Here is a 57,671-nt window from a genome sequence, read left to right as displayed (position 1 = left end):
ATTATCATGACCTTTTCTAATATCAAATGTTAAAGTAGAATAAACCCTATTGCAACCATTTGATTCTAAAATATTATAACACTCTTCAACAAGTTTTAAAGCTTGCCCTATTTCATTTGTTTCGATTATTGTTCCCATTGAAGTTAGTTGATATGTATAGCCACTCTGCCTTATGAGGCTTATAACTTGAGCTACATATTCACTTTTACTCTCGCCTTGGTCAGTTGGGAACATCGCCATTTCTAATAATACTGACATCTAAACTCCTCCTAAACTTCTTTTTCTACTTTGTTTTTACCACTATTTTTAGCAGCATATAAAGCATGATCAGCCCTTGAAATGACTTTTTCTATTGTATCATCTTTTCTAAATGTAGCAACACCAAAACTTGCTGTTACTGAGCCTTTTACAAGATTGCTTAACTCAAGGTCATCTTCAAAACTTGCTCTTATTTTTTGAGCAACTTGAAAACTTTGTTCTACATTTGAGTCATTTAATAAAATTAAAAACTCTTCTCCACCCCATCTTGATATAGTATCACAATCTCTAATTTGAAGATTTAAAATTACTGCAATTCTTTTTAAAACATTATCCCCAACTAAATGTCCATAGTTATCGTTTATCATTTTAAAATTATCTATATCAAAAAATATAACTGACCTAGGAATATTATCTCTTTTAAAAAGCTTAAGGGATTTTTCAAAATATTCATTAAAGTTTCTTCTATTTGGTAAGTGAGTCAAACTATCATATGAAGCTAAGTTTTCCAATTTCTTATTGTAAGTTCTAATTGTATATAAAATTATCATTATAATAATTGCTGTTATAAGCAAAGATATTAGAAGATTGGTATAAAAAGTTTTTTCTAACTCTTTTGTAAACTTATCTAATTCTGCTTCTACAAACAGATATAGCTTTAACTCTTTTATATATTTAGTATTTAAAATATATGCTTTTCCATTTTTTTTGTACTCAATAACTTTAGAGTTTTCAATCAAACTAGCTTTATCTAGGTTTAGGTCTTTTATATTTCTGGCTTTGCCTATATCATTATTTTCTTGTTCTGAAAGTACAATATTTCCATCTTTATCTGTAAAAAAAACATTGAAGTTATATTTGAGTCTAAAATGTTTTAACATATCATCTATATATGAGATTTTTATTCCAATTCCAGTGGCACCTAAGTAGTGAAAGTTGTCATCGAAAATCTTATAATTAATAAACATAATTAAAGAATCCCCTAGGTATTTATTAAAATCTAAATTTATCTCATAATTATCTTGAATATCTCTGAATTTAAAATACCATTCATTATTTGGATTTTCTTCTTTTATCTTTTCAAGTAGACCTTTTGAGGTATAGTAGTTACCTGTTTTTTGCGAAACTAAAAAAGTGCTAAAAACATTATGTCTATTTTTAATACTCTCTAAATATCTAGCTATTTTATTAGTTTTACTTTCATCATGGATTATCCAATCTTTTAAAAAGGTATCATTTGCCATCATTGAAGATACTAATGTTGGTTCTATTAGATTTCTTTGAACTTCTGTGTATATATTATCAATGGATAAAGGTAGTGAACGCTCTTTTAACTCTTCTTGTGTTTCATTGAGTGACTTCATATAGTTTAAAACTGAAGAACCAATTGAAAATGTAATAAGTAGAAAAGTAACTATAAGTACAACATAGTTTTTAAAATTCATATATTATCCTATTTTTTTATTCTCTATTAAGGGGCAAAGATATCTTAAAGTTTGCACCTGTATATTTTACAGACTCATAGTTTAAATTTACATTTTTTACTTTTATAAAACCATCCAAATGCTTAACAACAATTTCTTGAGTCATATATAAACCAATCCCGGTACCTTGTGCCTTGTGCTTTGTTGTAAAATATGGTTCAAATACTTTTTGAATTATTTCTTCACTTATTCCACCTGCATTGTCAGTTACACTAATTATTACATTGTCATATTTTTTATAAATTTTTACAAAAATTAATTTTTTAGATCTACCATTTTTCACTAAAACATCATGTGCATTGTTAAAAATATTCATTAAACATTGTACAAGTTCATTTTCTAAAGTAGTACAATATATGTCTTCACAATCTTCTATTATCTCTATATTCAAGCTATCAAATTTTGATTTTAAGAGTTTGATAGTATTTTGATATACTATTTTTATATTACATTTTGTTCTTACTTTATCTTTGACAAAATACTTTCTAAAATCTTCAATTGTATTAGATAAGTATGTTGTATTATCAATGATATTATCTAAACCAGTTGTAAGTTTATTACTATCTAAAAGGTTATAATCATTCTCTAATTTCATTCCCGTAGCACTTGTTGAAATAGCAGATAAAGGTTGTCTCCACTGATGGGCAATATTTTCTATCATCTCTCCCATTGCAGCCATTTTTGACTGATTAAATAAAAGCTTTGATTGTTCTTCAATTTTTTTATCTTTTTCATATTTTTCAGTTATATCTTGCAGTGTTCCAATAACAATAGTATTACTCTTTTCAATAAAAACTTCACTTTGATTGTTTACCCATTTTATTTTATTCTTTATTTTTATTCTGTGAGTAATTTCATGGGATTTTTTATCTTTTAATAACTTTTCAAAAACAGTATTAACTCTATTTTTATCATCATTATGAACAAAAGATAAAAATAGCTCATATGAGGGTTTTTTTCTATTTTTATCTATTTCAAAGATTTCATAAATTTCATCTGAAAAGATTATCTCATTAGTATCAAAGTTATAACTCCATGAGCCTATTTTTGATATTTTTTGTGCTTTTTTTAGATTTTCTTGACTTTGAATTAACTTTTTTTGGTCTTTTTTTATTCTTCTTTGGATTTTATAAAAAATAATTGTTGATAAAAGTATCATCACACAAGAGAAAATCAACCCCCAAAAAAGTGAATTACGAATCAAACTATCCAAATATTCACTTGACTGTTTATTTAACTTTTCTATTTGTGAAATTAAGTCATCAGGATAAAATCCGCAAGCAATTACCCAATTCCACTCTTTATTAAGATAAAAATATGTATATTTTTCTTTATGCTCTTTAACTCCTGGTTTTTTATACCAATACTTTAAAAAGCCCTCTCCTTTTTCTCTTAAAATCTTTAAATACTCTTTTCTATATAAGTTTCCCTTTGAATCTCTTACTTCATCATCTAATACTTTTCCAACTAACTCTTTTCGATTTACATTAGCTAGCATTGTTGCATAACTTTTTCCACCATTTATATTATGCACATCGAGTATGAATACATATTTATTCATATCATTATTTTGAGATACTTTTTTGATAAAATCATTTTTAAATTCATTTATTGCATCATCTATGTATTCGCCTGTTCCTACTAAGATATCAAGTGGTTCAAAATATTTAACTGCAACTATCTTTAAAAACTTTTTCTTTTGGTTATTTGGCTTGTAAAAATGATATTTTACAAAACTAACTTCATCTTTTTTGAGACTTTTTCTTATTTTTGTAGATAAACTTACATTATCCACATCAAAGATATTGCTTGTACTTTTCCCAATCATCTCTTTTATGGGGTGTTCTATTAACTGGTCATTTTTATCAAGAATATAATAATATCCTCTATTTTTATTATAAGACAAAAGAGATAATCTCTCTGATAAAATTTTTACAATTTGTTTTTTGGATAAATTTTTATTCTCTTTAAAAATATTTTCTGAAATTTTTATAGCAGTGTTTATTTTTTCTTTTAGTTCTTCTTTTATATTAAATTCTATTTTATTGTTTTGAATTTTTATTTCACTATTTAAGTATTGTACTTTATTGTATACAGATTTTTTTTGAATATCGAAGTATTCAACTCTTTTATCTTTTATCTGCTTTTCTAACTGTTTTTTTGTTAGGTGAATGTTATAAATAGTTATACTTATTATAAGAAAAATTATTATTAAAATTGGTAAAAATATTATCTCAAATATATAGTTCTTTTGTTTTTCCATCTTTAGCCTTAAAATACACATGTATACTACAAAAAACAATAGAAATAACAACTTAATTTATATTTCTAAAAAGAAAAAATTTAAATAAAATATTAAACAATATTTCAATTCTATTTTGCTATATTTGTTGTATATATTTTATTAAAGGATTAATATGCAATTAACTATGTCACCTGAAGTTGTCTTATCACAATTGGGTTACTCAAAAAGTGAGAGTGCACTAAAACAAGCAGAAGTAATGATACAAAATACAAAAGATTTTGATAAATTTGCAAAACATATAATTAGTTTAAATGATCATCTAAAAAAGATGAATGCATATGTAGGTTTATCAAATAAAACTGAGTTTTTAAAAATCAAATGTGATGAAAATGATTCAAATGAAATCCTTGAAGAATTTCATGAAGAGGTTTCTCATTGGTCAAATAAGTATGGTGTGAAAGTTGAACAAATAAGTGAAAAACCTATCTATTATATTTTAGGAACAGAAAACTAAAATATCTTTTTATAAGTATGACAATATGGCACCTTATGGTGTCTGTCATAATAGTCCTGATGATACTCTTCCGCCTCATAAAATGTTGTAGCTTCTCTTAGTGTTGTAGCAACTTTAAAACCTCTATTTTCTAACTCATCTAAAAGTTCTAAAGATATATTTTTTTGTTCTTCATCTTTGTAAAATATTGCAGATAGATATTGACTACCTATATCTGGACCTTGTCCATTTTCTTGAGTAAAATCATGAATTTCAAAAAAAAGTTTTGCTAACTTTTCAAAAGAGACTTTTTTCTTATTATACTCAACTTGCACAACTTCTAAATGCCCAGTTCTTCCTGTACAAACTTCTTCATAACTTGGATGTAGTGTATCTCCACCCATATATCCTGAAACTGCACTATATACTCCATCTAAATGTTCAAAATGGTATTCAACACCCCAAAAACATCCAGCTGCAAAATAACATATACCTTTGTCTTTATTTGATTTATTTTCATTGTCAAAGTTTACTGAAATAGAATTTACACAGTGTCTTGTGTTTTTAGAAGTAAATCCTTCTCCCTCAAAGACATGTCCCAAGTGGGCACCACAATTTGCACAAATAATTTCAACGCGTCTGCCATCAGCATCTGGAACTCTTTTTACAGTTCCTAAGTCATCATCAAAACTTGGCCAACCACATCCAGAATTGAATTTACTTTTAGAAGAGTACAATTTTGTATCACACTTCTTACACTTATAAATTCCTTCTGAATAAAAGTCATAATATTTTCCAGAGAAAGGTCTTTCTGTACCTTTTTTTTCTATAACTCTAATCTCTTCATCAGTTAATTTATTAAATGGCATTTTTTAAAATCCTATATTTAATTTTGAAAAGTTTATCAAAAGAAAGAAAGTTCTCTTATAAAAATTAAATATAGTTTATTTGTTTAATTAAACTCAAATTTAATGAGAAGGTAATACTTCAAATTTAACTTCAAGTAATAGCTCATCTTTACATAATATTTTTCCAATAAAATGGTCACCCACTTTAAACTGTCCAACTCCACTTGGCGTTCCTGACATCAAAATATCTCCATCTTCAAAAGATGAAAAAGTACAAAACTCTTCCATTATGTCCAAAGGTTTGTTTATCATCATAGATACATCACCTTTTTGCTTTAGTTCATCATTTATATATAATTCAACCTCAAGTTCTGAGATATCACCATTGAAATTTACAAACTCTGAAAAAACAGCTGCATTGTCAAAAGATTTTGCTCTCTCCCAAGGAAGACCCTTTTGTTTTAACTTTGATTGAACATCTCTTAATGTTAAATCTAAACCAAATCCAACAGCTGATATTTTATTCTCTTCAATCAAAAAAGATATTTCAGATTCATAGTGGCATGAATTTGCAAACTTTGGAAAAAAGAGTTGATTAGCTATTGCAGAGTTGGGTTTAATGAAAAAAACCATCTCTTCAGGTGTTTCATTATTTAACTCTTTTATATGTTCAACATAATTTCTTCCAATACATACAACTTTTGATGGAAATATCTCTTTATTATTAATTACTATTCTATTCATGATTCCTACTTTAATTTAAAATATTTTACAAATATACTTAGATGTAAGATTTAAATTATATCAAAATCAAATTAATAATAATTATCTATTTTTTAAATATAAAATTATCAACTGATATCTTTCCTGCACCATGCGATAGAAAAATACCTAAGAATAATAAATAATATAATGGTATCTCAAATCCATTATCTCCTGCACTAAAGCCATTTCCAATATGTACTGTAAAAATTGCAACAATCATTACAACTATTAAAGGTATAGAAATTAACCTAGTAAATAAACCAAGAGCTAGTAGTACAACCCCTAAAAGTTCAGTTGTAGCAGCCATATATGCGTTTAATGTAGGAAATGGAATCCCCAATGATCCAAACCATTGTGCAATACCCTCTATATCAGACCACTTTTTCATTGCTGGTTCATAAAAACCGTATGCAAGAGTTAATCTAGCCAATAGTAAAAATATAGATTGAAAGTTACTAAAAAGGTCCGAAATTATGTCGTGAATTCTTGAAATCATGATTTATCCTTTTTTGTGTATTTACTTTAATTATAAATAAATAGTATTTAGTCTTTGTTTATTTATAACAATTTTGTTTGAATTTTAATACTTTTTTAATAAATCATTTAAAATAACTGCTGTCAATCCCCAAATAACTCGTTTTTTATACTTATATACGTAGACTTTATGTTTTTTATTTCCCCATGGTTTTTGATATGTTTCTGGAAGTTTTAATTTGTCAACTGGAAAATAAACCTCTTTATTTCCATGTTCATCTATGTGATATGGCTTTACTTCAGTTCTTAGATTATAAATATCTGGTTCATTTTTTTTGAAGTAATCTAAGGGAATCAAATATGTATTTTCAACTTCATTTTTATCAAGTTTCATATTTTTGATAGCTTTTTTCTTTATTAATCCAACAAAAGGCTCTACTATAGTTCCAAATGAAGCAACCATCGTATCAAGTTGTCCTATAATTTTTATATCTTTTTTAGCAATACCTAACTCTTCATTTGTCTCTCTTAGTGCTGTATCTTTGAAGTTTTTATCAATACCTTCTTCAAAGCCACCTCCTGGAAAACAGATATCTCCGCCTTGTTTTATACCTGCTGCTCTTTTTTGAAAAAGAATAAAATATTGACCCTTAATTTTTACAAAGGGGATTAAAACTGCACTATTAAAAAATCTATCTCGACCCATCACACCAGGATATTTTGGTAAGTTTGTTATTAACTTTTTAAAACCCTCTTTTTTCATCTTAACTCTTTATTGCTTTTATTGCTTTAATCATAGTTCTAACAATTTTTCTTAAATCTTCTTCTTCAATAGTATATGCAACTATGGAATAAATAAGTTTTCCAAAAGGTCTTATCCATACCCCATTTTTCACACAATAATCTTGAATCTCTTGTGCATAAGAGTCATCTTTTAATTCAATTACTCCTATAGCCCCTATATTTCTCACATCTTTTACAAGCTCAATACCTTTTGCATTTTCTAGTTCATCTGAAAATATTTTTTCTATATTTTGAACTCTTTTTTCCCATGAAGACTCTATCAAAAGTTCAATAGAAGCTATGGCAACACTACAAGCTAAAGGATTAGCCATAAATGTTGGTCCATGCATAAGTACACCTATTTTGCTATTTGATATAGTATCACTTACCTCTTTTGAGCTAATCATTGCTGCCATAGTCATATAACCACCAGTAAGTCCCTTTCCAAGTGTCAATATATCTGGTTTTATATTTGCATGTTCACAAGCAAACATTTTTCCTGTGTGTCCAAAGCCTGTTGCAATTTCATCTGCTATAAGTAAAATATCATATTTACTACATAACTCTCTAGCTTTTTGTAAATAGCTTGTGTTATATATCCTCATGCCACCTGCCCCTTGAACAACTGGCTCAAGGATAAATCCTGCTATTTCCTCATGATGTTTTTTAAACTTTTCTTCTAAGTGTTTTATAGAACTAGTACAATCACTATCAAAACCAAATTCTGGTTCTTGGGTAAATATATGTTGTGGTAAATATGAACCATATATTGAATGCATAGAGTTTTTTTGATCACATACACTCATTGCCCCCAATGTATCTCCATGATAGGCATTATTTAGTGCAAGAAATTTATACTTTTCTTTTCCTTTTGCTTTTTGATATAAAATTGCAGTTTTTAGTGCAACCTCAACAGAAACTGAGCCACTGTCACATAAGAATACAGAGTTTAAACCTGTCAAATCAACCAAAAGTTTAGAGAGTTTTGCAGCACCCTCATGCGCAAGTCCCCCAAACATAACATGGGGCATAATATCAACTTGTTTTTTTAATGCTTCATTTAGTTTGGGATGATTATACCCATGAATCGCACTCCACCAGGAACTCATACCATCTATAAGTTTTGTCTCATCTTCTAAAAATATAAAAGTTTTATCAGTTCTTTTTACTGCTAAAAGTTTTGTTTTTGAAGGGAGTGAATTGTAAGGGTGCCAAACATGCTTTTTATCTATATCTAACCAGTTCAAATAGCAATTCCTAATTTAATAATATGTAGTAATTATATCAAAAGTTAAATTATTAGTCATAAAAAATTATTTTAAACTCTGCGCCTGTATATTTGTTCTTATTGTACATATACTCTGTATTTGAGACATCTAATAATCCATTCATGTGTTTAGAAATAATTTGATTACACATATACAACCCTATACCTGTACCTTGACTTTTATGTTTAGTTGTAAAATATGGCTCAAATACTTTCTCAATAATTTCAGGATCAATCCCACCTGCGTTATCTTTTATCTTAATAACTGCAGTATTTTTTTCTTTATAAATATCAACAAAAATGAGTTTTTCTTCTAACTCTTGAACCATCAGTGCATCTTTTGCATTATTTAATATATTCATTAACACTTGTATTAATTCTGTTTCATATCCTACTATTTTTATCTCTTCTATATTTTCTATTATCTTTATATTTTCATTGGCAAACTTAAAACTAATGATATTTAAAGTTTTTTGAAAACAGTTTTCTAAAATAAAACTTTTTTTATCTTTATTTGGTTTAAAGAAAAATCTAAAATCATCAATTGTATGTGAAAGATAAAGTGCAGAGTTAGTTATTGAATCTAAAGAAGAAAATAGATACTTATCATCTAATTTATCCATCTCTTTTTTTAGTTTTATTCCACTAGCCCCAGTGCTTATTACAGATAAAGGTTGTCTCCATTGGTGAGCAATATTTTCTATCATCTCACCCATTGAAGCCATTTTTGTTTGACGCTGTAAAAGCTTATCTTTTGCTAAGTTCTCTTCTACTTCTTCTTTAATTCTTTGTTCTAGATTTTTATTTATATTTTTTAACTCTTCTGTTTTTTCTTCAACTTTTTCATATAGAGATTTATTTGCAGCTTTCAATACTTTTTGTCTATATAAAAGTGCTAAAAAAATCACTCCAACTACTGCTAATATTTCCCAAAGAAGAGTATATTCAGTCTTCTCTTTATACTCAACTGTTAGCCATGGTTTAATAAGTTTATCAATACTTTCATCATCAATACTATTTACAGCTTTATTTATTATATTAAAAAGATATTTATCATCATTTCTAACCCCAATACTAAGATTTCCTCCAATATCAAGTTTATTTGAAATCTTTAATTCAAAATTGTTTTTATCATAAAGCTTATACAATGAACTATAAAGAACATCAACATGTCCATCTATTTCTTCATTTAATACTTTTGCAATACCCTCATCTATATCTTTTACATCCACAAACTCTATATTTGGATATTTTTCTTTCACTCTTTTGCTAATATTATAACTACCAACTATTCCAATTTTTTTATCTTTTAAGGCACTTAAACTATCAATAAAGGGAAAATCTAATCTAGAAATAAGAACAAAAGGAATAGAAAAGTATGGTTTAGTGAAATTTGCATACTCTTTTCTATGTTCTGCATTTGATAAAGAGCTATGAATATCACACTTTCTATTTTTAAATAAATCAACAGAGTCTTTAAAGTTATCTCTTTTTATTATTTCAAACTCTATTCCTGTTTTTTTTGATATTATTTCAAAATAATCAGAAACAAAACCTTTGAAATCTTGATTTTCAAAATAACTATATGGTTTTAAACTTGGATGTGCACATACTTTAAAAGAATTTTTTTCATTTAAATAACTTTTCTCTTCTTTTGTTAAAGATATTTTTCTGTTTTTATGCTCATAATAGACAAATTTTTTAGGATCTGTCTTTTGGGGAATTAAACCCATAACATTGTATAAGTCATATATTCTTTGTACTTTTTCTTCTTTTATTTTTCCAAGAGTTTTTGTATGATGATATGATAGTTTTTTTAACTCTTTTGCTTCATATGCTAATGCTTTTCTTGATATGTTCTGTGAATTATATTTTTTAGAAATTAAATCAACTGATTCATCTATATTTGAATAGGCATATTCCCAGCCCTTTAAAGAGGCCTGCTTAAAAGCATCTACTATATCTAAATCCTTATTTATCATATTCTCATTGGTAAATAAAAAATCACTGTACATATCAAAGCCATAATCTTTTGGGTCAAATACTTTATAAGGTATTCCTTTTTCATCTAAGTCAAAGGGAGATTTGGAAATATATGCGGAGATTATGTCTGTATTTTTATTTATTAAGTCATTTATGTTGTGAGTATGTTTTATAAAGTGTAAATCTTCAACTTTTACTTTTTTTGAGCTAATCATAGCTTTTATAGAGACCTCACTAGAGTCATCTGATGTGGTCATTATTTTTTTATCAACAAAGTCTTCAACTTTGTTAATATTTGTATCATTTGAAGTGAGTAAAATTAAAGGGGTAGCTTGAAACAAAGCATAAAGTGCAACTATTTTTTTGCCCTTTGCCCTATCTAAAATTAAAGTCTCTCTTCCAACCCCAAAATCAGCTCTTCCTTCATCTATCTCATTGGGAACATTTATTCCAAAAGCAAATGGTTTTATTTCAACATCTAAGCCTAAATCTTTATAAAAACCTTTTTCTTTGGCTATATAATACCCAGCAAATTGAAATTGATCAAACCAAGAGAGCTGAAGAGTTACTTTTTTTAACTCTTGAGCACGTAATACTTGAAAAGAGATTAACAGTAATAAGATAATAAAAAGTCTCATTTTCAAGCCATTTCCTTAAAAAGAAAAATTATATCTATATTATTTAAAAACAAAATAAATTCTAATTATTAGCTTGCTGTTCATCAACCCACTCTTGGTCTTGTCTTGGGTCAAACTCTGGTACTATAGCCCCTGCTGCAACTGGAACAGATACAAAGACACTCATATGATCATCTTCAACACGTTTTCTTGATAAAGAATATAAGGCTAAATAAACACCTAAAATAAGAAACATAATAAAAAGTATTTGATGTGATAGGTAATTAAATCCTATCCCAATGATAACTGGTGCAAAAAATGAGCCCATACCATATGCAAAAAGTAAAGCTCTACTAATCTCTACAATATCTTTATTTTCATCAATAACATCATTTGCTCTAGATAAACTTAAAGGATAAATACAAAAAATGCTAATTCCCAATAAAACACCTAAAATATATGTCATGGTTTCACTTGGAGGTAATAATATGAACATCAAAGAGATAATTGCTGTAAAAAATCCAGTAAATGAAATAAGTTTTCGTCTACCATAAATATCAGAAAGCTTACCAATAGGCCATTGTGAAAGTAGTCCTCCAATAAGAGTAAAAGTCATAAATAAAGATAAGACCTCTTTAGAATCAAAAACTTTTAAAATATAAAGTGGCACCATTGTAAAAAAACCACCAATAAAAAAACCACTAATAAAACTACCCGTTACCGCTAGGGGTACCACATTATAAAGCTTTGGAAAACTATATCTTTCAAAAGGCTGTAAAATAGGTTCTTTAATCTTTGTCATTGCTATAAATATTACAGAAAAAAGTACCAACACAGCACCAATAGAAAAAATCATATGTTTAAAATCATCTTCAATATTTAATAATAACTGTCCAACCGCAGTTGAAAGATAAAATACAGCAGTATAAATAGCTAATATCTGACCTCTTTGTTCATTTGAACTTTTTTCATTTAGCCAACTCTCCAAAATAATCAATAAGCCATAATAAGCAAATCCAGATATAAGCCGAAGTATTGCCCAAAATGCTTCATTTAAAAATAAAGAGTGAAGTAAAAATGTAATAACCATCAAAGAAGCAAAGGTAACAAAACTACGAATATGCCCAATGTTAGAAATAATCTTTTGAGAAAAAATAGCAGAGGCCATAGCACCTAGGAAGAATGCAGCATTTATAAGCCCAATAACCATATCCGAACTTCCATTTTCTTTAAGAAATACACCAACAAAAGTCATAATCATCCCGTACCCAATAGCTAAAAAACCAATTGAAAAAAATAGTGAAGATATAGCTATAAATACTGATTTTGTTCGTTCCATTATATTCCTTTTATTTTTCGTGATGATAGTGCATGTATGATTAAAAAGCGGTAAAAGATATTATACACTTTTCATATTTAATTGAAATGTTTTATTAGCAAAATTCAGATATTTAAAAATATCTTTATAGAGACTTTTCATTCTTAATCAAAGTATACGATTTACTAAACATCTATCTTATTTTTCTTTTAAAAAAAGTCTGTAAATATTCCCACTATCAGTTGAAATATAAAGCTTGCCATTTTTACCTTCCATAACACTTCTAATACGTTCATCTAACTCTTGTAAAAGGCGCTCTTCTTTTACAACATTATTGTTTTTATCAATAACTATACGATTTAAATGGGTGAGTTTTAAGGCACCTTGAAAGATATCTCCTCTCCATGATTTAAAATGACTGCCCTCATAGACTATCAAAGAACCAGGAGCAATTGATGGGTCATAATATTTAATTGGTTGAGCCATCCCTTGTTTATGTGTGTCTTCACCTACAGGTAGTGGATTCCAATACTCTTTACCATATGAAATAACTGGCCAGCCATAGTTTGTGCCTTTTTTAATAATATTGATTTCATCTCCACCTCTTGGTCCATGTTCTCCACTAATTAGCTGTTGGGTCTTTTTATAAAAAAAGAGTCCTTGTGGATTTCTATGACCAAAGCTATAAATTTCAGGTAAAGCATTTTTTTGATTTATAAAGGGATTATCTTGTGGAATTGAACCATCTAAATTGAGTCTAATAATAGAGCCTGAGTGTGTGCTTAAATCTTGTCCATTGGGTCTAACCCCTCTATCACCTATACCAAAATAGATATGCCCTTTATCATCAAATGTAATTCTACTTCCAAAGTGTCTAGTTGTATCACTTAAAGATTTTGTGACTAAAATATCTTGTATATTTTCTAATTTTTCATTAATTAACTGTGCTTTTGCAAGTGTTGTTGCACCTTGATTGTTGATATTTTTCACATAAGTAAAAAATATCGTCTTATCTTTTTCAAAAGAAGGTGAAGCTTGCACATCTAACAAACCAGCTTGTCCTTGCAAAAACACATCCAAAGATGGTTTAAGAGGTGTTGGAGTTCCATTTTGCGTGTTCAGGACAACAAATTGACCTTTTTTTAAACTCAAAATTATTCTGTGTTCATCTAACTCACTCATACCCCAAACTATTCCTAAGTTTGATGCAATTTTTTCTACAACCACCGTCATTTTTTCACTTTTAAACTCTAAAACATTTTGTGAAAATAGAGATAAAGAGAGTATTGCACTAATTATAAAAACTTTTAACATGAGATTATCCTTGTAATTTTTATATGTAACTATTGTAATAATATAAGTTTTAACTACAATAAATTATACACTTTAAATATATACTTAATAAACTCAATATCAAAATAAGCTATACTTTTTTCATGAAATACATATTTACAATACTATTTTCTATCTTATTTATTGGATGTACAGCATCAAACATACAAGTTAATGAACAAGTAGATAATAATAAGTTAGCCATATTATTATACTCTTTAAATGAAAAAGTAGATAAAAAAGAAGCCACAATTCTCTCCAATGAGATGTTTAAACAAGCAAAAATTTTAAAAGAATCATACAGTTTAGTAAGCCCTCCATTATTTCATAATTTTTTAGTCAATATTGGAGTAAAAGAGAAAGGCTACTGCTGGCATTTTGCAATTGATATGTTAAAACATGCAAAAAGTTTAGAGTTAAAAAGTTTTGACTATTATTTTGCAACAGCAAATTTAGGTGACTATTGGAAAGAACATAACACCTTAGTAGTTACCTGTAAAGCCTGTGATATCAATGAAGGTATAGTACTTGACCCCTGGAGAAATTCAGGAGAGCTATTCTACTGCAAAATTAAAAATGATACTGAATATATCTGGTATCAAAGAGGTGAAAAAAGAAATTGATAAATTAAATTAAAGTCTAAGAACCGGTGGTCATGTAGGAGCTAGTAGACAATGACGCAGACTGTTTAACACTTCAAAACCTCCCTCTTTTAGGGACATTATATTACTTTGAGGATATAATGGATTCAAATTAAAGGAGAATTATGGAAAATAAGAAAAAACAATCAACTGTTTTAAAACCTGTATTTTACCCCTCCGTTGCTATTATTGTAATACTTGTAATATTTGCAATGGCAATGCCGCAGGTAGCAGGTGAAACTTTTAGTGGTATGAAACAATTCATAGCAGACAAATTTGGTTGGCTTTATATGCTTAGCGTTGGAATATTTACTTTATTTGTAATATTTTTAGCAGTTTCTCCCTTTGGGCGATTTAAACTTGGACCTGACCAATCAAAACCAGCATATAGTCATATTTCATGGTTTGCCATGTTATTTAGTGCTGGTATGGGTATAGGATTGATGTTTTGGGGTGTAGCAGAACCTGTTATGCACTATGGCGCGCCTCCATCAGGTGATAAAGAGACAATAGAAGCTGCTAAGCAAGCTATGAGGATTACATTTTTTCACTGGGGATTACACGCTTGGTCAATTTATGCTGTTGTTGGTTTAGTACTAGCATATTTTTCTTTTAGACATGGATTACCTCTTTCTATTAGATCTGCACTTTATCCAATGATAGGTGATAAAATTTATGGAAAAATAGGACACAGTGTTGATACTGTTGCAATTCTAGGAACTATTTTTGGTGTTGCTACCTCTCTTGGTTTGGGAGTTTTACAAGTTAATGCGGGACTTAATTATATCTTTGATGTACCAGTAGGACTTACTACCCAAATTATCTTGATTGCTATTATTACATCAATGGCAACTGTCTCTGTTGTTTTAGGACTTGATGGAGGAATCAAACGATTATCTGAACTAAATCTTTATCTTGCCTTTGCACTTGTTTTATTTGTATTTATAGCAGGTCCAAGCTTTTTCTTACTTGGAGCATTGGTTGAAAATATAGGCTCTTATTTAACTCATATTGTACAAATGACTTTTAATCAATATATATATGAAGATACAAAATGGATGGGTTGGTGGACATTCTTTTATTGGGCTTGGTGGATTGCTTGGGCACCTTTTGTTGGGATGTTTATTGCACGAGTTTCACGAGGTAGAACAATTAGAGAGTTTGTACTAGGAGTATTATTTGTTCCTGTTGGATTTACTTTTATATGGATGACAGTTTTTGGAAACAGTGCATTACATGCTATTATGAAAGAAGGTTTTACTGATTTAAGCAAAGCAGTATCAGCAGATGTTGCAACTGCCTTGTTTAAATTCTTAGAACACTTTCCTTTTGCTAGTATTATTTCAATAATTGCAATTATTTTAGTTATTACTTTCTTTGTAACTTCTTCGGATTCAGGTTCATTGGTAGTTGATACTATTTCAAGTGGAGGAAGAGAAAACAACCCTGTATGGCAAAGAATATTTTGGGCAGTACTTGAAGGTGTCGTAGCAGCAGCATTACTTATAGCTGGTGGACTTGCAGCATTACAAGCCGCTTCTATTGTTATTGCTTTACCCTTTGCTATTATTATGCTTATTGCTTGCTGGGGACTTTATAAAGCCTTACATTTAGAATCTATTAGATACGAGTCACTTCAACATCATATGAATGCAGGACGACATGGAAAAGTATCTGGAACTTGGCAAAATAGACTTTCAAGACTTATTGAATTTCCACCGCCAGAAGAGACAAGAAGATATATCAATGAAGATGTAATCACTGCTATGAAAACTGTAGAAGAAGAGCTTGAAAATCATGGTTGGAATGTAGAAGTTACCAATAATAAAGAGAAAAGTGTTTCTGTTTTAACAGTAGAGCACAATGGTGATTTAGACTTTATATATGAAGTAAGATTTAGTAGATATGATACACCAACATATGCATTTCCTGAGATACTTAACCCTACTCATGAACAAAAGAAATATGCTAGAGCAGAAGTCTATTTACAAGATGGTAATAAAGCTTATGATATTTATGGTTATGAGATGGATGTAGTTGCAAATGATATTATTGATCAGTTTGAAAAACACAGACACTTTTTACATATTACTGCTGGATTGAATCCTGTTATACCTATAGATTAGAAAAAATTATACCAATAGCTTTTAGAGCTATTGGTGTTTTAAAACTTTCATTATAATTTTTTATTTCTCTTGAAGAGGAAAACCTCTTCTCTTTTCTACTTTTATCTTTTCCTCAAATTTTTCAAAGCAATCCCCTTGACACTCATAAAAATATGTGTTACTTTAGAATAATTCATATACATACAAAAGGAGTACCTATGTTAAAAGTAGCTATTTTAATAGAAGATATGGTTGAAGATGTTGAGTTTTTATATCCTTACTATCGTTTTTTAGAAGAAAAACATGACGTAGATGTGATATCACAAACAAAAAAGAGTATCAAGGGTAAAAAAGGGGGCGTTTTTAAAACGGACTTATCTATTAGTGACGTAAAAAGTAGCACGTATGATATTGTTTTTATATCAGGAGGATATGGCCCTGATAAACTAAGAGCAAATAAAGATGTTTTAGATTTTGTTCAAAAAATGCACCAAAGTGAAAAACTGATTGCTGCGATTTGTCATGGCCCTTGGGTTTTGGTTTCAGCTCAAATATGCAAAGATAAGAACATGACATCTTTTCCATCTATTCAAGATGACCTTAAAAATGCAGGTGCAAACTACACCAATAAACCTGTGAGTGTGGATAAGAATATCATCACAGCAATGGATCCATCTGCCATGCCTGAGATGTTTCAAGAAATCATAAAAGCATGTAAGAGTTTGAGTTAGGGCTCAAATAGAATAATCAGGGATAGTATATTGGTTTTAACTATATTATTTTACATATTTTATTAATAAGTACCTCTTTCTTGGAGTTATAGTTATCACCTGCCCCTATTCTTTTACTTTATTCTCTTGAAAACCTAAAGGTTTCCGCTTTCTTACTTTTTAGTTGTAAAAAGTAAGACAAAAAGCAACCAGACGAGTTGATGAAGGCAAAGCTCCCTTCCAGTTAAATATTTATTTCCTGCCCTGCAAAACTCACTAAAGAGTGCATTTAGCACTCTTCTTAACGCTCAAACAGTTTCGGGTGTTACCGAAAATAAACATCTAACTTCCAGCTTCATCAAAGTCTGGAAAGAAGAAAAGTTCAAACTATCATTTGTAAATTTAAATAAGTAAAAGTTTGAATATAAGACAAATCAAAAATGCAAATGTCCTTATCCCACCTTTGTTCTCCAACATCTGCAAAAGACGAGCGTTTATTTTTCATTTCGGAAAAAGCTGAGGACTGTTTGAATAAAAAAGAGTGATAAACTCACTCTTTTTTATGAGTTCCGCAAGCTAGAAATTAAAAATAATAAGTGAGGGTAGTCGAAGACCTTTGAAGCCGTTGGTGGTTTTGCTTACTTTGTCCACACAAAGTAAGAGAAACGAAGACCTTAAGAGGTCTTCATGAGAATCATTGAAATATATTATTAATTTGTATCCTATCCTTGGATTTTACCACCACTGTCTTGGATTACAGTCTTTTGGTGTAGGTTTCCAGTTTTGTACTAACTTATCACCTTCTATAATTTGTTCCTTAGTCATTTTTTTAATTGTAATTTTAATTAGTTTTTTAGCATACTCTTTTTCACTATCATATTTTGCATATCTTTCAGATAGTTTATACCATTTATATGATTGAACTATATCTTTTTCACACGTTTTACAATATAAGTATCCTTCATTCATAGGGTCATATAAATCTCCAAGCCTCGCTTGAGCCATTTGTTGGTTTCCATTAGCCGCTTTTTTAAATAAAGCTACAGCTTTATCTTTGTTTTGTTTTTTACCTTTTCCAAGAAGATAAGCCATTCCCATTGCATTTTCAGCATCACAATCACCTTTTAAAACGAGTGGTTCCCAATACCTTACAGCATATTCATAATTTCCTCTATCATACCATCTAGCACCCGTTGCATAATCATCAGTTGTACTATAATAAGTATTTGGAATACATCCCGTATAAAATAATATAATCCCTATTAACAAAATTAATTTAAACATAATATCGTTCCTTTTTATTAAAAATATATTTTATACAAAAAAGTCTTAAATTAGTAGTATAAATAAAATAATTATATTATATTAATAAAATTTAAAAACATGAGATTTTAAAATAAATCCAAAAGATTGATTTTATGAGTAAGATTTCAAAAGAAATCAAGGCAGAGAAAACTTTATTCGTAGGAGCTTACTGGAGTAAGTGACTAGAAGAAAGTTTTCTCTAACGCAGAGTTATGAAGAAAGATGATTATTTAAATCATCTTTTTAGTGTAAGAAATGTCGTTTATTACTAAAATAAAGAGACATACCGTACTCATCCGCCGCTTCTATAATCTCATCATCTCTAATAGAACCACCTGGCTCAATCACACATTTCACACCAGCTTCTTGTGCTGCATCAATTGAATCTCTAAATGGGAAGAAAGCTTCACTAGCTAGTACTGAACCACTTACATCGATACCTAAATCTTCTGCTTTTCTAAGTGCTGCTTTTGCTGCGTCAACTCTTGAAGTCATACCCATACCAACTGCAACCATAGCTGAGTTTTTCACGTATACTACACAGTTTGATTTTGTTAAAGATGCTACTTTGTAAGCTATCTCCATATCTTTTACTTCTTGAGTAGTCGCTTCTCTTTTTGATTTTAGTTCAGAATTTTTAACTTCGTCCTCTTCTACTTTATCAGCATCTTGATAAACAAATCCACCATCAACTATTTTGAAGTTGAATTCATCATTTGCCATTTCAAGTTTAGATGTTCCTTGTTTGAATAGTTTGATTCTTTTCTTTTTATTTAACTCTTCTTCAGCTTCAGCTGTAAAATCAGCTGCAAATACTACTTCTAGGAAGATTTCATTCATTTTAACTGCTAAGTCTAAGTCAACTATTCCATTTACAGCAACCACTCCACCAAATGCTGAGATTGGGTCACATTTAAGAGCTTCAGTATAAGATTCTAAAAGTGTATCTTTGATAGCAAATCCACATGGGTTACCATGTTTTACTATACATACTGCATTGTCATCACCAAATGCTGATGCTATTTTAGCAGCTCCACTTATATCTCCCATGTTATTAAAAGATGCTTCACCTTTTAGTGTGATAAATTTATTTGATAGGTGTTTATCAAACTCGTATAATGCACCTTTTTGGTGTGGGTTTTCTCCGTATCTTGTATCAAATACTTTTTCACCTACGATGAATTGTTTTGCACCCATTCCACCGTTGAATCTTTTGTTCATGTAGTTTGCAATCATTGCATCATAAGCAGCTGTATGCTCATATGCTTTTATCATCATATCTCTTCTAAACTCTTGTGTATTTGTGTCATTTTTAAGATTGTTTAATACTAAATCATAATCAACAACATCAGTTACAATAATAACACTATCGTGGTTTTTTGCAGCACTTCGCACCATCGCTGGTCCACCGATGTCGATGTTTTCAATAATCTCTTCAAAATCATCTGTTTTTTCAATTGTTGCTTTAAATGGGTACAAGTTTACACATACTAAATCAATACCTTCAACACCTAATTCTTTCGCTTGGTCCAAATGAGATTGCTTGTCTCGTCTGTGTAAGATTCCACCATGAATATATGGGTTTAGAGTTTTAACTCTTCCTTCAAAACACTCTGGGAATTTTGTAACTTCGTTTGCTTCTATTACAGGTATATCTGCATTTTCTAAAGCTTTATAAGTACCACCTGTACTAATTATCTCGTAACCTAATTTTACTAACTCTTTTGCAAAATTCTCAACACCACTTTTATCACTAACACTGATTAATGCTCTCAAATTAATTCCTCTGTTATTATATAATTTTTCGAGATTATACAAAAAAAGTAATTAGTAGTCGCTTTTAAAAATCTGTATATTTTATATACAGTATGTAGTTTTTAAGAGATTACTTTTTGGATATTATTTCTTCATATTATATGTTACGTTAGGAAGTTTCTTATGAGTAATATTGACTTATTATGGATTTTATTATGCGCCTTTTTAGTTTTTATGATGCAACTTGGTTTTGCACTAATAGAGACAGGTACAGTTAGAACAAAAAACACTATTAATGTGGCAATGAAAAATCTTATTGACACTGTGTTTGGTATTATCTTCTTTTGGATTATTGGTTTTGGATTGATGTTTGGAACTGATAATTTTGGACTATTTGGCACTGATAGATTTTTAATAAGTGGCTTAAACTTAGAAGAGAATGCAATCTTCTTTTTCCAAGCGATGTTTGCAGCAACTGCCATTACTATTATTTCAGGTGCAGTTGCAGAGCGAATAAAATTTAATGGTTATATTATTGTAGCCATTATCGTTTCTGCACTAATATATCCTATTTTTGGACATTGGGCATGGAATGACAATGGATGGTTAAAACAACTTGGCTTTATCGATTTTGCAGGTTCTACTGTTGTGCATTCACTTGGAGCTTGGATTGGTTTAGCTGGAACACTTGTTTTAGGACCAAGACTTGGAAAATGGAAAAATGGAAAAATAAAATATTTTGCACCAAGTAATCATAACTTTATTGTTTTTGGTGTTTTTATACTCTTTTTTGCTTGGTTTGGATTCAATGCTGGAAGCTTACTAAAGTTTGATGCTTCTGTTACTTTGATTTTGTTAAATACTCTTTTATCAGCAGTATTTGGTGGATTTGGGGCATGGGTAATTACCCTATTTTCTAAAGAGAAAGTTGAAGTTGAAATATTTAGTTTTGGGATAATTGCAGGACTTGTTGGAATCACAGCAGGCTGTTATGAGTTAACTCTAATTCAATCAGCTTTTGTAGGTTTTATTTCTGCTTTTGTTATGTTTTATAGTGATCAGCTTTTATTAAAAGTGTTTAAAGTAGATGATCCTTTGAGTGCCATAAGTATACATGGGTTTACAGGAGCTTGGGGAACTATTGCTGTTGGGATATTTGCAAAACTTCCAGAAGGATTTTCAAGGTTTGAGCTTATTTGGGTACAAACCTTAGGTGTTTTGGTTGCTTTTGTTTTTGCTTTTTCCCTTGGAGTTATTTTATTTCTTTTTTTACATAAAATCAATCTATTAAGAGTAAGAAAAAAACATGAAGTTTTAGGATTAAATACAAGTGAACATAATGCAAGACTTCCTTGGGTTGAGACCATTGATAGTATTGTTAGTATTATGAAAACTGGAAATATACAAAAAAAAGTTTATGAAGAAAGAGATACTGAAATTGGAATTGTGGCAAAGTTTTTTAATCTCTTGCTAAGTATTTTAAGAGAAAAAAATACAGTATTGACTAACACAAATAAGAACTTACGCCTTAAAGCTTACTATGATGCTTTAACTGGTATTTACAATAGAAGAGGATTGGAAGAAAACATAAAAAATATGAACCTCAGTTTTAATTACTCAATTGCCATACTTGATATTGATAAATTTAAAGATGTAAATGATACCTTTGGGCATGATGTGGGAGATACTATACTAAAAGAACTTTCAGCTTTGATTTCAAAAAAGATTAGACAAAATGACATTTTTGCAAGATGGGGTGGTGAAGAGTTTATACTTTTATTGCAAACAAAAGATTTGGCAATCGCTGAAAAGATTACGGATAAACTAAGGTCTGATATAGAAAAAGCAGATTTCTCAATAGTAAAACATATTACAGTATCTTTTGGAATAAGTAATTTTAAAACTTCAAAACAAACTTTTGATGAAGTATTTAAAAATGCAGACAATGCTTTATACCAAGCAAAAGAGAGTGGTAGAAATAGAGTTTTTACTTACTAAACTCTGTTTGCATTTGTACTCTCTATATGCTAAATAGTTATAAAAAAATCACTTTTGAAACACTAATTAAAATAATTTTATAAATTATATAAGACTATATTATAACTAATAATAAACTTATATTATTTGGTATATTTTTTATACAAAATCGCTTGACTTATAAAAAGATTATGCTACTATTCTATTTACTAAACTTAAGTGGAATCTAATTTTGAACTTTTTAAAAAAACAAGCTTTTATAAAAATAACTATCATAACAACCCTATTCTCATTTATTATATTGGGAACTTATTTACATGGGGTATATACTAAAATTGAAAACAACTACATAATAAATATTGAAAAACATAATGAACTTCAATATAATATAATAGAAAAAAACCTACTAAATACAAAAAAAGATATCTTATATATCGCAAGTGTTTACAATTACTTCTTAAATAACAAAAAATATTCTTATGATGAAAATCTAGAATTTTTCACACAAGATTTAAAAAGAATATCCCAATCAAGAAAAGTCTACTCACAAATACGATTTGTAAATAACAGTGGACAAGAAGTTGTAAGAGTAGATAATAAAAATAACAAAACAATTATTATAAAAAAAGAGAATTTACAAGATAAATCAAATAGATACTACTTTAAGGAATCAAAAACTTTAAAAGATGGTGAAATCTATCTATCTCAATTTGATTTAAATGTTGAAAATGGAAAAATAGAAATACCATATAATCCAACAATAAGAATTTCTACTCCTGTAACAAATGCAGATGGCAAAATATCTGGATATATATTAATAAATTATTTAGGTGATGAGATTTTAAAAGAGTTAAAACTATCTTCTATAGATATAAACAGCTTACTTTTAAATAAAGATTCATACTATATGTTAGGGTTTAAGTCATCGGATGAATGGGGATTTATGTTTAATAAAAATATAAGTTTTCAAAATGACTATCCTAAAGGTTGGGCAAAAATCAATTCTTCTAATGTAAAACACTCAATAGCGCTAGATGAGAATAATAAACTTTTTGCTTTTCGTCAGATAAATCCTGTAGATATTATTAGTCCAAATAGAGAGACACTCTCAAGAAGAAATTGGACTATCATATCTTATATACATAAAGAAAAGATATTATTGAGCTTTTATAATTTCATCGATTCAATTAAATATTTAACTATTGCCTTTGGTTTGATTATTTTTGCATTTGCATATATTATTTCACAATATGTAAAAAAACTTCAAGAAGAGGGTTTAAGAGTTGAAATTGCAGATGAAGTTTTTAAAAATACTATGGAAGGTATCTTAGTACTAAATAGTGATAGAAAAGTAATCCAAACTAATCATGGTTTTGAAAGAATAAGTGGCTATAAAGAGAGTGAAATCATAGGAAAAAATCCTAGTATATTGCATGGTAAGCATGGAGAGTCAAAAGAGTTTTATAAAAAGCTATGGAAATCAGTAATCAATGAGAACTTTTGGAATGGTGAATTAACAAATCAACATAAAAATGGTCAAAAGTATATTTCAAAACTTGCAATTGGAGTTGTAAAAAGAGATAAAAAAATAGTTTATTATATTGGAGTTTTTTCAGATATAACAAAACAAAGTGAAGATAAAAAGAAACTAAAAAATACAGCTCTTGCTTTAGAGAAGAGTTTAAATGAACTAAAAAATGCACAAAACAAATTAATAGAATCAGAAAAACTAACAGCCTTAGGACAGCTCATTGCAGGAGTTTCTCATGAGATAAACTCTCCTCTTGGTGCAATAAAATCATCATCTGATAATATTCTACAATCATTAAATAATATAATTAAAAATATCCCTAAACTAGCCTTATTGCTAAATGAAGATGAAAAAGAGACTCTTTTAAAATTAAAATCAAACCTTCCTCTTAAGATTTCTATTTTAAGTATAAAAGATGAACGAATATTAAGAAAAAGACTAGTGGAACAACTTGATAGTATAGGTGTTGAAAATAGCAGATATTTTGCAGATAAGTTTTCACAGTTTAACATCGATGATATCACACCATACAAAAATCTAATTACCCACAAAAGTGCACACTTTATTATTGATGTACTTTATGATGAATATTTAACAATCTCAAATATACACAATATAATACGGGCTGTAAATAGAGCTTCTAAGACTATATATGCACTTAAAAAATTTGCTCACTTTGACCACGATAGAGAAGGTGTTATAGAAAGAGTAGAAAACTCACTTGATGATATTTTAATACTATTTAGTCACAATCTAAAACAAGGTATAGAAGTTACAAAAAACTACACTTCATTAGATGCAATTTTTTGTTATCCTGATGAACTTTCACAAGTCTGGATGAACCTAATATCAAATGCTATTCATGCCATGGATAATCAAGGCAAACTTGAAATTTCTACTTCTGAAAATACAAACTATCAAATAATAAGTATCAAAGACAGTGGTTGTGGAATACCACAAGAGTTACAAAAAAAGATATTTAATCCATTTTTTACAACAAAAAAATCTGGTGAAGGTAGTGGACTTGGCTTAGATATTGTTAAAAAAATAGTTGATGCACATAATGGTAAAATTGATCTACAAAGTGATGAACATGGGACAATTATTACTGTTTATTTATCAAAAAATATAAAAGGAGAAACAAAATGATGTCAGCCATACTATGTGTAGACGATGAAGATATTATACTTAGATCTTTATCCCAAGATTTAAGCAGACAATTTAAAGACTACACTATTGAACTTGCACAAAATGCTGAAGATGCTTTAGAGATATTAGATGAGCTTAGCAGTGAAGGTGTAAAAGTATTAGTTATTGTTTCTGATTGGTTAATGCCAGGAATGAAAGGTGATGAATTTTTAATAGAAGCACATAAAAAATTTCCAAAAGTAATCAAAATACTTCTAACAGGACAAGCAGATGAAAAAGCTATTAAAAATGCTCAACTTAATGCTGATTTAAAATGTACTTTTTCAAAACCTTGGGAATCATCTGAATTAGTTTCTAAAATAAAAGAAGAGATAGGTAAACTAGATGAGTAAAGCAATATTATGTGTTGATGATGAACAGATTGTTCTTACTTCTTTAAAAACGCAATTATTTACTTTTTTTGGTGATGAGTATGATATAGAACTTGCACAAAGTGCAGAAGATGCTTTAGAAATAATCGAAGAATTAAAGCTTGATGGAATAGAACTTGAACTAGTAGTTAGTGATTTTTTAATGCCCGGTATGAAAGGTGATGAGTTTTTAATTAAAGTACAAAACTTACTACCAAATACAAAAAAAATGCTCCTTACTGGACAAGCTGATCTTGATGGAATAACTAATATTATTAATAATGGTGCCTTATATAGATATATTTCAAAACCTTGGGAACAAACTGATTTTATCATGACAATAAAAGAGGCTTTAAAAAGTTATGCAACTGAAAAAGAGCTAGAGTTTTATACTCAAAATCTTGAAGAGTTAGTAGACAAAAAAACTTTAGAAAACAAAACCTATTTAGAGATAATAGACACATACTTAATAGCTTCAAAAACTGATTTAAAAGGTAAAATCACAGAAGTATCAAAAGCATTTTGCAATATATCAGAATACACGCAAGAAGAACTAATAGGACAACCTCATAGTATAATAAGACATCCAGATACTAAAAAAGAAGTATTTGAAGAATTATGGCAAACAATTAAAAATGGTCAGGCTTGGGAAGGTGAGATAAAAAATCGTAAAAAAAATGGTGGTTTTTATTGGGTAAAAGCAAGAATTTCTCCTATGTTTGATTCACAAGGGAATATCACTGGTTATGCTTCTATTCGTGTGGATACTACAGATAAAAAAGCAGTAGAGATACTCTCAGTAACTGATCATATGACAAATCTCTATAATAGAAGATTTTTCAATGAAATATTTGAAAAAGAGATTCAAAGAGCACAAAGAGATAATAAAGCACTTGGATTTATAATATTTGATATAGATTGTTTTAAACAATACAATGATACATATGGACATCAAATGGGAGATAATGTACTTATTGAACTTGCAAATACTCTAAGGGATAATTTACATAGAGCTAGTGATTATGCATTTAGACTAGGTGGAGAAGAGTTTGGGGCATTAGTTTATGATATAGATTTAGAGGGAATTACAACATTAGTGAAAAAAATAAAATCTTCAATTGAAGATTTAAAAATACCACATACACAAAATTTAGTATCAGAATATGTTACAGCTTCTTTTGGAGCATGTGTTTTTGATGTAAATAAAAATATAACTAAAGAGAAAATTTTCAAAATTGCTGATGATTTACTTTATGAAGTAAAAAATAGTGGGAGAAACAACTTTAAAATCAAAGAGTATGAAGAAGTTGATTAAAGTTTTAAATATGAGAACTTAGCATTGGTTTATTTGGGTTATTTAAATATTCATATCCATTGTGCATAACATAAATACCAAATATAATTACCAATATTGAAGCTATTGTAATAAAAAGGTTTCTTAGGGCTATTTGTTTAAATATTCCCACAAAAAAACCTAGAGAAAACATAGCAGGAATTGTACTTAGTCCAAAGATTAGCATAACAAAAGCACCCCATAAAATACTTCCAGTACTAGCTGCTGTGATGGCAAATACATAAACAAATCCACAAGGAAGTAGTCCATTTAACATACCCAACAAATAAAAACTAATAAAACTATTTGAACCTAATAGTTTACGAAAAGTTTGTTGATAAATTTTTGATTTAGAAACAGAGTGTTCTATGCTTGTAAGAAATTTTAGTTTACCACTTAAAGATAAGCCAACTAATACCATCAAAAAACCAGTAAATAAAAGTAGTATTCCACTTGTAGTATTATCAAAAGTTACAACACTTCCAGCATAACCAAATATAGCACCTAAGATAACATAGGTTGATACTCTTCCTAGGGCATATAATATATGAGATAGGGATTGTTTTACTTTAGACCAAGAGTTGTCTATCTTTGTACTTGAATATGCGACAACTATTCCTCCACACATGCCAATACAATGGCCAAATGAACCTAAAAATGCTATGGTAATAATAGTTATGATGCTTATATTTTCCATAAAATTCCTAATTGTATTGGATGAGTAGTTTAATAAAAAAGGCTTTTAACCTTTTTTATTATAAGTCTTGTTCGATTACTTGTTTAAATTTATTAAAATAGATATCTTTTGCACTATCTAAAGAGATTGTAACATCATTGATAGAGATTGTATCTCCACCAACTGTTCCAATTTTAGTACAAGAGATACCCTTAGTAGCTGCAAGGCTAGTAAATGCTTCAATATTTTCTTCTTTAACTTCTACAACTGCTCTACTTAAAGATTCACAGAAGATATCTTTTGAGTCATTTAACTCAACAGATACGCTTACCCCTTTGTTACCAACAACAGCCATCTTAGCAATAGCAATTGCCAATCCACCAACGTTTACATCTTTAGCACTTGCTAAAAGAGATGATGTGTTTGCATCAATAACTGTATCCCAAAGTGCTAACTCTTTTTTAAAGTCAACTTCAGGATGAAGACCAGCAACTTTGTTATACATTTTTTTCATATATAAAGACCCACCAAACTCACCTTTAGTATCACCTAAAAGGAAAAGTGTGTTTCCATCTTCTTTTAATCTTGAAGGTAAAACTCTGTTTGCATCTTCATTAACTCCAACCATTGCAATTGAAGGTGTTGGGAAAACCCCTACTCCATTTGTTTCATTGTATAAAGAAACATTTCCACCAATAACTGGTGTTACAAGCTCTTTACAAGCTGATTTGATACCTTCACAAGCCATTTTAAACTGCCACATTACTTCTGGGTTTTGTGGGTTTCCAAAGTTAAGACAATCTGTAATTGCTTTTGGTCTTGCTCCACTCATTGCTACATTTCTTCCAGATTCCATAACAGCTGCGGCTGCTCCTAATTCTGGGTTGATATAACATAATCTAGTGTTACAATCAGCACTCATAGCAAGTGCCTTACCAGTCTCTTTGATTCTAATTGATGATCCATCTAAAGTCCCAGGTCCTTCGATTGTATTTGTTTGTACCATAGAATCATATTGAGAATAAACCCATGATTTATCCACAACTTCCATATCACTAAACATATTATCAAAGGCATCTTGATTTGCAATATTTTTATCTAAAGTTATATTTGCGATATCTTTTAAGTATTCTGGTTCTTTTACAGGTCTGTCTAGTATTGGTGCTTCTTCAGATACTGGTTGAACAGGAACTTCTGCACACTTTTCTCCATGCCAGAACAGTTCCATATTTCCAGTTGCTGTTACTTCACCTATAACTGCAACATCTAATTCCCATTTTTCAAAGATATCAATAATAGCTTGCTCACAACCTTTTTTAGCACAAATAAGCATTCTCTCTTGAGATTCACTTAGCATAAAGTCATAAGGAGTCATTCCCTCTTCACGTGCAGGTACTTTATCTAAATGCATAATCATACCTGAACCACTTCGTCCAGCCATTTCAAATGATGATGAAGTAAGCCCAGCAGCTCCCATATCTTGAATACCAATAATTAAGTCTTCTTTAAATAACTCTAAACAAGCTTCTAAAAGTAGTTTTTCAGTAAATGGATCACCAACTTGTACAGTAGGTCTTTTTGACTCTGAATCTTCTGTAAATGAAGCTGATGACATAACTGCTCCACCAAGACCATCTCGTCCAGTTTTAGAACCCACATACATAACAGGGTTTCCTAAACCTTCAGCTTTACCATAAAAGATTTCATCAGCTTTTGCTAAACCTAAAGTAAAGGCATTTACAAGGTTATTTCCAGCATAACACTCTTCAAAAGTAGTCTCTCCACCAATAGTTGGAACTCCCATACAGTTTCCATATCCACCAATACCAGCAACTACACCTCGAAGTAAAAATCTATGTTTTTGAGCAACTTCACCATCACCCTCAATTGAAGCAAATCTAATAGAGTTCATATTTGCAATAGGACGTGCTCCCATTGTAAATACATCTCTTAAAATACCACCAACACCAGTAGCTGCACCTTGGTAAGGTTCAATAAAACTTGGATGATTGTGTGATTCCATTTTAAATACAGCAGCATATCCATCACCAATATCAATAACCCCTGCATTTTCTCCAGGACCTTGAATAACCCATGGCGCTTTTGTTGGGAAACCATTTAAATATTTTTTACTAGATTTGTATGAACAGTGTTCACTCCACATTGCAGAAAAAACACCAATTTCAACGTAGTTTGGTTCTCTTTTTAGGATAGTTCTTATGTTTTCTAACTCTTCAAGTGTTAAAGAGTGGGCAAGAGCCATCTCTTCAGTTGTCATCTCTTTTTGCATTATTAACCTTAAGTTGTTTTATTAATGCGTGATTATAACTAAAGAAGATTTAATAAAAGTTTTAACCCTCCGAAAGGATTAAAATTTTATCTCCATCAAGCTGAATATAAAGCTCTTTTATCCCATCATAAAGATAAGTTTTTGTTTGGTAGTGTTGATCCATAACTATTTTAAACATCTTTTTATTTAAAGAGTTAGGATAAGGAATTATATTTATATTTGTAAATCTAATAGTTTTATCTTCTTTTCTAGAAAATATATACTTTTTATGTTTTGTAAAAGCATCAAAGTCTTGACCATTTGCTCTTTTAAATTCTGTAGAATAATATGCTAAATATTTATCTGTATCAGAAACTCTCCAAGCATCAGTCCAAGAATAAATAAAAGATAAAACTTTACTCATCTCTTCTTTAGTAGTTGGTTCAACATTTTTTTCTGAGATTAATAAAACAGATTCATCAAAGTTCATATTTTTTTCTAAAGAGATCAAATTATCATTATCTAAAGCAATACAACCTTTTGTAAAATCTTCTCTTGACTCTTCTAAAGGCATACCATGTATCCAAATTCCATGTCCTGCTTTATTTAAAGATTTATCAAAAGTATTTGGATAGTTAGTAACAAGTGCAAAAGGACCATAAAATTGGTCTAGTTTTGTTAATTTTCTAGTTAATCTATAAGCTCCAACTGGGGTTTTTAAATCACCCTCTGTAAACTTATCCCCATCTTTTTCCCCACTAATCATACTTTGAGTTAAAAGTTTTAAAAATTTTTTATCTTGTTTTTTAAAAAGTTCAATCTTTTTTGATAGCTTATCAGCGACTATTACATATTTATTTGATTCATAATATCCGTAACTAACGTCAGTATTCTTCAAATACTCATTCCAGTATTCTTCAGTTTGTAATTGTTTTTCTAACTCTTTTTGTACTTCTTCTATACCCATTGTTCTATAAATAGAAACGAAATCTGCTAAAAGGTATGTATTAAATAAGACCAAAAGTAAAAGTACAGTTTTTTTCAAAAATTCTCTCCATAATTATATTTAAGGTTTCAATTGTATAATAATAGTCTTGATTTTATAATAAAAAGAGAGAATAATTGAAATATTTAATTAGCATATTCCTTATGGTTACGTCACTATACAGTTTAGAAGTAGAAAAATTATCTTGGCCGAAGGGTGATACCTTCCTAACATTTTTACAACAGTACAATATAAATAATAAAATTTATTTTGATTTGGAAAAAGAAGATAAAGAGTTATGTTCTGAAATAAGAGCAGGAGCAAGGTATTATTTAACAAAAAATGAGAATAATGAGCTAGTTCAAGTTTTAATAGAAGTATCAGAAGAGATGCAACTTCAAATATACAAAGATGATGATGGCTATAAATTTACTACTGTTCCAATTGTTTTTGATGAAGTTGTAGAAACTGTAACTATACCTATTACCTCATCACCTTATCAAGATATTTTAAATCAGACATCAAATAGTGAATTAGCCAATGAGTTTATTAGAGCCTATAGTGGAAGTGTCAATTTTAAATATATGAGAAAAGATGATAAAATCATCATTAAATATAGACAAAAAGTAAGAATGGGTCAATACCATGGTACTCCTGATATAATATCATCAGTTGTTCAAATAAGAAAAAAGAAATATTTTATATTTAAAAATGAAGATGATGGCAGATACTATAATGAAAAAGCCAAAAGTTTAACAAGCTACTTCTTTAAAGTTCCCCTAACATACAGTAGAGTATCTAGCAGATTTACAAAAAAAAGATGGCATCCAGTTTTAAAAAGATATAGAGCACACCTTGGAATTGATTATGCTGCACCAAGAGGAAGAGCAATATACTCAGCAGCTGATGGTAGAATCACATTTAGAGGTAGAAAAGGTGGTTATGGAAATGTTATAAAAATAGCCCACAAAAATGGCTATGTAACACTTTATGCTCACCAAAGCAGATTTAAAAGTGGTTTAAAAAGAGGAAGTAAAGTAAGAAAAGGTCAATTAATTGGATATGTGGGAACAACAGGGGTGAGTACTGGACCACACTTACATTTTGGTTTATATAAAAATGGAAGAGCTATAGATCCAAGTAGAATAATTAGAGTCACAAAAACAAAATTAAATGGAAATGCAAAGAAAAAGTTTCTTAAATATACAAAGAGTTTAGCACAAGAACTTATTGAAAAAAGAGATGAGCCAACACAAAAAGTATTAAATTTAAAAAAAATAGAATCAAAGAGTATATTAAAATCTAAAGCTTAAGGATTAAGGTGAGTGAAAAAAACATAGAAAAAGATCCTAGTAAGCTATTAAAAGAGATAGAAAAATTACATCCAAGTGATATTGCACACTCTTTAAAAAAGATAAGCAAAAAAAAGCCAGATGACTTTATTTTTGTATTAAAAAACTTGCCAGATGATACCCTTGGGGATGTAATTCTAGAGCTTCCTGAGAAACTTAGGGAGTTTGCTTATAATGAACTCTCAATTGAAAAATTAACAGAGGCTGTTGATGAATTAGAATCTGATGACCAAACCGATATTTTACAAGAGATTGAAGAGGTAAATGAAGATAAAGCAAAAGAGATTTTTGATGGTCTAGAAGAGGATGACCAAGAAGAAATCAATTGGCTAAAAAGATATGAAGAGCGCGAAGCTGGTGCTTATATGCAAACAGAGCTTTTCAGTGCAAATATAAATGAAACAATTAGTCATTCAATAGAAGAGCTTAGAATTGCAAAAGAAGAAAAAGAGCTTGAAAATATTCATCAAGTTTATATTGTAGATGATAATAAAAAACTAGTAGCCTCAATTTTGCTTGAAGATTTAATAATCTTTGACTACAAAAAAACATATAAACAACTTATCGATGAATATGAACCAAATAGATTTAGACCATATAAAGTAAATGACGATGAATATATTAAAGATGTAACAAAACAGTTTGAGAAGTATGATTTAAGTGTGGTAGCTGTTGTTGATTATAAAAATGTTCTTATGGGAAGAATTACATCGGATGATGTTTTAGATGTAATTGAAGATAGTGCAACAGAGCAGATGTATCAATTAGCTGGTGTTGATGATGATTTTGAACATGATAGCTTAGTTACAACTGCTAAAAAAAGAGCTATGTGGCTTTTTTTAAATCTTGGAACTGCTATTTTAGCTTCAATAGTTATTGGCTTTTTTGATCAAACTATTCAAGCCTATGTTGCACTAGCTATTCTTATGCCAATAGTTGCTTCAATGGGAGGAAATGCAGGAACACAAACTCTAGCTGTAATGGTTAGACAAATGGCCTTGGGTGAAATTGATTTTGAGAACTCCAAAGATGCTATAAAAAAAGAGGTTTTCATCTCTTTATTCAATGGTGTTTTATTTGCTTTTCTTATTGGTATAATTGCTTATTTTTGGTTTAGTATTCCACTTCTAGGAGTAGTAATTGGGCTTTCCATGATAATAAATCTATTTAGCGCAGGATTTTTTGGAGCATCAATTCCTCTAATTCTTAAGAAATACGATATAGACCCAGCTGTAGGAAGTACAGTTTTACTAACAACTGTAACTGATATTGTTGGTTTTTTTAGTTTTCTAATGCTTGCAAAACTAATCTTATTATAAATTACTAATTGTGTTATAATAATATAAAAGCAAAGGAAATTATGAAAAAAGTTTCAACAGCACTTTATATTGCTACAGTATATTTTATCCTTAGTTTTTTCTGGATTTTATTCTCAGATAAAGCTATTTTATTATTTACTCAAAATAATGAAGTTCTAACTTATATACAAACTATTAAAGGTTGGCTTTTCATATCAATCACTTCAATCTTTTTATATTTTCTTATTTCAAAAGAGTTTAAAAAAGAGCAAGATTTAAAGGAATACTTTAAAAAAACTCTTGATAACTTAGCCTCTCCTATTATTGTTTTTAATGAAGATGGAGAAGTTTTATCAATAAATAAAACTTTTGAAAAACTAACTGGATATAAACATAAAGAGATAGATACAATTGATAAATGGCTTAAAATTGCCTATGGACAAGATGCTTCAAATGTAAAAAATATAATTGACTCTCTTTATACAATTGATTCTATTACTGATGATGGTATCTACCATATTAAAACAAAATCGGGCAAAACATTGATTTGGAACTTCTATTCTGCTCCTTTTGGAATAAGAAATAATAAAAGAACAATCATATCAAATGCAATAGATATTACAGATGTAAAAGAGAAAGAAAAAATCATGATGCAACAGTCTAAAATGGCTGCCATGGGAGAGGTTTTAGAAAATATTGCCCATCAATGGAGACAACCCTTATCAAATATCTCAACAGTTGCTACAGGAATTGATTTAAAAAGTGAATTAAATACACTAGAAGAAAAAGAGATTAGTCAATCAATGAAAGTAATCAATGATACTGTTCAATACTTATCAAAAACAATAGATGATTTTAGAAGTTTTTTCAAACCCTCAAAAGAGAAAACAAATTTTACTGTTGAAGAGAGTTTTGAAAAGTCATTGCAAGTTATAGGAAGTAAGTTTACAAATGAAAATATCGAATTTATAAACGAAATAGAAAATATAAATATTTTAAATGACAACAATGCTTTAATACAAGTATTTATAAACCTATTCAACAACTCTAAAGATGCCTTTATTGAAAAAAATTTAAGTACTAGATTAATATTTATTAAAACTGATATAAAAAAAGATAAACTCATAATTGAAATTAAAGATAATGCAGGTGGCATTGATGAAAATATTATAAATAAGGTATTTGAGCCTTATTTTACTACAAAGAGTAAATCATTGGGTACTGGTATTGGATTATACATGAGTGAAGAGATTGTTGTAAAACATATGGAAGGTTCAATTGAGGTTGAAAATGTAGAGTTTGATTATAATAAAGAGAAACAAAAAGGTACAAAGTTTACGATAAGCCTGCCGCTTAATAATTAAATAAGCTCTAAGCTTAGTTCTAAATAATCTTTATCAAAATCAACTTTATAGCTCATATTATCTTCACTACTTTTAATCAACTTTGTGTATTCGCTACTATTTGCAAAATAGTTCGTTCTAAAAAAGAGTTCATCCTTGTCTTTTTTTAAATATAAAAAGACTTCACCATTTGCACTTAAATTTGTAGCCTTACAATACATATAACATAAAACTTCACTGTTTTTAAACTCTAAGCTATCTTCAATCATCTCAAAGGGATAGATATATCCATTTGAGTCAAAATAGGAGAAATCTATTTTTCTGATTTTTTCTAAATCAATCATTATGTTATTTGTGTAGAGATTGAGCTACTATTGATAAAAATTCATCTTTAGTTTTTTTCTCTTTTTTAAATAATCCTCTAAGTGCAGAAGTAACAGTTGTAGAACAGATTTTTTCAACTCCTCTCATCTCCATACACATATGTCTTGCATCTATCATAACAGCAACACCTTTTGGGTTTAAAGCCTTATGAAGAGCATCGCAGATTTGTTCTGTCATCTGTTCTTGAATTTGTAATCTTCTAGCAAATACATCAACAACTCTTGGGATTTTTGAAAGACCTACAACTTTTCCATTTGGGATATATGCCACATGTGCTTTTCCTATAATTGGTAACATATGGTGCTCACACATAGAATAAAACTCTATATCTTTTATAACAACCATTTCATCATTTGAACTTGTAAAAAGTGCAGAATTAATTATCTCTTCAGGATTTTGCTCATATCCACTACACATGAACTCAAAAGCTTTTCTTACTCTACTTGGAGTTTTTTCTAGCCCTTCTCTACTTATATCTTCACCAACATGTTCAAGCATACTTCTTACTGCTTCTTCAAATTTTTGTTCATCTTTCATATATAAAACCTTTAAATATTTAACATCTCACTCATATTCCAAATTGGAGTAAAAATAGCAAGCATAATCCATAATATCAATGATGAAATAAGTATAAAAAAAAGTGGTTCTATAACTGATGTAAGATTTTTAACTCTTTTTTCAAACTCTTTTTCATACATAATTTGTAATCTTTGAATAGATATATCTATAGAGTTTCCAGCCTCACCACTTCTTATTAAACTAATAACCAATTCATCAAATAAATCCGTTACCTCAAAAGCATATGCAATTGATTTACCATTTTTAAGATATTTGTTAATAGATGACATTCTAGCCAAAAGGTATTTATTTTTTATTAAAAGTGATGCATTTTCCATACATAGATGAAACTCATATTTTGATTTTAACAAAATATCTAAAGCAACAAAAAAATTATACAACTCATAGTTTTTTGAAAGCTTTCCAAATATAGGAAAATATTTTATTGTGAACTCATCTTTAAAAAGTAAAAGCCTATCATATTTGGATGTAAGAAATTTTGTTAAAAAATACAATATAACAACTACTACAAAGGTATGTAAAGAGTAGTTTATAAAGAAATTCTTTACCCCTAACAACATAATAGTTGCCACTGGCAGTTGCATTTGGTACTGTAAAAATATATTCTCAAACTTTGGAATTACAAAACTAAAAATTAATCCCAATGCAAAAATAAATGTGACAAATACAACAATTGGGTATCTTAAAGATGTTTTTAAATCACGCTTGTTTTTCATTTTTATTTTTAGCAAAGTTGCTAGGGCTGAAATGACAGGTTTTATATTTCCATTTTGTTCAAATATTTTAAAAAAAGCAATAATAATCGAATCCAAATCTTTTTCATATTTTTCTAGGGCTTTATATACTGGTCTTCCACTTTCAAGTGCACTATTCATATCTTTTAAAATATTTTGTAAAAAGCTATTTTTGATACTTTTTGATAAAATTTTTATCGCATCAGGAAGTAGTATATTTGATTCTAACATAATACTAAGCTGAATAAAAAGCTCAATTATCTGCTCTTCATTTGCCTTTGAGAGTTGTTGTATGTTTTTGTAGTTGAACTTTTTCAACTCTTTTATTTTTATAATATTATTAGGTAAATCTTCGTTTTCTAAACTATTTGTACTAATAATCTTTGATTTGATTTCTTGATTTTCTTGATACTTTATTTTGTATTTATTCAAAACAATACTTTATCTACTTCTTCAATAGTTGTAAGTTTTTGTTCAATTTTTTCTTTTGCATCATCGTGTAAAGATTTAAAGCCTTTACTTAATGCAAACTCTAAAATCTCACTTTTATGGGAACCTTTTGAAACCATAGAGGAGATAGTTTCATCAAACTCCAAAAACTCAAATAAAGATAATCTACCATCAAATCTTGTATAGTTGCATCTACTGCAGCCATCACTACAGAAAGAGCAGAGTTTTAAAACTAATCTTTGAGCAATCACTGCTTTTAAAGTTGAAGCTATTAGATATGGTTTTGCATTTAAATCAACAAGTCTTGAAAGAGTTGATATGGAATCATTTGTATGTAAGGTACTAAAAACTAGATGTCCTGTCAAAGAGGCTTGAATTGCGATACTTAAAGACTCTTCATCTCTAATCTCCCCAATCATAATGATGTCTGGGTCTTGACGTAAAATATTTTTTAATACATCATTAAATTTTAATCCAATCTCATTATTAATAGATACTTGTTGTATACCTTTTATTTGATATTCAACTGGGTCTTCTATTGTTATGATTTTTTTTGAACTATCATTTAACTCATTTAAAATAGAGTATAAAGTTGTTGTTTTACCACTTCCCGTTGGGCCTGTCACAAGAATAAGTCCATTTGATTTGATAATTGAATTTTTGACTTTTTTTAAAACAATGTTATCAAAGCCTATACTATTTAAATCTTTCTTATTCACTCCATTATCTAATATTCTCAATACTATAGACTCTCCTGTAATAATAGGCATAGTAGAGACTCTAAAGTCTACTCTTTTTTCCTTTATGAGTTTTGCAAACCTTCCATTTTGTGGCTCTCTTTTTTGAGTAATATCCATATTTGATATTAACTTAATATATGAACTAAGTAACATATAAAACTCTTTTTCAAAACTAAAATAGGTCTTTAAAAGACCATCTATTCTTAACCTGATTATTAAACAATCAACTAATGTCTCAATATGAATATCACTACATTTTTTATCTAGTGCGTATGCCAATAGTTTTTCAAAAAAACTTTGTATTGATTTTTCTTGGTTTAAAGTGAGTGCATTTTTATAGGTCTTATATATCTCATGTTTTTTCTCAAAATCATCTAAACAAAATAGTATTTCATTTTTAAAAGATTTTACCTCTTTGAGTACTATATTTTCAGAAAAGTTATCTAAGTTCTTAGTTTTGGAACATACAGCAACACTCATAAAGTATTGATCTTTTTTTATTGGTAATATTAAGTTTTCTTTTAGCTGAGCTAAATCAAAATTATTGATTAATGAGTAGTCACATATAAAATTATCTAGTAAATTCATTATCATACATCCAGATTTTTTTAATATCTCCCTCTTGCTGCAAATCAATATGGTCACTTTTTATTAAAACTATTTTTTTGTTATCTATATTATTCCCCTCTTCGTACCAAGTATTATCCACTAAAACACTTTTACCAATAATTGCAGAAATTTCTACCTGCTTATTTTTATTATTCACTTTATTAATTGTCTGCTTATATTTTTGATATAACGTATCACTTGAAATCTCTTTTGAAACTTGCTTTTTATAATAATTTACTCTTTTTGTTAATTTAACTTCAATATTTAAATCAATCTTTTTATCACTTAAAGCCTCAAATCTAACTCTTTTAATGTCTAAGTTTGGACTATACTTTTCAATATAATCAATAATTTTAACACTTATAACAAAATCTCCTTCAAGATTCATAACTATAGTATTTGAGGCTATTTTGAAGTTTTTTATTTCTAGATTGTTTTTATTTATATGAGTTTCTAAATCTTTTGCAAAATCAAATAATTTTATACTTTTTTCTTTTTTTATAAAATCGGCTTTTTGATTGAGACTACTTTTATTTATACTATTTTGATAAAAATTACTATATAAAAAATAGCTCATAAGAACAAAAGGTAAACCATAAAGTAATAAGGAATAATATTTATTAAAAAGTAACTTCTGAACTAATTTCATAGCCATCCTTAGTTTTAATAAATGAGTGAACTTTTATATTTTTATATTTTTGTAAAAAAGCGTAAGCATTGGCACTATTACTTAAAACAATAGTTACCTTTAAACTCTTATTTAAAAAAGCATACTCTTTTATCTTTAAGTTGTTTTCTCTTATTTCATTGAGTAATAATGTAGTTTTATAATAAAGAGCATCTTTTTTGTTTATATAATTTTGTATTTTTTTCTTTTCTAAGCTAAGTACTCTTTGCTCTTCTATCATTCTTTTATTGTTATACTCGTAAGTAAAAATAGAAAATCCAATCAAAAATAAAACTATCAAATATATAGAATATATTTTTGATGCGCTTCTGTTTTCTATATAATTTAAAGAGCTTTTGTACTTTTTATCAGTAATTAGCTTGTTTATATCAGAACTATTTACACGGTAACTTTCATCAATATCGAACTTAAATCTTTTTTTTATATACTCTTCAATATCTTCATGGATAAGTTCTTTTTCAATTTTTTGAAAGTAGTAAAATCTTGAGTGGTTAAACAGTAAAAAATAGTCTTGAAAATATATTAGTAGACTTTTATTATCAAGATTTTTATTTTTTATAAACTCAATTATAATATCTATTGTTGTAAGAGAAATATCTTTATTTTCGAAATAGCATACAAAATACTCTTTTGTTTTATCTAAGTAATTATAAAAAATATTATGATTTTTTTTGAAGGTATTATTTTCTTTTATATTATGTAATATAAACTCGTCTATGTTCTTATCTAAAATTTCTTCAGATACTTTAAAAAGCTTTGTATAAATAGAATCTAATAAAAGTGCATTTTTTAACATGTAAGTTTTCCAAAATAAGATAATAAATTATATTATTTTAAAACTTAAAAGTTTTATATGTAGTTTCACATAAGTTACAAAAATATAATTTATGTGAAACTTTTACTCAAAGAGCAAATAATCCTTAGTCTATATCGTAACCTAAGTCTTTTAATCCCTCTTTGTTTTTAGTCCACCCTTTTTTAATAGAAACAAATAGTTCTAAGAAGCACTTTTTACCAGTAAGTTTCTCTATTTTTACTCTAGCATCTTTCCCTATTCTTTTAATGGCTGTGGCACCTTTTCCAATAATCATACCCTTTTGTGTAGATTTTTGTACGATAATTGTAGCTTTTATTACATCTACATTCTTTTTCTCTTCAACTTTATTTATCAATACATCTGTCTCATAAGGAATCTCATCTGAAATATTTTCGAAAATTGACTCTCTAATAAACTCTTTAAAAATATCTCTTAAATGGTCAGTTGTTAAAATTTCTGGGTCAAACAAATAAGGGTGTTCTGGCAAATGCTTAACTACTACATCTAAAATATCTGCATGTGTTGTAGCTTTTTTAATAGATACAGGTATTATAGACTCATACTTGTCTGAATACTGCTCATACTCTTTCATCTTTTCTAATACCTCTTCATTTGAAACAAAATCAATCTTTGTAAGAAGTAATAAGTGCTTTGTATTTTTTTTATTCTTTTCTAAAAATGCCTCATAATGAGAAATTTTATCAGTAACTGGTGCTAAAAAAAGTATTAAATCACAATCCCCCATAGCCTTTAGTGCTTCATCAAGCATAAACTGGTTTAATAGTTTTTCAGTTTCATGTAATCCTGGAGTATCTACAAATATAACTTGGTCATTTTCATGCATTACAATTATATTTGATCTTTTTCTTGTAGCATTTGCTTTATGAGAAACCATTGCAATCTTTTCACCAACTAGCCAATTTAATAGTGAACTCTTACCTGCATTTGGTCTTCCTATTACTGATACATATCCGCATTTTGTCATCTTAATCCTTTGTAATCAATACGAAGTTTTCTTCGTAAAATCTAATTTTTTCGCATTATACAATAAAATCATCTTTTTCTGAAACTTAGTGCTTCTAAAAGATGCTCTTTTTTTATATTTTCACTAGCTTGTAAATCTGCAATTGTCCTTGCTACTTTTAAAACTTTGTTTATACTTCTAAAAGAGAGTGAATAATTTTGGGTTGCCATATTTAAGATATTTTCACTTTGGGCATCTAAAAGACAATATTTATTTATATCTTCATCTTTTAGCTTTCCATTTAAATCACTCTGCCCTCTTTTTATCTGTAAAGTAAAAGCATTTTGTACCATTTTATGCATCTTTTTAGAATCAATATCTGCTTTATCTTCATAATTGACTTCATTCATAGTAACAAACAAATCAATCCTATCACAAAATGGGTCTGAAAGTTTTCCTTTATATCTTGTGATTTCTATATCATTACATCTACACTCTTTACTCTTACTCAATAAATTTCCACATGGACATGGATTCATAGCACAGGCAAATAGGAACTTTGTTTCATAATTTATTTTTGAATTTACCCTTGATATTAATATCTTATAATCTTCTAGTGGTTCTCTCATAGCTTCAAGTATAGTTTTTGAGAAGTGTGGTAGTTCATCAAAAAAGAGGATTCCGTTATTTGATAGAGCTATCTCTCCTATTTTAGAGTTTATTGTACCTCTGACATTTGCAACAAATGATGCTAATATACAGCTAAAAATGTCTAGTTTTTTACAAATATATTCAATATTTAATGCAAATTATTCAATAAATAATGCAACTAGGTATAAACTTATTAATAAATAATGCGAATGAGTAATATTATGAAATATGATTTAAATAATTTAACAGAAGATGAACTTACAGAACTAGCTTTTGGTTATCCAAAATTATCTACTGAAGCTAAAAAAGCCACAGATGATGAAGAAAAGAGAAGAAAAACTTTAGCTAAAATAGATAAAACATATCTAGATTATCCGTATGTCTCAGTTCAAACAGGAGAAATTATTAGTTACCCATATAAGGGATGGTCAAAAGAAGAAATAGGTGAAGCAATAAATAATACCGACAAAATGTTTTAAATAGGTACTTATAAGTAATATATCTTAATATAATAATTTTTTAAATATAATATATAAATTTTATAAAAGGTTTTGCAATGCCTTCTAGAAAAATACCAAAAAACTATAGAAGTGTTACAGGTACATTTCCAAGCTATAAAAACAAATGTAATGTATCTTACGAATCACTATTAGAACGTGACTTTTATTTACTTCTTGAATTTAACACAAATGTAAAAACTTACGAAGAACAACCTTTTACAATTTACTACACTAGAAATAATCGTACATTCAAGTATACTCCTGACGCATTAGTTCATTATTTTGATAATTCATTACCTGATGTATATGAAATTAAAATGAGCAATGAAATAAAAGAAAAAAAAGTATTTTTCCAGGAAAAACTCAATAAAATAGAAGAGTATGTTACAAATAATGATATGAACTTTAAAGTATTTACTGAATTAAAGATTAATTCTGTTTTTTTAGAAAATGCTTTATTTTTGTATAGATATAGAGATCTTAATAATAAAATACTACCTCTTAATATTTTAACAATATGTAAAAAAATAGATTCAATTTCTGTAAAAGATTTATTAAATGAATTAGATGATAATAAATTTAAACAAGCTGAGCATTTACCATATATCTGGGCATTAATTTTCCATAATAAACTTATTGTCAATATGCAAGAAAAAATTACTAATAGTTCTATTCTAAGGATTAATAATGAAGAAGATTAATCTAAACATAGGTTCAACTGTATATTTCAAAGATGAGGAATATATTATATTTAAACAAGTTGATTTTAATTCAATCATAGCAATTAATAATAAAACAAATAAAAAAGAAACATTAGAAATTAAATACTTAAAAGCAGAAGCTCAAAAAGATGTAACACATATCTACTATGATGATATACCTGACAAAGATTGGAATGAAGCGAAAAGAAGATTAAAAATACTCAAACCAATTTTAACTAAAGAAAAAACTAAAGAAGAAGCTTCGAATGATAATAATATTCATATTACTACAATTTATAGATGGCTTAATGAATATACAGAAAATCCAATACTTAGTTCACTCTTACCAAAACATTCTTCCAAGGGAGCAAAAGGATTAATTAGAGTTAATGAAGAAACTGAACTTGTAATACAAAAAGTAATCAATGATTTATACTTAAGTCGTCAAAAGTATTCAGCAAGACAAGTATATTTTGATATTGTAAGACGATGTAAAAATGCAAAAATAACTCCACCAAGTGAAAATACTGTAAGAACTAGAATTAATGATATTACCGAAAAGAAAAAATTAAAATATAGAGAAAGTCCCATTTTAGCAGATAGAAAATATAGAAATACAGATGGTCAATTTCCTGAAGGAAAATATCCACTTGATTTTATACAAATTGACCATACACCAGTAGATATAATAATTGTTGATGAAAAATATAGACAACCCATAGGAAGACCTTACTTAACAGTCGCTATTGATGTATATAGCAGAATGATAACAGGCTTCTTTCTTAGTCTTGATGAACCTAGTTACTTTTCTGTTCAACAATGTATAACTCAATCTGTACTTCCAAAAGAAAAATATTTAAGACATATTAATGTTCAAGGAGAATGGAATATCTTTGGAATTCCTCGTGCTTACGGGCTTGACAATGCAAAAGAGTTCCGAAGCAATAACCTACAAAGAGTATGTGAAGAACTAGGTATTACAATCTCATGGAGACCAGTAAAGAAACCTCAATTTGGAGGACACATAGAAAAACTGGTCGGTACTTGCATGAATATAGTTCATACATTGCCTGGTACTACTTTTTCAGATATTAAAAAACGTGGAGAATACAATTCAGATAAATTTTCTATTATGACTTTAAATGAATTAGAACAATGGTATGCAATTTATATTGTTAACTTTTATCATAAAAATCTTCATTCTGGAATTCGTATGACTCCTGAAAAGAAATATGAACAAGGTATATTTGGAGATGATGATAATCCAGGTAGGGGTTTACCTGAAAAAATAGATGATGAAGAAACTTTTAAAATATCTCTTCTTCCTACAGAAGAAAGGACTATTCAACAATCTGGAGTTAAAATTGACAAAATACAGTATTATTCAGATTCATTAAGAAGATGGATAAAAGCAAAAAATCAAGATAAAAGTGCTAGAAAATTTATATTTAAAAGAGATCCAAGAGATATAAGCACAATATGGTTTTATGATCCTGATATTAAACAATACTTTCCTGTTCCCTACAGAAACATAACCTATCCACCTATTTCTATTTGGGAGCTTAGACACGTTAGAAAATATTTAGATGATAAAAATATTCAAGACTATGATGAAAATATTCTTTTTAGAACTTATGAAAAAATGCAAAAAATGCAAGAAGAAGCTGCTTTAAAAACTAAAAGTGCACGTCGTAAACAAGCTGCCAAAAAAGCAAGAAAAGAAAAACAAGATTTTGATAATTTAAAACCAAAAAACAAACCACAATATATTGAAGAAAAAGAAACAAATTCAGATAATAATTTAGATGATATGTTTAAAGACATTCAACCATTTGATGAAATAGATATTTAAAGGCATAAGATGGATAATACTCATTTACAAAATTTATTTCCAGTTGTCAAAGAAAAACTTTCTTTATCAAATGAAGAAAGAAAACAATTTATATTTGAAGATAAATGGATTACATATCCTTTGGCAAAAGAGATTTTATCACATTTAGATTTCTTATTAAATCATCCAAAAAAAAGTCGAATGCCATGTATGTTATTAGTAGGAGAAACAAACAATGGCAAAACTTCTATAATAAACAAATTTATAAAAACCCATCCACCATATGAAGCAGAAGAAGTTACAATTACTCCTGTATTATCAGTTGTAGCACCAGAAACTGCAACTATCACTGATTTATTTAGTAAAATACTTTTACGATTAGGTGCTCCATATAGAAATGGTGATAAAATAAATAAAAAACGTGAATTAATTGAACACTATTTTAATATATGTGAAATTAAAATGTTAATTGTAGATGAAATTCATAATATTTTAGTTGGTCCGGTTTCAAAACAAAAAGCCTTTATGAATGCATTAAAAAACTTAAGTACTGAATTACAAATTCCTATTGTAATTGTTGGTATTGCAGATGCACTACATGCAACAAATACTGATAGTCAAATTAATAATAGGTTTAAACCTATAGCACTTAAAAAATGGCTATTTGATAGAGATTTTCTTTCATTATTAGCTAGTATTGAGAAAACTCTTCCTCTTAAAAAAGCTTCAAACCTAGCATCTACTAAAGAACTTGCCTACTATATACATGATTATAGTGAAGGATATATAGGTGAAATTGTTGATTTAATTAATACTTCAGTTAAATATTCAATTGATAATAACATAGAGAAAATTGATTTACAATGTCTAAAAAAATGTAAGTTTGTAAAACCTTCTAATAGAAAACATTTTGATGATATTAAAACATTATGATAAGTCATGTAAGTAGATTTATTGATTTAAATAATAGAAAGTTTATAATACGTCCTAAACCAGAAGATGATGAATTATTAAGTTCTTGGTTAGTAAGAGTTGCAAGAGCACATTTAACGCATACAACTTCTTTTACAAATATGCATTTTAAAGAATATAAAGCAAATATAATTTGGCAAAGAGATTTAGACATTTGGTGTCCAGATAGTTTAATAAAAAGATTATCTTTCAAAAGTGGATATTCAGAAAATATTATATTTAATATGACACTTCGAAGTTTAGAAGGAATTATTGCAGATAAAATCACTGGAAAAACCAACACACCTAATATAAGAGCTTTAGGAAACTATTGTCATATAAAAACAAAAGGTGGATTAATGTACTGTCCTGAATGTTTGAAAGAAGATAAAATAGCCTATTTTAGAAAAATATGGAGATTAGAGAAACATTCTGTTTGTTATAAACATAATATCAACCTTTTAGATAGATGCTCTAACTGTTTGACACCTTTAACTATTTCAAAAAGTTATGAAGAAAAAAGTTTTGTTTACTGTTATAAATGTGGTGAAAAAATAATCAGTTGATATATTTTTAATTATTTTATGTTAGATATTACTTATCTAACATAAAATGTTGAAGCAACATTTTGTGCTTCTATATCTAGTTGCTCAAGTGTTTCAATTTGAACATTAAACTCTTCTTTTCTTTCTTGAAGTTGTGAAGAAAATTGTTCCCAACTTAATTCTTTTGAATCACTACTACCTAAAGTTTCTAATGCTAATTGTTCAATATTTTCCAAGATATCCCCTTTTTTAATTTTATTAAATCTTTTTTAATCTAGATAATTGTTTTTTATTTTTCATAGAATTATTTGCAAAACTAACAACAACATTCTTATTATTACAAATTAAACTATATTGTCTATCTCTTTTATGTGCAGATGCATCAACTACAAAATAATGTGTTAAATTACTTTCTAATACTTCATTTATATAGCCTTCTACGTACCAAACATAATGAGGCATCATTACACTTTCATATGAATCATCTCCACATGTATGAAGAAATTGCTTTAATTTACATGATTCTACTAAAATCTCTCTTGTTTTTATATTAATAGTATTTTTATCTTTTAAGTCAGACTTTTCTAAATTCTTCTTTGTCCAATTTTTATATTCTTCAATTATTAATTTTAAATATTGGTAATGAAAATAAAATCTATCAAAAGTTGGTGCAATTACAAAAACATTAGTTTGCTTTAACTCTTTTAAAATATCATCTTCTGATATAATTGCCACATGAGCTTCTGTCTTTTTAAAACTTTTTGTTACATGATAAGTAGAATCATCAGCAATTACATAATGTCTTTTGCCATTATGCATATGTCCTATAATTAAAATAACATGTGAATTAAATGCTAATATGACTGGCAATGCACTTTCCAAAAAAGAATTTATATAATCAATTATATCTATATTGCCATACTTAGCACATTTAAAATGAGTCGCAATTGGATTATAATTATTTGCGCTTAAAATCGATAACATTTGAAGAATATTTAACCCCTCAGATGGAAGTTTCCGTCCATTAGTATCGAGAAAATTATTATTTTTAATAATATCCTTCAATTTATAATTATTAAAATTAAATTTTTTATACATATATTTAGAAATCATTAGTAAATCGGCATGTGCACATATTGCAACCATTCCATCTTGTGCATAAATAGGAAAACTATTAAACTTTATAGAAATATGGGGTAAATTTACAGATGTATCCATAGATAAACAATAAATATCATCATCAGAAAATTCTTCAAACGCTTTATTCGTACACTTAAACCTAACTCTCGAAATTTGGGATATAGGAATTGGTCTTAAATCTATATATCCAATATAATTTTCTTCTGTAATACCTTTTACCTGATCAATATCATCACTTATAAAATGAACTCTTTTAACAAAACTATTACAATGAGAGTAAAGTGTTTTAGAATAATACAAATCAAAACTATCTCTCCACTCATTTTCTATGTAGTCTTCAATTATAAACACTTTGCTTTTATTAACAAAAAAATCGAATCTAGTTTGAATAGTATTAATTAATTGTTCTTTCCCTTCATAATATGTATGATTTTCAATTGTATCATTTAGTGATTTTTCAACAATAAACATAAAGTATTAACCCCAGAATTATAATATATTAAATTATATCATAATTTTATTCATATAAAGATTAAATAAGTTTTTTATAAGTTTCTAAAAATAATAATATACTAATTAATTAAATATAAATGTCTTATAAAAATAAAACTATATATTACATATAGAACTTTTATGATAATATATAGAATAAGTTTAATATTACATAAATAGGAAACGTACCATGAAAAAAGTAGAATTTAATGTAGGCGCCAATGCAGTCATACAATTAGGTGAAGATTTATATAAAAATATATATGGTGTGCTTATAGAATATATTACAAATTCATATGATGCAGATGCAACGCAAGTAGATATAGAAATAAAAAGTGATGTTGGTGAAATAATTATAAATGATAATGGTATTGGAATGTCTTACGATGAACTAAGTAATGCATATATGACCGTTGGATTAAATAGAAGAAAAGTTAAAAAAGGAAAAACATCTAGAGGTAGGGCTGTAACAGGAAGAAAAGGATTTGGAAAACTAGCTTGTTTTGGCTTATTTAAAAAGTTTAGAATTGAATCTATACAAAATTCTTTAAAAACAGTATTAAAAATTGATACTGGATATACTAAGGATGGAGATTTTTATTATAATGCTTTAATCGATGACAAGGCAATTCCATCAAAAGAAAGTGATGGAACAACAATATTTTTAATTGATAATAATCAAAATATCCCTGAAGATAAAAAACTTGCTCAATCAATTGCAAAAAGAATAAATATTATGTACGGGAATGAGAAAGATGAAGATAAATTTATTATTAAACTAGGCAATTATACAATTGATAAAAAATTTAGAGATGATGAAGTTATCAACCAAAGTAATAAATTAGAATATATAATCCCAAAAGATATTGATAAGTTTTTAACAGATACTGCAGATATTGAATATATAAAAGAAAATAATATTACAGGAATTATTATTGCCCGAAACAAAACTGTAACTCTTAAGGAAAATAAAGGTGTTGTTTTATTTGCAAGGGGTAAGCTATGCCAAGAGGCTACATATTTAAATACTAATCCATCAAATAGTTATGGTTATGCATATTTATATAGTGAATTAAATGTTGACTTTATAGATGATGAGAATCAAGATAATATTGGAACAGATAGAACTGCTTTAAAATCTACAAAAACCACTGAAAAACTATTTGAAATCATCAATAAGATTTTAAAAACTTATGCAACTTTATATGATAAAGATGAAAAAGAAAAAAAAGAAACAGCAATTGATAAATATAAAAATACTACCGAATATAAAGACACAAAGTTTATTATTGACTCAATATCAAATAAAGAAGTAAGACAACAAATTGATATGCTATTTAATATGAAAATTAAAGATAGTATAAAAGATTCTGCCGTAGATAATTCAAAAGTCAAAGACTTTAAGTATATTGCACAATCAATTACTCCAACATATATTTTAAAATCTGATCAAATTTTTAAAAATGATGCAAAAGATAATATTACAACCTCTTATGATACATTATTACATACAATTAGAACAAAATATAATTATCTAGGTAAAGATGGAGATGATGCTTTTAATAATATATATAGTGAAAAAGAAAATTATGCAAAAATAAATGATTTAGTGAAACAGCAAACTCCTGAAACACAAAAAAATATCAAAAATTCAATAAGAGAACTTGGTAAATCTATTGTTGCTATGAGAAATGCAACGGTACATACAAATGATAGAAAATGTTTTAACAAACAAATATCAAAAGAGAATTCTAAAAGATTTCTTGTTTTAGTTGACTTATTCTTAGAACTTGATAAATTATCTTTTAAAAAATAACTATTATATCTTAAGCAATTGCAAATATGAAAGTCTCACCAACTGCTTTAGATAAGTTAATAGGAACAGCATTGCCGATTTGCCTTGCTATTTGAGTATCTGTTCCATAGAATTGATAATCTGAAGGAAATGTCTGAATTAAAGCTCCTTCTCTTAGAGATAAAGCTCTATCTTGTTCTGGGTGTCCAAATCTACCACTATAATATTGATTAAATTTTGTTGTAATAGTAGAGCTAAATTTATCCCATGCAAGTCTTCCATAGTTATCTAAGAATGATTCTTTTTTCTTATGACAAGCTAATTTTAGTTCTTCACTCCAATCAGTTCTAAGTCCACCATTTAACGGAGTAGCTTTAATTCTTTTTAAATTTAATTCATCAAGCCTTCTAGCTCTGTGTAATTTATCAGCTTTAGATGGTTGGTTATGTTGAATTTTTTCTAAATTATAGATTACATCCTTTAAATAAATAGATTCCTTTGTTTTGATATTATCAAAGGAAAGATTAACTTTTTTTAATTTTGTTGCAATTAAAAATAATCTTTTTCTATTCTGCGCTACACCAAAGTTTTTAGCATTTAATACTTTATATTCATATTTGTAACCATTTGTTTCTAGCATATCAATAAACTTAGAAAAATATGGATTTTCTTCATTTAATCTACTAACATTTTCCATGAGTACAAAGTGTGGCTTTACTCCATTTATAATTCTTCTGAATTCATCTAGCAGAGTTTTTCTATTATCATCTTGTTTTTTTCTTGTATTAATCATGCTGTATGGCTGACAAGGTGCACAACCAGCTAGCATAATATAATCTTCTTTACTAGTATTATTTTTAAATAGTTCTTTTATCTCTTTGGTAGTAACATCTATAATACTCTTATTAATAAATATTGCATCATTATTTTTTTCATAAGTATCTCGGCATGATGATTCAAAATCAATTCCCGCAAAAACATCTATGCCAGCTTGGCTAAGCCCCTTTGTTAAGCCCCCTGCCCCACTAAAAAAATCTATTGCCTTAATTTTTTTCATAATAACCTCTTAATGTTTTTATAAGTTGTATTATTTTAATATGTTTTTACTTAATAAAGGATTAATATTGTTTGAAATTAATACAATAAATAATAAAGGTATAAACAGAGGAAAAACACTAAAGTCAAGTATGCACTTTAATGATTTTGAAAAAAGGCTCTTAAATATAGACATGGATATATCAAAGTTTTCTAGTTACTTTGGTATTGCAAGATCAACCATATATGGGTGGAAGAGAGAAAATAAATTGATAATTCCACTTTATATTGAGAAAATTATTGATTTATTAGAAGTTAAAAACCAGCTAAGAGATGGAATAGAAAAATTACACAAGACAAATTCATATGAAGTAAAAAAACTGTATGAAATAAATACACAGGAACCTATTAAAAAAAGAAAAGTTAAAAAATAAAGGAGACCGTAAAATAAATGTTTTAAATTTAACTTTTCTTTTTTATTTTTAATATTAGTCTTTTATACCAATCATTTAAACTATCTCTATTTTCTCCTTTTGGGTGTTCAAGAAAATTTTTTTCAAAATAAATAGTTCCAAAATTTTTTAACCATCTGCCATTTTCATAAACAAAATTTTTAGCTATTAAGTAAATTAAATTATCATCTATTCTAGAATTATCTTTATCATATATTATTAAACTACTTAGCCCTTTTACTAAACTATCTCTTTGTATTTCAATAATTGTAAAATTTCTTTTTTCAAAAGTAATATTTATAGCTAAATATTTTCTTTTAGTCTCATTATCAACTAATTTAGATTTACGCCATTTTCGTCTTTTATCTTTATCTTCTTCTGGTTTTTGAGGTAAATAATCATCAATTGCAATTCTATAACTAAATTCTTTATTTTCTTGAGCACAAGAAAATAACATATTTTTAAAATCTTCTAAAGTTAGATAATCTTTATCATCTTCATCTTGTTCATTATCTTCACCATTTACATTTGATGAAGCTGTATTTTCATCTCCATTACTTTCAGCATCTTCTGAACTTAAATCTACATCTTTATCTTCTGATTCTTCACTACTTTCAGTAACATCACTATCTGAATCAACTTTTACAACTGTTTTAATGACCTCTTTACCTTCAAGCCCGAGTTTTCTTTCACGTTCTTCTAATTCAACTTCTACATCAACTGGAGATTTATCTATTATTGGTTTTTCTGTAGTAATTCTACCTGACAAGTTGTTTTTATCTGACTTATCCTTATTAATAACACCTACTGGTTCATCTGGTTTATTTTTTCTTTCAATCTTTACAAAAAGCCTCTCAAAGTTATAACTTGTATCTTCTTCTAATATTTTTAAAACCAATAAGGAACCATCTGGTAATACTTTCACTCTTGCATGTATATCAATTACTTCTTTAACTGGAAAATCTACTTTCAATTTCATTTCATTACCAGTTGATCTAATTCCAGATACTTGCTTTTGTTCTCTAATCTTTATTGCACTTGCAGTTAAATTTCTTCTAATTTGATGCCAAGCATTAAAAGAATCTACATTGGTAGCAAATCTATAAATATTTTCTGCATCATTCGTATTTGCATTTTGTGTTAATACTATTTCTTTTGTATCTAAATCAATATCTTCAATATTTTTATATAATCCTTTTAGAACAGAGGATTTCTCTTCTAAAGCTGCTGAAAGTATTTGTCTAGTCATTGAAGGTGATGTAAAGTAAAATCTTCTTGCTACTTCATAATGTGGAATATAAATATTTTTACTAGTAAATTCATCTTTTAAAATATAATACCATTGTCCTTTTATATGAAATTTACAATTAAACTTATTTATTTTATCTGGTACTATGGAATTTTCAATATATTGATTTAGTTGAGGAATTTGGAATAAAAGCTTTTTTTCAATCTCTTTAGCTCTTGCATCAATACGAATATCTGTTCTTGTTCCTGCAAATTTATTAGTTCTTTCTTGATTTTTTATACGTATTCCAATAGGAAAAGCTAGTAATTCTTTTAGATTTATATATACTAAAAAATATTCTGGAATATCACTATCTATACTTTTTAATATTATTGCAATTTTAAAATTTGTTTCTGTTTGATAAATATTACCGTAAGAAAAAACAACAACATCCCTATCTTTTGGGAAGTATGTTAATGTAAAATCATTTAATTCAATATCTTCTTTAGCCAAGTATATACTCCAAAAGCTATTTGCCTAATCCACTGTATCCATATTAGTTTTTCTTTGAACTATTTCCATATCCATAATTATTGTATTTTTTAGTTCCTTTTTCTCCTGTATAAGGATTTGTATTTCCATAAGTGCTAAAATTATCGCTTTTAGTACCATTTGGACTACTCCTATAATAACCTTTTACATATGTTCCATTACTTTTATAGTAACCATTAACATACTGATCAGCAAACAAAGTTATATTTACCAAAAGTAAAATAAATATAATCAAAATTTTCATATTAAATCCTCAGTATTTTTAATTTAATCATCACATTCTAATATACTATTATAATTAAGAGTTACTTAATAAAATATAATTAGTACATAAAGAAAATCTTTTAAATGTTTAATTATTTTAAATTTAAAATAAAATTTATTTAATTTATATTTAGCTATATTATATTCATAATAATTTATTAAAGGTACTCTTTGAAGAAATATATACTACTCTTAATATTATCATTTTCCATATTTGCTCAAGCAAACTCAACTATTGATTCCTTTTCAAAATCAAAAAAACTATTAAAAGAAATATACAAAGATCATCAAATTACATTCTATGCTAATTGTAAATATAGCTATAAAGATAAGAACAATATGATTGATAGACAATCATGTGGTTATACTCCTAGAAATGAATATACTAAATCTGGAAAGTTAAATAAACGAGCAAGAAGAATTGAATGGGAACATGTAATTCCTGCTGAAAACTTTGGAAGACAATTTGCATGTTGGAGAGAAGGTGATTCTCAATGTGTTAAAAGTAATGGTAAAGCCTATAAAGGAAGAAAGTGTTGTTCTAAAGTAAATAAGCAATTTAAACTTATGGAAGCTGATATACATAACCTTGTACCTGCTATTGGCGAATTAAATGCTGATAGATCTAATTTTAGATATGGAATTATTGAAGGTGAAAAAAGAGCCTATGGCAGAGATGTAGATTTTGAAGTAGATTTTAAAGCTAGACGTGCTGAACCTAAAGATGACATTAGAGGGAATATAGCAAGAACTTACTTTTATTTTGAAGGTACTTATGGAATGAAAATATCTAAACAGGAAAAGCAACTATTTAATGCTTGGAATAAGTCAGATCCTGTATCTTCAAGAGAAAGAGAAAAAAATATAAAAGTAAATGCTATTCAAGGTAACTACAATAAATATATTCAATAAAAGTAGGTTTTTGTATCCTAATTATCGTTGACAGATAAGATAAGAGGAAGAGTAATTGAAAACTTAGCACCTACATACTTAGTTCCCTCATATTCAAAACTCTCATTTTCTACTTTAATCTTACCCTTTAAATGTTTAGTAATTATAGTGTGGGTAATATAAAGTCCAAGTCCTGTACCACGTCCTTCATCTTTTGTTGTAAAATAAGGTTCAAAAATTCTTGGTAAAATCTCTTCTGGTATTCCACCTGCATTATCTTTTATTTCAATAATAATAGAGTCTTTTTCAATTTCTTTCACTGAGATTATAAAGACTAATCTATCTCTAGAATCATTAATATTTTTAAAAGCATCTTTTGCATTATTTAAAATATTTATTAGAGCTTGTAAAAGTTGCTTAGGGTCTCCATAAGAATTAATTTTTTCATCTATTTCTTTGATTAAACGTATTGTATTAGAGTCAAAAGATGCAGTTACTAAATCTATACACTTATCAATATACTCCTTAAGACTATACTTCTTATTTATAAAAGTTGGTGTAAAGAATGATCTAAAATCATCAATTGTGTGAGAAAGATATTGTGCATTTTTATTTATAGTATCCATATCATTAATAAAGTTATTTAGATTAATTTCTTCTCCAAGTTCTTTTTTTAATTCATAAGAAGTAGCTATTGTAGAAATCATAGATAATGGTTGTCTCCACTGATGTGCAATATTTCCTATCATTTCTCCCATAGCGGCTAGTTTTGATGACTGTATTAACATTTGCTCTTTTTCTTCAAGCTCTTTTTTTAATTCATATGATGAGATAAGGTTACACAGTTTTTTATCTAAAGCATCAAGACTTATTGGCTTTAAAATAAATCCTTCAACTTGAAGTTCTATCGCTTCTTGAAAATATAAAACATCACTAAATGCAGTAGTAAAAACAATAGAAACATCTTCTGATATTTCTTTTATTTTAGTAGTCATTTCTAAGCCATCCATTGTAGGCATTTTTATATCTGTTATAATTATTTCAGGAGTATATTTTTTAAAAAGTTCTAATCCCTCAAACCCATTGTTAGCAGTATATAAATTATCACAAAAGTTTTCTAAAAATTCAGCTAACTCATTTTGAACATTTATTTCATCTTCAACATATAAAATTGACTTTATTTTCTTCATTCTTTAAACTTCCTTTTTATTATGGACTAATTGATTTCTACCTTGCTCTTTTGCTTTGTATAATAACTCATCAACTTTCTTATAAAGTAAAGTCTCATTTTCAATTAAGCTTGCTTCTTCACATACAAGACCTGCAGATATTGAGAGGTGTTTAGAAATACTACTTTTACTATGTTCTATTTTAAGATTTTGTATTATTTCTATAAATTGATTACAATATTCTATTACATATTCTTTAGAATTTGATTTGAAAAGTATTCCAAACTCTTCTCCTCCCAATCTAAAAATATAATCATCTGCTCTGTGCAAATTATTTTCTATTTCATTTGCAACTTTTATAAGTGCATTATCACCTTCTTGGTGTCCATAAGTGTCATTATACTGCTTAAAATAATCTATATCAAATATTGCAAAACAAACTAATTCTTCATTTCTTTTTGCATTTTGTATATATTTGCCAATTGTTTGATTAAAAAAGTGTCTATTATATACATTGGTTAAAGCATCTTTTATTGCCATTTTCTCAATTTTCTTTAAATTTGTTATATCATGTCTTATTGATGTATAACCAGTTTTCATTCCATCTTCATTAAAAACTGGATAGATTTTCATATAAACCCAATAACTTTGACCTTTTTTATTTTTATTTTTTAATTCGCCTGTCCATATTTGATTTTTTATTATAGCATCCCAAAGTTCTTCATATAGTTCTACTGGAGTATCCATATTTTTAATAATATTATGTTTTTGTCCAATTAATTCTTCTTTAGAATATCCTGATATATTACAAAATGCTTTAGAAGCGTAAGTTATTCTACCTTCTAAATCTGTACTTGAAGTAATAATATTTTCATCTATAATTTCTAAATATTCTTGAATCTTTTTTTGAGAATTAACTTCTTTTGTTATATCTTTGGTAGCAATTAATATTCTATGATTTTCTGGCATTATAGCTAATGACATATCTACAATGATTTTTTTACCATTTTTAGTAATACATTTTTTTTGAAAATGGTCAATATAACCTTTTTCTAAAACTTCTTTTATCACTTCTTGTATTGCACTTTTTTGTTCTAAAATTGTAATATCAAATACATTTTTACTTTTTAGTTCAGTTAAAGAATATCCAATCATTCTTTCATAAGCACTATTTGCATACAAAAAGTTTAAAGATAAATCTAAAACTGCAATACCATCAATTGTAGTTGCCAATATAGTTTCTAATTCGGCTTTTTTCTTCATTTCATATTTTGTTTTTAGGTCTAATTCTTTTCGCATATTTTGTATTTTTATAGTCTTAATCAACATTGATTCAAGCTTATCTAAATCAATTGGTTTTATGATGTATCCATCAGCATGAATTTCAATAGCTTCGTGTAAAAATGATTGGTCATTAAATGCTGTTGTAAATATTATATGTGAGTCTTTATCAAGTTCAAAAATAGCATTAGCCATCTCAAGACCATTCATTTTAGGCATTTTTATGTCAGAGATAATTATATCTGGGCTATATTCTTTAAATAAAGATAATCCTTCAAGTCCATTTTCTGCTAAATACAATGTCTCACAAAAATTCTCTAAAAATTCTGCTAACTCTTCACGTATATTTTTTTCATCTTCTACATATAAAATAGAATTTATTTTTTTAAATTTTTTCATAAACTATATACCAAACTCTATATAAACTTCAAGACCATTATCAATATTTTTTAAAGTTATTTTACCATTCATGTTATCTTCAATAATCATTTTAGACATATACATTCCAATACCTGTTCCTTCACCTTGTTCTTTAGTTGTAAAATAAGGTTCAAAAACCCTCTCTATAATATCTTTAGGTATTCCACCTGCATTATCCCGAAGTATTAATCTATTATTTTCTACAATAATATCTATTTTTGGCTCTTTTGTTTTATTTGAAATAAATGCATCTTTTGAATTATTTATTAAGTTAATCAATACTTGCTGGAACTCTGTTTTAAAACCGTTATATACAAAATCATTTTCATTGTAATTTACTTCAATAAAATGATTTTTTAATTGTGAACCTAATATATTTAATACATCATCAATAGACTCTTTAATATGAAATTCTTTTTTTATTTTATCAATTCTAAAGAAGTTTCTAAAATCATCAATTGTTTTACTCATAAAATCTATAGTTTTCTTATTCTTTTCAACATACTCATTTACATATTTTTCATCAATCTCTTCATTTTTATATTTATATTTTAACTTTTGGATTCTTATAGTTAATTCATTTAAGGGTTGTCGCCATTGATGTGCTATTGCCCCAATCATCTCTCCCATTGATGCTAGTTTACTTTGTTGTATCAGTATTGTTTTTTGTTTTTCAGACTCTTTTTCTACTAAAATCTTGTCTGAAATATCTTGTACTGTAGCCCTACGTTCTATAGGGTTTTTATTATTATCAAATATAACAGAAAGGAAAATATCAATATATCTTATACCTATTTTTTCAGAATTCAATCTAATGCTAATATTATCTTTGTTATTACTTTTACCTTTAAAAACCTCATTTCTTTCAATAAATTCTTTTATTTTATTTTTATCTTTATCATATATCTTTGATATTATTATGTCAGGATCAATTTTTACAGATGAACTTATTTCGAAAATATTATAAAATTCATTTGATACCCAATATTCACCTGTAATCATGTCTTTTTTGATTGTTGCAATCTTTGCCAGTTTTTGAGTATCTTCATATATTCTATTTAGTTCTTTTAATTTTTCAGTTGCTCTTTTTACTTCTTGTTCT

51 protein-coding genes (2 of these 51 cut by a window edge) are annotated in these 57,671 nt (G+C 27.8%); 19 read left to right on the top strand and 32 right to left on the bottom strand.

Annotation, left to right across the window (positions count from 1 at the left end; genetic code table 11):
* The 3 genes in view from Q0617_RS11755 to Q0617_RS11745 are tightly spaced (at most 16 nt apart) and all read right to left on the bottom strand, a layout consistent with a single transcriptional unit that may run on beyond the window.
* Nucleotides 1-258: the 5' portion of an MTH1187 family thiamine-binding protein gene (locus Q0617_RS11755; RefSeq protein ID WP_298753497.1), read on the bottom strand. It extends 57 nt beyond the left edge of the window; only the first 258 of its 315 coding nucleotides appear in the window; it begins with the start codon at nt 256-258; its stop codon lies beyond the left edge, outside the window.
* A gap of 11 nt (nt 259-269) precedes the next feature.
* On the bottom strand, nt 270-1,703 hold the full coding sequence (locus tag Q0617_RS11750) for a sensor domain-containing diguanylate cyclase (RefSeq protein ID WP_298753496.1): 1,434 nt from the start codon (nt 1,701-1,703) through the stop codon (nt 270-272).
* A gap of 16 nt (nt 1,704-1,719) precedes the next feature.
* Complete coding sequence (locus Q0617_RS11745; RefSeq protein ID WP_298753495.1) at nt 1,720-4,005, bottom strand: cache domain-containing protein; 2,286 nt, start codon at nt 4,003-4,005, stop codon at nt 1,720-1,722.
* Between the two features lie 154 nt (nt 4,006-4,159).
* Between Q0617_RS11745 and Q0617_RS11740 the strand changes: the two genes are divergently transcribed.
* Nucleotides 4,160-4,501: a hypothetical protein gene (locus Q0617_RS11740; protein ID WP_298753494.1), complete on the top strand. Its 342-nt coding sequence runs from the start codon at nt 4,160-4,162 to the stop codon at nt 4,499-4,501.
* On the opposite strand, the gene Q0617_RS11735 is transcribed toward Q0617_RS11740, so the two are convergent.
* The 8 genes from Q0617_RS11735 to Q0617_RS11700 form a co-directional block, all read right to left on the bottom strand.
* Nucleotides 4,498-5,349 carry a bifunctional methionine sulfoxide reductase B/A protein gene (locus tag Q0617_RS11735; RefSeq protein WP_298753493.1) on the bottom strand — a complete coding sequence of 284 codons (852 nt, stop codon included), beginning with the start codon at nt 5,347-5,349 and terminating at the stop codon, nt 4,498-4,500. The genes Q0617_RS11740 and Q0617_RS11735 overlap by 4 nt on opposite strands.
* Before the next feature lie 99 nt (nt 5,350-5,448).
* On the bottom strand, nt 5,449-6,072 hold the full coding sequence (locus Q0617_RS11730; RefSeq protein WP_298753492.1) for a fumarylacetoacetate hydrolase family protein: 624 nt from the start codon (nt 6,070-6,072) through the stop codon (nt 5,449-5,451).
* A gap of 85 nt (nt 6,073-6,157) precedes the next feature.
* Nucleotides 6,158-6,589: a DoxX family protein gene (locus Q0617_RS11725; protein ID WP_298753491.1), complete on the bottom strand. Its 432-nt coding sequence runs from the start codon at nt 6,587-6,589 to the stop codon at nt 6,158-6,160.
* An 84-nt stretch (nt 6,590-6,673) separates the two neighbouring features.
* A complete protein-coding gene (locus Q0617_RS11720) occupies nt 6,674-7,330 on the bottom strand; it encodes a CoA pyrophosphatase (RefSeq protein ID WP_298753490.1) in 657 nt (218 codons plus the stop codon).
* Between the two features lies 1 nt (nt 7,331).
* Nucleotides 7,332-8,597: an adenosylmethionine--8-amino-7-oxononanoate transaminase gene (gene bioA, locus Q0617_RS11715; RefSeq protein WP_298753488.1), complete on the bottom strand. Its 1,266-nt coding sequence runs from the start codon at nt 8,595-8,597 to the stop codon at nt 7,332-7,334.
* Nucleotides 8,598-8,649: 52 nt separating this feature from the next.
* Nucleotides 8,650-11,238 (bottom strand): ABC transporter substrate-binding protein, encoded by a 2,589-nt coding sequence (locus Q0617_RS11710; protein WP_298753550.1) that lies wholly within the window; start codon nt 11,236-11,238, stop codon nt 8,650-8,652.
* 61 nt (nt 11,239-11,299) lie between these two features.
* Nucleotides 11,300-12,556 carry an MFS transporter gene (locus Q0617_RS11705; RefSeq protein WP_298753487.1) on the bottom strand — a complete coding sequence of 419 codons (1,257 nt, stop codon included), beginning with the start codon at nt 12,554-12,556 and terminating at the stop codon, nt 11,300-11,302.
* A 177-nt stretch (nt 12,557-12,733) separates the two neighbouring features.
* A complete protein-coding gene (locus tag Q0617_RS11700) occupies nt 12,734-13,849 on the bottom strand; it encodes a PQQ-dependent sugar dehydrogenase (RefSeq protein WP_298753486.1) in 1,116 nt (371 codons plus the stop codon).
* A gap of 122 nt (nt 13,850-13,971) precedes the next feature.
* Between Q0617_RS11700 and Q0617_RS11695 the strand changes: the two genes are divergently transcribed.
* The 3 genes from Q0617_RS11695 (at nt 13,972) to Q0617_RS11685 (ending at nt 17,344) form a co-directional block, all read left to right on the top strand.
* Entirely contained in the window at nt 13,972-14,490 is a 519-nt protein-coding gene (locus Q0617_RS11695) for a hypothetical protein (protein ID WP_298753485.1), read from the top strand.
* Between the two features lie 143 nt (nt 14,491-14,633).
* Nucleotides 14,634-16,634 carry a choline BCCT transporter BetT gene (gene betT, locus Q0617_RS11690; RefSeq protein WP_298753484.1) on the top strand — a complete coding sequence of 667 codons (2,001 nt, stop codon included), beginning with the start codon at nt 14,634-14,636 and terminating at the stop codon, nt 16,632-16,634.
* Nucleotides 16,635-16,831: 197 nt separating this feature from the next.
* Nucleotides 16,832-17,344, top strand: coding sequence for a type 1 glutamine amidotransferase domain-containing protein (locus Q0617_RS11685; RefSeq protein WP_298753483.1), 513 nt, complete (start codon nt 16,832-16,834; stop codon nt 17,342-17,344).
* A 714-nt stretch (nt 17,345-18,058) separates the two neighbouring features.
* Here the strand turns inward: Q0617_RS11685 and Q0617_RS11680 are convergent.
* Together Q0617_RS11680 and purH are read right to left on the bottom strand one after the other, a co-directional pair.
* Entirely contained in the window at nt 18,059-18,607 is a 549-nt protein-coding gene (locus tag Q0617_RS11680; RefSeq protein ID WP_298753482.1) for a hypothetical protein, read from the bottom strand.
* Between the two features lie 264 nt (nt 18,608-18,871).
* Nucleotides 18,872-20,404, bottom strand: coding sequence for a bifunctional phosphoribosylaminoimidazolecarboxamide formyltransferase/IMP cyclohydrolase (purH, locus tag Q0617_RS11675; RefSeq protein ID WP_298753481.1), 1,533 nt, complete (start codon nt 20,402-20,404; stop codon nt 18,872-18,874).
* Nucleotides 20,405-20,566: 162 nt separating this feature from the next.
* Between purH and Q0617_RS11670 the strand changes: the two genes are divergently transcribed.
* From Q0617_RS11670 to Q0617_RS11655, 4 genes are all read left to right on the top strand, one after another.
* A complete protein-coding gene (locus Q0617_RS11670; protein WP_298753479.1) occupies nt 20,567-22,381 on the top strand; it encodes an ammonium transporter in 1,815 nt (604 codons plus the stop codon).
* A 211-nt stretch (nt 22,382-22,592) separates the two neighbouring features.
* The gene (locus Q0617_RS11665) at nt 22,593-25,040 is read left to right on the top strand and encodes a PAS domain-containing sensor histidine kinase (RefSeq protein WP_298753478.1); all 2,448 of its coding nucleotides are present in this window, start codon (nt 22,593-22,595) and stop codon (nt 25,038-25,040) included.
* Complete coding sequence (locus Q0617_RS11660) at nt 25,037-25,432, top strand: response regulator (protein WP_298753477.1); 396 nt, start codon at nt 25,037-25,039, stop codon at nt 25,430-25,432. The genes Q0617_RS11665 and Q0617_RS11660 overlap by 4 nt, the downstream gene beginning before the upstream one ends.
* Entirely contained in the window at nt 25,425-26,765 is a 1,341-nt protein-coding gene (locus tag Q0617_RS11655) for a diguanylate cyclase (protein WP_298753476.1), read from the top strand. The genes Q0617_RS11660 and Q0617_RS11655 overlap by 8 nt, the downstream gene beginning before the upstream one ends.
* 4 nt (nt 26,766-26,769) lie before the next feature.
* Here the strand turns inward: Q0617_RS11655 and Q0617_RS11650 are convergent, their stop codons facing one another.
* From Q0617_RS11650 to Q0617_RS11640, 3 genes are all read right to left on the bottom strand, one after another.
* Entirely contained in the window at nt 26,770-27,480 is a 711-nt protein-coding gene (locus Q0617_RS11650) for a sulfite exporter TauE/SafE family protein (RefSeq protein WP_298753475.1), read from the bottom strand.
* A gap of 58 nt (nt 27,481-27,538) precedes the next feature.
* On the bottom strand, nt 27,539-29,749 hold the full coding sequence (gene purL / locus Q0617_RS11645; RefSeq protein WP_298753474.1) for a phosphoribosylformylglycinamidine synthase subunit PurL: 2,211 nt from the start codon (nt 29,747-29,749) through the stop codon (nt 27,539-27,541).
* A 61-nt stretch (nt 29,750-29,810) separates the two neighbouring features.
* Nucleotides 29,811-30,773: a L,D-transpeptidase family protein gene (locus Q0617_RS11640; protein WP_298753473.1), complete on the bottom strand. Its 963-nt coding sequence runs from the start codon at nt 30,771-30,773 to the stop codon at nt 29,811-29,813.
* A gap of 104 nt (nt 30,774-30,877) precedes the next feature.
* Between Q0617_RS11640 and Q0617_RS11635 the strand changes: the two genes are divergently transcribed.
* From Q0617_RS11635 to Q0617_RS11625, 3 genes are read left to right on the top strand one after another with little or no spacing between them, the layout of a single operon-like run.
* Complete coding sequence (locus tag Q0617_RS11635; protein WP_298753472.1) at nt 30,878-32,026, top strand: peptidoglycan DD-metalloendopeptidase family protein; 1,149 nt, start codon at nt 30,878-30,880, stop codon at nt 32,024-32,026.
* 8 nt (nt 32,027-32,034) lie between these two features.
* Complete coding sequence (gene mgtE / locus Q0617_RS11630; RefSeq protein ID WP_366517905.1) at nt 32,035-33,384, top strand: magnesium transporter; 1,350 nt, start codon at nt 32,035-32,037, stop codon at nt 33,382-33,384.
* Nucleotides 33,385-33,425: 41 nt separating this feature from the next.
* Nucleotides 33,426-34,727 carry an ATP-binding protein gene (locus tag Q0617_RS11625; RefSeq protein ID WP_298753470.1) on the top strand — a complete coding sequence of 434 codons (1,302 nt, stop codon included), beginning with the start codon at nt 33,426-33,428 and terminating at the stop codon, nt 34,725-34,727.
* On the opposite strand, the gene Q0617_RS11620 is transcribed toward Q0617_RS11625, so the two are convergent.
* From Q0617_RS11620 to Q0617_RS11585, 8 genes are all read right to left on the bottom strand, one after another.
* Nucleotides 34,724-35,050, bottom strand: coding sequence for a hypothetical protein (locus Q0617_RS11620; protein WP_298753469.1), 327 nt, complete (start codon nt 35,048-35,050; stop codon nt 34,724-34,726). The two genes, Q0617_RS11625 and Q0617_RS11620, sit on opposite strands and share 4 nt — an antisense overlap.
* A 4-nt stretch (nt 35,051-35,054) precedes the next feature.
* Entirely contained in the window at nt 35,055-35,627 is a 573-nt protein-coding gene (folE, locus tag Q0617_RS11615) for a GTP cyclohydrolase I FolE (protein ID WP_298753468.1), read from the bottom strand.
* Between the two features lie 11 nt (nt 35,628-35,638).
* Nucleotides 35,639-36,835 carry a type II secretion system F family protein gene (locus tag Q0617_RS11610; RefSeq protein ID WP_298753467.1) on the bottom strand — a complete coding sequence of 399 codons (1,197 nt, stop codon included), beginning with the start codon at nt 36,833-36,835 and terminating at the stop codon, nt 35,639-35,641.
* The gene (locus tag Q0617_RS11605) at nt 36,832-38,181 is read right to left on the bottom strand and encodes a GspE/PulE family protein (protein WP_298753466.1); all 1,350 of its coding nucleotides are present in this window, start codon (nt 38,179-38,181) and stop codon (nt 36,832-36,834) included. The genes Q0617_RS11610 and Q0617_RS11605 overlap by 4 nt, the downstream gene beginning before the upstream one ends.
* The gene (locus Q0617_RS11600; protein ID WP_298753465.1) at nt 38,165-38,851 is read right to left on the bottom strand and encodes a hypothetical protein; all 687 of its coding nucleotides are present in this window, start codon (nt 38,849-38,851) and stop codon (nt 38,165-38,167) included. Before Q0617_RS11600 ends, Q0617_RS11605 begins: the two co-directional genes overlap by 17 nt.
* Nucleotides 38,823-39,686, bottom strand: a complete 864-nt coding sequence (locus tag Q0617_RS11595; protein ID WP_298753464.1) for a hypothetical protein — start codon at nt 39,684-39,686, stop codon at nt 38,823-38,825. Before Q0617_RS11595 ends, Q0617_RS11600 begins: the two co-directional genes overlap by 29 nt.
* 124 nt (nt 39,687-39,810) lie before the next feature.
* Nucleotides 39,811-40,692: a GTPase Era gene (gene era / locus Q0617_RS11590; RefSeq protein WP_298753463.1), complete on the bottom strand. Its 882-nt coding sequence runs from the start codon at nt 40,690-40,692 to the stop codon at nt 39,811-39,813.
* Nucleotides 40,693-40,760: 68 nt separating this feature from the next.
* Nucleotides 40,761-41,429 (bottom strand): ATP-binding protein, encoded by a 669-nt coding sequence (locus tag Q0617_RS11585; protein ID WP_298753548.1) that lies wholly within the window; start codon nt 41,427-41,429, stop codon nt 40,761-40,763.
* A 102-nt stretch (nt 41,430-41,531) separates the two neighbouring features.
* Here Q0617_RS11585 and Q0617_RS11580 point away from each other — a divergent pair, with 102 nt between their 5' ends.
* The 5 genes from Q0617_RS11580 (at nt 41,532) to Q0617_RS11560 (ending at nt 45,871) form a co-directional block, all read left to right on the top strand.
* Nucleotides 41,532-41,801, top strand: a complete 270-nt coding sequence (locus Q0617_RS11580) for a hypothetical protein (RefSeq protein WP_298753461.1) — start codon at nt 41,532-41,534, stop codon at nt 41,799-41,801.
* A gap of 77 nt (nt 41,802-41,878) precedes the next feature.
* Nucleotides 41,879-42,523 carry a TnsA endonuclease N-terminal domain-containing protein gene (locus Q0617_RS11575; RefSeq protein WP_298753460.1) on the top strand — a complete coding sequence of 215 codons (645 nt, stop codon included), beginning with the start codon at nt 41,879-41,881 and terminating at the stop codon, nt 42,521-42,523.
* Nucleotides 42,510-44,375: a Mu transposase C-terminal domain-containing protein gene (locus Q0617_RS11570; RefSeq protein WP_298753459.1), complete on the top strand. Its 1,866-nt coding sequence runs from the start codon at nt 42,510-42,512 to the stop codon at nt 44,373-44,375. Before Q0617_RS11575 ends, Q0617_RS11570 begins: the two co-directional genes overlap by 14 nt.
* A gap of 9 nt (nt 44,376-44,384) precedes the next feature.
* Nucleotides 44,385-45,287: a TniB family NTP-binding protein gene (locus tag Q0617_RS11565; RefSeq protein WP_298753458.1), complete on the top strand. Its 903-nt coding sequence runs from the start codon at nt 44,385-44,387 to the stop codon at nt 45,285-45,287.
* On the top strand, nt 45,284-45,871 hold the full coding sequence (locus Q0617_RS11560) for a TniQ family protein (RefSeq protein ID WP_298753457.1): 588 nt from the start codon (nt 45,284-45,286) through the stop codon (nt 45,869-45,871). Before Q0617_RS11565 ends, Q0617_RS11560 begins: the two co-directional genes overlap by 4 nt.
* 32 nt (nt 45,872-45,903) lie before the next feature.
* Here Q0617_RS11560 and Q0617_RS11555 read toward each other — a convergent pair whose 3' ends face one another.
* Both Q0617_RS11555 and Q0617_RS11550 read right to left on the bottom strand, forming a co-directional pair.
* The gene (locus tag Q0617_RS11555; RefSeq protein ID WP_298753456.1) at nt 45,904-46,086 is read right to left on the bottom strand and encodes a hypothetical protein; all 183 of its coding nucleotides are present in this window, start codon (nt 46,084-46,086) and stop codon (nt 45,904-45,906) included.
* A gap of 22 nt (nt 46,087-46,108) precedes the next feature.
* Nucleotides 46,109-47,461, bottom strand: a complete 1,353-nt coding sequence (locus tag Q0617_RS11550; protein ID WP_298753455.1) for a hypothetical protein — start codon at nt 47,459-47,461, stop codon at nt 46,109-46,111.
* Between the two features lie 211 nt (nt 47,462-47,672).
* On the opposite strand from Q0617_RS11550, the gene Q0617_RS11545 reads away from it, so the two are divergent.
* Nucleotides 47,673-49,298, top strand: a complete 1,626-nt coding sequence (locus Q0617_RS11545; protein WP_298753454.1) for an ATP-binding protein — start codon at nt 47,673-47,675, stop codon at nt 49,296-49,298.
* 10 nt (nt 49,299-49,308) lie between these two features.
* On the opposite strand, the gene Q0617_RS11540 is transcribed toward Q0617_RS11545, so the two are convergent.
* Nucleotides 49,309-50,334, bottom strand: a complete 1,026-nt coding sequence (locus Q0617_RS11540; RefSeq protein WP_298753452.1) for a DNA cytosine methyltransferase — start codon at nt 50,332-50,334, stop codon at nt 49,309-49,311.
* Nucleotides 50,335-50,401: 67 nt separating this feature from the next.
* Between Q0617_RS11540 and Q0617_RS11535 the strand changes: the two genes are divergently transcribed.
* Nucleotides 50,402-50,746: a hypothetical protein gene (locus tag Q0617_RS11535; protein ID WP_298753451.1), complete on the top strand. Its 345-nt coding sequence runs from the start codon at nt 50,402-50,404 to the stop codon at nt 50,744-50,746.
* Nucleotides 50,747-50,774: 28 nt separating this feature from the next.
* Here Q0617_RS11535 and Q0617_RS11530 read toward each other — a convergent pair whose 3' ends face one another.
* Entirely contained in the window at nt 50,775-52,505 is a 1,731-nt protein-coding gene (locus tag Q0617_RS11530; protein ID WP_298753450.1) for a Tn7-like element transposition protein TnsE, read from the bottom strand.
* 43 nt (nt 52,506-52,548) lie between these two features.
* Complete coding sequence (locus Q0617_RS11525; protein ID WP_298753449.1) at nt 52,549-52,788, bottom strand: hypothetical protein; 240 nt, start codon at nt 52,786-52,788, stop codon at nt 52,549-52,551.
* A 191-nt stretch (nt 52,789-52,979) separates the two neighbouring features.
* Between Q0617_RS11525 and Q0617_RS11520 the strand changes: the two genes are divergently transcribed.
* Nucleotides 52,980-53,720, top strand: coding sequence for an endonuclease (locus Q0617_RS11520; protein ID WP_298753448.1), 741 nt, complete (start codon nt 52,980-52,982; stop codon nt 53,718-53,720).
* Nucleotides 53,721-53,737: 17 nt separating this feature from the next.
* Here Q0617_RS11520 and Q0617_RS11515 read toward each other — a convergent pair whose 3' ends face one another.
* The 3 genes in view from Q0617_RS11515 to Q0617_RS11505 are tightly spaced (at most 3 nt apart) and all read right to left on the bottom strand, a layout consistent with a single transcriptional unit that may run on beyond the window.
* Nucleotides 53,738-54,889: a response regulator gene (locus Q0617_RS11515; RefSeq protein WP_298753447.1), complete on the bottom strand. Its 1,152-nt coding sequence runs from the start codon at nt 54,887-54,889 to the stop codon at nt 53,738-53,740.
* A 3-nt stretch (nt 54,890-54,892) separates the two neighbouring features.
* Entirely contained in the window at nt 54,893-56,548 is a 1,656-nt protein-coding gene (locus Q0617_RS11510) for a diguanylate cyclase (RefSeq protein ID WP_298753446.1), read from the bottom strand.
* 3 nt (nt 56,549-56,551) lie between these two features.
* Nucleotides 56,552-57,671 carry the final stretch of a transporter substrate-binding domain-containing protein gene (locus Q0617_RS11505; RefSeq protein ID WP_298753445.1) on the bottom strand. Its footprint extends 1,592 nt past the window's final position, so the window shows 1,120 of its 2,712 coding nt (coding positions 1,593-2,712); its start codon lies beyond the right edge, outside the window; it ends in the stop codon at nt 56,552-56,554.

Origin of the sequence: uncultured Arcobacter sp. (assembly GCF_937982575.1) — a bacterium.
Lineage (GTDB): Bacteria > Campylobacterota > Campylobacteria > Campylobacterales > Arcobacteraceae > Arcobacter.
This window is presented reverse-complemented; position numbering and strand designations above follow the sequence as displayed.

Excerpts from the sequence above, each read along its gene's own strand:
- Q0617_RS11750 (WP_298753496.1), bottom strand. The coding sequence starts at position 1,703 with ATGAATTTTAAAAACTATGTTGTACTTATAGTTACTTTTCTACTTATT.
- Q0617_RS11745 (WP_298753495.1), bottom strand. The coding sequence starts at position 4,005 with ATGGAAAAACAAAAGAACTATATATTTGAGATAATATTTTTACCAATT.
- Q0617_RS11740 (WP_298753494.1), top strand. The coding sequence starts at position 4,160 with ATGCAATTAACTATGTCACCTGAAGTTGTCTTATCACAATTGGGTTAC.
- Q0617_RS11735 (WP_298753493.1), bottom strand. The coding sequence starts at position 5,349 with ATGCCATTTAATAAATTAACTGATGAAGAGATTAGAGTTATAGAAAAA.
- Q0617_RS11730 (WP_298753492.1), bottom strand. The coding sequence starts at position 6,072 with ATGAATAGAATAGTAATTAATAATAAAGAGATATTTCCATCAAAAGTT.
- Q0617_RS11725 (WP_298753491.1), bottom strand. The coding sequence starts at position 6,589 with ATGATTTCAAGAATTCACGACATAATTTCGGACCTTTTTAGTAACTTT.
- Q0617_RS11720 (WP_298753490.1), bottom strand. The coding sequence starts at position 7,330 with ATGAAAAAAGAGGGTTTTAAAAAGTTAATAACAAACTTACCAAAATAT.
- Q0617_RS11710 (WP_298753550.1), bottom strand. The coding sequence starts at position 11,238 with ATGAGACTTTTTATTATCTTATTACTGTTAATCTCTTTTCAAGTATTA.
- Q0617_RS11705 (WP_298753487.1), bottom strand. The coding sequence starts at position 12,556 with ATGGAACGAACAAAATCAGTATTTATAGCTATATCTTCACTATTTTTT.
- Q0617_RS11700 (WP_298753486.1), bottom strand. The coding sequence starts at position 13,849 with ATGTTAAAAGTTTTTATAATTAGTGCAATACTCTCTTTATCTCTATTT.
- Q0617_RS11695 (WP_298753485.1), top strand. The coding sequence starts at position 13,972 with ATGAAATACATATTTACAATACTATTTTCTATCTTATTTATTGGATGT.
- betT (WP_298753484.1), top strand. The coding sequence starts at position 14,634 with ATGGAAAATAAGAAAAAACAATCAACTGTTTTAAAACCTGTATTTTAC.
- Q0617_RS11685 (WP_298753483.1), top strand. The coding sequence starts at position 16,832 with ATGTTAAAAGTAGCTATTTTAATAGAAGATATGGTTGAAGATGTTGAG.
- Q0617_RS11680 (WP_298753482.1), bottom strand. The coding sequence starts at position 18,607 with ATGTTTAAATTAATTTTGTTAATAGGGATTATATTATTTTATACGGGA.
- Q0617_RS11670 (WP_298753479.1), top strand. The coding sequence starts at position 20,567 with ATGAGTAATATTGACTTATTATGGATTTTATTATGCGCCTTTTTAGTT.
- Q0617_RS11660 (WP_298753477.1), top strand. The coding sequence starts at position 25,037 with ATGATGTCAGCCATACTATGTGTAGACGATGAAGATATTATACTTAGA.
- Q0617_RS11655 (WP_298753476.1), top strand. The coding sequence starts at position 25,425 with ATGAGTAAAGCAATATTATGTGTTGATGATGAACAGATTGTTCTTACT.
- Q0617_RS11650 (WP_298753475.1), bottom strand. The coding sequence starts at position 27,480 with ATGGAAAATATAAGCATCATAACTATTATTACCATAGCATTTTTAGGT.
- purL (WP_298753474.1), bottom strand. The coding sequence starts at position 29,749 with ATGCAAAAAGAGATGACAACTGAAGAGATGGCTCTTGCCCACTCTTTA.
- Q0617_RS11635 (WP_298753472.1), top strand. The coding sequence starts at position 30,878 with ATGGTTACGTCACTATACAGTTTAGAAGTAGAAAAATTATCTTGGCCG.
- Q0617_RS11625 (WP_298753470.1), top strand. The coding sequence starts at position 33,426 with ATGAAAAAAGTTTCAACAGCACTTTATATTGCTACAGTATATTTTATC.
- Q0617_RS11620 (WP_298753469.1), bottom strand. The coding sequence starts at position 35,050 with ATGATTGATTTAGAAAAAATCAGAAAAATAGATTTCTCCTATTTTGAC.
- folE (WP_298753468.1), bottom strand. The coding sequence starts at position 35,627 with ATGAAAGATGAACAAAAATTTGAAGAAGCAGTAAGAAGTATGCTTGAA.
- Q0617_RS11605 (WP_298753466.1), bottom strand. The coding sequence starts at position 38,181 with ATGAATTTACTAGATAATTTTATATGTGACTACTCATTAATCAATAAT.
- Q0617_RS11600 (WP_298753465.1), bottom strand. The coding sequence starts at position 38,851 with ATGAAATTAGTTCAGAAGTTACTTTTTAATAAATATTATTCCTTATTA.
- Q0617_RS11595 (WP_298753464.1), bottom strand. The coding sequence starts at position 39,686 with ATGTTAAAAAATGCACTTTTATTAGATTCTATTTATACAAAGCTTTTT.
- era (WP_298753463.1), bottom strand. The coding sequence starts at position 40,692 with ATGACAAAATGCGGATATGTATCAGTAATAGGAAGACCAAATGCAGGT.
- Q0617_RS11580 (WP_298753461.1), top strand. The coding sequence starts at position 41,532 with ATGAGTAATATTATGAAATATGATTTAAATAATTTAACAGAAGATGAA.
- Q0617_RS11575 (WP_298753460.1), top strand. The coding sequence starts at position 41,879 with ATGCCTTCTAGAAAAATACCAAAAAACTATAGAAGTGTTACAGGTACA.
- Q0617_RS11570 (WP_298753459.1), top strand. The coding sequence starts at position 42,510 with ATGAAGAAGATTAATCTAAACATAGGTTCAACTGTATATTTCAAAGAT.
- Q0617_RS11565 (WP_298753458.1), top strand. The coding sequence starts at position 44,385 with ATGGATAATACTCATTTACAAAATTTATTTCCAGTTGTCAAAGAAAAA.
- Q0617_RS11560 (WP_298753457.1), top strand. The coding sequence starts at position 45,284 with ATGATAAGTCATGTAAGTAGATTTATTGATTTAAATAATAGAAAGTTT.
- Q0617_RS11550 (WP_298753455.1), bottom strand. The coding sequence starts at position 47,461 with ATGTTTATTGTTGAAAAATCACTAAATGATACAATTGAAAATCATACA.
- Q0617_RS11545 (WP_298753454.1), top strand. The coding sequence starts at position 47,673 with ATGAAAAAAGTAGAATTTAATGTAGGCGCCAATGCAGTCATACAATTA.
- Q0617_RS11540 (WP_298753452.1), bottom strand. The coding sequence starts at position 50,334 with ATGAAAAAAATTAAGGCAATAGATTTTTTTAGTGGGGCAGGGGGCTTA.
- Q0617_RS11525 (WP_298753449.1), bottom strand. The coding sequence starts at position 52,788 with ATGAAAATTTTGATTATATTTATTTTACTTTTGGTAAATATAACTTTG.
- Q0617_RS11515 (WP_298753447.1), bottom strand. The coding sequence starts at position 54,889 with ATGAAGAAAATAAAGTCAATTTTATATGTTGAAGATGAAATAAATGTT.
- Q0617_RS11510 (WP_298753446.1), bottom strand. The coding sequence starts at position 56,548 with ATGAAAAAATTTAAAAAAATAAATTCTATTTTATATGTAGAAGATGAA.